Raw genomic sequence first — 57671 nt, 5'->3', positions numbered from 1 at the left:
AATTCAGGAATTGATTAACGATTGGATAACGAACCCAAGATGGAAAGGTGTTGAACGTCCTTACACTGCAAGTGAAGTAGTTACGCTTCAGGGTTCTTATCATATTGAGCACTCCATAGCCAAAATGGGAGCACAAAAATTATGGAGAAAGTTAAAAAGTCAGGATTATGTAGCTGGTTTGGGGGCGTTGACTGGAAATCAGGCGATTCAGGAAGTCGATGCAGGTTTAGAAGCAATTTATTTGAGCGGATGGCAGGTTGCTGCTGATGCAAATCTAGCAGGTGAAATGTATCCGGACCAATCGCTTTATCCAGTAAACAGCGTTCCGATGGTTGTTAAAAAAATCAATAATGCTTTGTTGCGTGCTGATCAGATTCAGACTGTAAATAATATTGAAGATAAAAAAGATTATTTAGTTCCGATTGTGGCTGATGCCGAAGCGGGTTTTGGGGGAAACCTAAATGCTTTCGAACTAATGAAATCGATGATTGAAGCAGGAGCTTCTGGAGTTCATTTTGAAGATCAGTTGAGTTCTGCTAAAAAGTGCGGACACTTGGGCGGAAAGGTTTTGGTTCCAACTCAGGAAGCAATCAATAAACTAATTGCAGCACGTCTGGCTTCTGATGTTATGGGGGTTTCTACTTTAATTGTTGCCAGAACAGATGCAGAAGCAGCAAATTTATTGACGAGCGATGCAGATCCAAGAGATAGGAAATTTTTAACGGGTGAAAAAACAGCAGAAGGTTTCTTTTACGTGAAAAACGGAATTGAGCAGGGAATTGCAAGAGGTTTGAGCTACGCTCCTTATGCCGATTTAATTTGGATGGAAACCAGTAATCCGGATTTGGAATTTGCGAGAAAGTTTGCAACAGCGATGAAAAAAGAATTTCCAGATAAAATGCTGGCATACAATTGTTCTCCGTCTTTCAATTGGGCAGCAAAATTAACGGTTGCCGAAATGGAAACGTTTAGGGAAGATTTAGCAGCTATGGGATATAAATTCCAATTCATTACTTTGGCGGGATTCCATGCTTTGAATACCAGCATGTTTGAATTGTCTAGAGCTTATAAAGAGCGAGGAATGGCAGGGTATTCTGAATTGCAGGAAAGAGAATTCGCTTTACAGAAAAATGGATTCAGAGCTGTAAAACACCAAGCTTTTGTGGGGACTTCTTATTTTGATGCCGTTCAAAATACAGTTATGATTGGAAAATCAACTCTAACAGCCATGGAACATTCTACGGAGGTTGAGCAATTTTAATTCTTTTTTTTAACCATTAAGATATTAAGAAAGTTAAGCTTTATATCCTTAAAAAAATAAGAAAGATTAAGTCTAGCTTAATGAATCTTAATGTCTTAATGGTTTAATTTTACTTTTTCAAAAGTCTAGCTTTCATTTTACTGAAAAATTCGGGTGTTACGCCAATGAAAGAGGCGATCTGTTTTTGAGGAACTTTATGAACCAATGTTCCGTATTTTTTAGTGAATTTCTCAAAACGTTCTTCAGCAGGCAAACTTAAATTGTCCATTAATCGTTGTTGATTAGCAACTAATGAGTTCTCGATTAAAATTCTAAAAAAACGTTCCAGTTTTGGAATTTCAAGATATAATTGTTCTTGATTTTCTTTGGATAAAGAAACTACTTCGGCTTCTTCCAGAACTTCAATAAAAAGCTGTCCGGGTTTTTGCGAAAAAAAGCTGTACATATCGCTCATCCACCAGCCTTCGCAGGCAAAAGACAAAACGTGTTCAACAATATTATCGTTGATATTGAAACTTCTTAAAATTCCTGAGTTTACGAAATAAGAATGTTTGCAAACTTCGCCGGCGTTCAATAAAATTGTTTTGGCTTTATAAGTGTGCGTTTCTAATTTAGATAAAAAAACAGCTTGTTCTTCAGGCGTCAAAGAAACATGTTTGGCAATATTTTCAAGAATTAACGCCATTATTTTTTCTCGTCTATTAAGGTAAATGAAGTTGCGACAAAGCGGTCTTTTACAATTGAACCTGTAACAGAAGCTTTTCTGATGGCATTACAAAAGCCATCTTTTGCGTGTGCATCGCCATGCTGATCGATTTTTGTTCCGTCAACAAAATACGATTTCCCGTCGATACGAACGGCTAAATCACAGCTTTTGCCTTTCATTCCAAATTGGCATTCGCCACAAGAAGCTTCTACAATTGTTGGTTTGTCAATTACTTTTTTTGATTGAGCCTGAGCTGCAATTCCGATAAACAGGAAAAGCACGAATATAAGTTTTTTCATTTTTTAAGAATTTACAGTTATTAATTTTGCCGTTTCTTTGGCGCGTTCGGTTACGTTTTCGATTGGAGTTGCCAGTGAATCGTGGCTTAAAACAACTCCCATTCGGCGGTACGGTCTTGAAGTTGGTTTTCCAAAAATCCTGAAATCAGTTTTTGGTAAAGCAGCTACTTTTTCGATTCCGTTAAATGTTGGATTTGTAGAATCTTCTGATGCTAAAATTACAGCACTTGCTCCAGCTTTTTCTAAAGTAATTTCAAAAATTGGAAGACTTAAAATAGCTCTTAAATGTAATTCAAATTCGTTGAAATTCTGAGTTCCGGCCAGAGTTACCATTCCGGTATCGTGCGGACGTGGAGAAAGTTCGGAAAAATAAACGCCTTCATTGGTTAGGAAAAATTCAACGCCAAAAAGTCCTGGGCCACCAAGTGCTTCGGTAATTTTTTCGGCCATATCCTGTGCTTGGTATAAATCGGCTTCAGAGACTTGTGCTGGTTGCCAGCTTTCTTGATAATCACCGCGTTCTTGTCTGTGGCCAATTGGAGCGCAAAATAAAGTTGGATTATTATTCTGCGTTATTGTTAAAAGAGTAATCTCTGAATTAAAATCAACAAATGCTTCAACAATAACTTCGATAACATCGCCACGAGAACCTGCAACGGCATATTGCCATGCTTTTTCGATATCACTTTCGGTTTTAATTGTCGATTGTCCTTTTCCGGATGAAGACATTAAAGGTTTTACTACACACGGAATTCCAACTTCCAGGACTGCTTTTTGCAATTCTTCTGCCGAAGTTGCGTATTGATATTTAGCGGTTTTTAAACCTAATTCTTTTGAAGCCAAATCGCGAATAGCTTTACGGTTCATGGTAAAGTTTGCTGCTTTCGCTGAAGGAACAACTGTAATTCCTTGTTTTTCGTAATCATAGAAACGTTCAGTACGAATGGCTTCTATTTCAGGAACTATAAAATCAGGTTTGTGTTTGGCTACGATTCGGTCAAGTGCTTCGCCATCGAGCATATTGATCACTTCAAAACCGTGAGCAACTTGCATTGCCGGAGCATTTTCGTAGCTATCAACAGCAATTATAGTTTGTCCGATTCGTTGTGCGGCAATGGCAAATTCTTTGCCTAATTCACCTGAACCGAGGAGTAGTATCTTCATTTTGTTTCGTTTAATATTGAGATTTTAAGCTTTGTTTTACAATTATAATACTAGTAAAAATGGTTAATACAATTAATGTAACCGACACGGATAAAATCATTATTAATGAAAATAGAATTTCATAAAAAAATTGTGAAGGTAAAGCAACGGACATTCCATTAATTAATAATCCAATAATATAAATTGTAAAAAGAGCTATGATTATTTTAGAACTTACTTCAAATGTAAATTGTGAGCAAGCTTCATATTTAGTTGATTGAGTTAAAGAAGAACTTATGTTTTTACCGGATTGCCAAAAAATAAATACGATAAAAATTGGAAATAAACCTCCCCAAAAAACAGGGCTTCCATTAATACCAAAATCTGCTATTGATTTTAGTGGCCAGACAAAAAAGTTTACGGAAAATATTAAAAACGGAAAAATAGAACACACAAAAAGTCCAGCAATAATTGAATATTTATGGATGTTACTTTTTGTTTCCATTTAAATTTAGTTTTGAGAGTAAAGATAAAAAAATGGATTTTAATCTCACGCAGATTTTGGAGATTCAGCAGATTAATTTAAATGGAAATTTAATTTTTTAAAATAAAGTAACCATTAAGTATGTCATTTCGACGAAGGAGAAATCCCCGCGAGAAGCTCGACAAAGATTGGCTTATTGGACCGGATTTACTTGCGAGGATTTCTCCTTCGTCGAAATGACAAGATTGTGGAAGTATTTGTGGATAGCAAACGAAAATTTTCTCGCTTTACCGCGCTTGCGTGAGGGATAGAAGTGGAAAGCCCACAGCCGTGAGGAACGAACAGGCGAGGACTTGTAACGGATAACCCGGCCCGGAGGGACACGCCCAAATAAAAAAACCGATACTTCTTTTAAAAGTATCGGTTTGTATTATTAATGAAAATGATCTTCTTCAATCTCAAATTCGGCATCTTTTTCCCAAATTTCCATTTCACAAGGTTTGCAGTTGAATTTTAGTTTGTATTCAAGCTCGCCTTGTTTTAATACCAATGGCTCTTTTACCTTGACACCTACGATATCTTTTTGGTGTATCGGACATTTTTTTAATTCGTATTTGATACAATATTTCGTTGTCATTACACGAGATTTTCCTGGATCCCATTGTAATTCGAATGCTTTTTCGATTTCGGTAACACCGTGGCGTTCGTAGAATTTACGAGCCGTTTTGTTCGAAACGTTGTACATGAAATCCAGTTTGGTTTCAGGATACGGATGTGACGTTTTTACCATTTGGTGTTCTTCGCGTTTGTAGTTTGCCAAACGAATTTCGCTTAACTGATCGTAAACAGTTCTTCGCATTTCGTTGATTTTTGAAATAGGAAGGAACCAGTTTTGCGAGAACATAATATTAATTTCATCAGCAGTATAAGGCGTAAAACCTGTTTTTGCTAATTGTGTTTTGATGTTTTCTTCGATTGATTCGCCAGTTTTGGTCTGCTCTTTTGCGTGTTCTAAATTTACGATACTTACATTTCCGTCTTCGTCGGTAGCGATTAATTCGAAACCAGTTTCAGTTTCTGTAAGTAATAAAGTCGTGCTTAATTTACGAACGGCGCTGTCCTCTCTTTCAACAATTTTGATGAAAGCGGCGTCGTTATTTCTGTATATGAAAGTTCCGTCTTTTACTTCTTTTAGAACGTTCGGGTAAATTTTACCGTTTTCGGCTTTGTTTACGTAGATTCCGTCTGCTTCATTATTTTCGTTGATGAAGCAAAGTCCGTCACCGTTGTTTAATAATTCACCATTTTCAATCTCGTAAGCATTTCCAACCGTTCTAAGTAATTTACCAATATATTGTCCTTTTGATTTTGGGCTTTCCCAAGAACCAATGGAACTGTATCTTTCGTTAACGAAATAATCCGTATAACCGCGGTTGAAAGTTCTGTTCAGTGCAGAATCAAAAGTATAGGTACATTTTCCAGACGAAGCTTTGGTATATTTATCGCTTCCTTCCAGATAACTGTCTAATTTTTGACGTAAGTACGAAACATTGTTTTTAACGTAAGCTACATCTTTTAATCTTCCTTCAATTTTAAAAGAAACGATTCCTGCTTCAATCAAATTCGGAATCTGATCTGAAACATCTAAATCTTTTATCGAAAGCAAGTGGCTGTTTTTAATTAAAGTTTCTCCGTTTCCGTCGATTAAGTTATACGGCAAGCGACAGTTTTGAGCACAAGAGCCACGATTGGCGCTTCGTTCTCCGTTCGCCACACTCATATAACAATTTCCGCTGAAGGATACACATAACGCTCCAGTTACGAAAAACTCTAATTCAACATCAGCATGGTCGTAAATCGTTTTAATTTGATGCAGGTTTAATTCGCGGGCTAAAACCACACGTTTTATTCCGGCATCTTTAAGGAATTTAATTTTATCGGCGTCACGATTATTGGCTTGTGTGCTGGCGTGAAGTACGATAGGAGGCAAGTCCATTTCCATAATCGCCATATCCTGAATAATCAGTGCATCAACACCAATATCGTATAATTCCCAAATCATTGAGCGACAAGTCTCTAATTCGTTGTCGTACAAAATGGTATTCATAACCACAAAAACCTGTGCGTTAAATAAGTGTGCGTATTTTACAAGTTCAGCCACATCTTCGATAGAGTTGTTGGCATTAGAACGTGCACCAAACTGTGGCGCACCAATATATACAGCATCGGCACCACTGTTTATGGCCGCGATTCCTCCAATTAAATCTCTAGCAGGAGCTAATATTTCGATTTTCTTCTTCATTTCTAAAACTTTAGACTTTTGTGGTATTCCCGAAAAAAAGTGTGCAAAGGTCTTATAAAATATTCTAGTTTGCTAATGATAGAGGGATTTTTTTGAAATTGTTAACTTAATATGGAATGATGATAGTTAAATTTCTCTTATTGATGAAATTTATCAAATTCCTTTCTTTCTTTATTGGAGAAATAAAATTTAGCTCCAGTTTGTTTTACTACTATATCGAAATCTCGTTTTATTGAAAAACTTGTTTCAAAAACTGTTGCTATCACTATTTCAAGACTAAATAATATTGTAGCAATTATGTAAATGACTATCAATAGTCTTCTTTTCAATTTTATTTTAGAAATGAATTTGTTTGTCAAAAATAAAATTGCAAATACAACAATAAAATAAACAATAAAATCGATTAAGAATTCCATTATAAAATATTGTTCAGCCATCGAAGTGTAAAATGCAGGAGACTTATAAATTAATGGGAATCCGTACATAACACCGTCAGTTCCATCGACAACATCAGCAATCCACCATTTTGTAAAAAGTATGAATGTGATGATGGTTAAGGGAAGAGCTAGTTTTAAAATTACCCTCGAATTTGCTTTTTCATTCATTTCGTCAGATTTTATACTATTTCTGATACAGTTTAATCTAAAGGAAAAGTAAATCCTGCTTCAACAGCTCCACACATTTGATCGACTGAAGAATGGTAATAGTAACTAAATGCTAGTTCAACATTGTGTTTAGGCCCAAGTGCTAATCCTATAGTTACGGGTACATGTGGTAAGATGCCACTTTTTTCTAGGTTGCTTGTTGGTGTAATGGTTTCGAATTTACCGACCGAAGCTCCAAGTCCGACTTCAAAAAATGGAGCAATCCATGGAATAGGCGCACATATACGCGCTTTTCCACCAATCATTAAAGCTTTTGAAGATATTTGATAAGTAGGCTGGCCAGGCTGATTGCCATTTTTGTCTGGTGAAGTAATAATAATTGCGGCATATGGTCGTAAGCCAAACCATTTTGTGATACCATATACATATTCGCCATGCACGTAAAAGCCATGGCCGGTTAGTGCTGCGTCATCTTCATAATCTAATGCCGATAATCCTAAACCGGCAGAAACGGTAATAAATTGCCCTTTTTTTGGTTGTGCATAGGTACTAGTAGAAAAGAAAATAATAAAAAAAACACATGTAAAAATACTGCGTAAAGTTGAGGTCATAGAAATAGTTTTGGTTAGAAATTGGTTGCGACTAAAATAAGATTTATTTTTTAGTTTTAACAAAAAACAAAAAAACTGCTCAGTTATTTAAACGAAGCAGTTTTCTTAAAATAAAAAGCTTCAATGATATTAAATCCCTCTCATTTTAATTTGTGATAAAGTGTTTTGAATACTGTTTAACTGTTTTGAAACAATGTACACCTGACTGTGTTCAAGATGATTTTCTTCGAGTGCTGCTTTGTATTTTTCAATTGCAGCCTCTTCACCAGTGACACAAGCGTTGATAATTGCTTTAGTATCGCCTCCTGTAAATGATGATTTAATATCAATCCATGTGCGGTGCAAAGCGCCTAAAGGTCCGCCACCAGAAGTGTCTGTTGATTTACCTAGTTTGTTGATTTCGTCTTGTAGTTCTACAATAAATAAAGCACGTTCGCGGGCGTAATCAAGAAAATCGGCTTTCATGGCTAGATTTTCTACATGTTCAGCAGCGTTTGTATATCCTAGCTTTCCGTCTTCAAGAATTGAAATTAATCCATTCAAGGTTTTTACGGTTTCATCTGTATTTACATCTGTATTTGTCATGACTAATAGTTTTTTAATTAATACATTACAAAGTTGGCGATTTATAAGGCGTTCTGTTTTATAGGATTACAATTGTGGTTTTACAATATTGTGGAATGGAAATTTTGTAACTCTCAATTTAGGTTTCATGCAGATCTAGTGGATTTAATTGATTTTTTTCTTTTGAAATTGATATATCTCGTTTATTGTTTTGCGTGAGGGATAGCAGTGGAAAGCCCACAGCCTGACGAAGGAAGTGCGAGGACTTGTAACGAATAGCCCGACCCGGAGGGGCACGCCCAAAATAATCCCATAAAAAAAACAGCTTAAAGTATAAAAGTGATGAAACTTTTGAACCTTAAGCCGTTTTAATAAAACCTATAATATTGTTATGCAGTCAAAGCTTCTTTGATTCTGCGTAATGCTTCTGTTAAAATGTCGTTGCTTGTTGCGTAAGAGAAACGAATGCAGTTTGGATTTCCAAAAGCGTCTCCAGTTACTGTTGCAACGTTTGCTTCAGATAAAAGATACATTGAAACATCGTTTGCATCTTTAATCTCAGTTCCTTTTAAAGTTTTTCCGAAGAAAGAAGAAACGTCTGGGAATACGTAGAATGCACCTTCTGGAACATTGATTTTTACTCCTGGGATTTCTTTTAATAGTCCAACAACTAAATCTCTACGACCATGGAAAGCTTGAACCATTTCGTTTAATACGCTTGGATCAGCATCTACAGCGGTAATTGTAGCGCGCTGCGCCACAGAGTTTGCTCCAGATGTTACTTGTCCTTGAATTTTTGTACACGCTTTTGCGATAAATTCTGGTGCTCCAATATAACCAATTCTGTATCCTGTCATTGCAAATGCTTTTGCAACTCCGTTTACAGTAATTGTTTTTTCTAGCATTCCTGGTATAGAACCGATACTGCAGAAAGTTCCTGAGAAATTGATATGCTCATAAATTTCATCGGCAACTACATAAATATTTGGGTGTTTTTCTAAAACTTTTGCAAGTGCTGTTAATTCTTCTCTGCTGTAAACAGATCCTGATGGATTACATGGAGAAGAAAACCACATCATTTTTGTTTTTGGTGTGATTGCAGCTTCTAATTGCTCTGGCGTAATTTTGAAATCTGTTTCAACAGAAGTTGGAACTTCAACTGGAACGCCACCAGAAAGTTTTACGATTTCGAAATAAGAAACCCAGTAAGGTGCTGGTAAAATTACCTCGTCACCGTCGTTTAACATTACTTGCGCAATGTTGTATAATGATTGTTTTGCTCCTGTAGAAACTACAATTTGAGATGGTTTGTACTCTAAATTATTGTCTCTTTTGAATTTTCTGCAGATTGCCTCTCTTAAATCCAAATAACCTTCTACTGGAGAATATGTACTGTAGTTGTCGTCGATTGCCTTTTTTGCTGCTTCTTTAATGAAGTCTGGCGTATTAAAATCTGGCTCGCCTAAACTTAAACTGATAATGTCTTTTCCTTGTGCTTTTAATTCGCGTGCCAATGCAGCCATTGCTAATGTCTGTGAAGTAGCAAGATTGTTGATTCTGTCCGAAAGAATATGATTCATTATAAAATTTTTGATGTCCTTAATTTGATGCGCTTATTAAGGAAGGTTAATTATTAATAGATTTTTTTTTAGTTTATACAGATAATTCAGGTTTCATTCCAAGATCACGCAAATGCTTAAAGTGAGCAATTACGGCATCTGTCATGGTTTTGTATTCGTAATAAGGTAAGTTGCATTCTTTTGCAGTTTCTTTTACAATTTTTGCGATTTTACCATAATGAATATGACTGATATTTGGAAAAATATGATGTTCAATTTGGTGGTTTAATCCGCCAGTATACCAGTTTACGATTGCGTTTTTAGGCGCAAAATTGGTAGTCGTAAACAATTGGTGAATTGCCCAAGTATTATCCATTTCTCCTAATTCGTTTGGAGATGGATTTGTAGTTTCTTCTACAACGTGCGCTAATTGAAAAACAACACTCAGAATTAATCCTGCAGTATAATGCATTACGAAAAATCCAATTAAAACTTTCCACCATGTAATTCCGATAACCAATGGAAGAACAATCCAGATAGAAACATAAATTACTTTAGTTATGATTAAAGTTGTCCAAAGAATTTTGGGACTTTTTGGTTCTCCGTACGATAATTTTCTTTTTAAGTAACTTCTCATTTGCTTAAAATCGGTTGTAATAGCCCAATTGAAAGTCAATAATCCGTATAAGAAAACAGAATAATAATGTTGAAAACGGTGAAAACTATGCCATTTTGCATCTTTTGTAAAACGGATAATTCTTCCGGCATCTAAATCTTCGTCGTGTCCGGGAATATTAGTATAAGTATGGTGTAATACGTTATGTTGTACCTGCCAGTTGTAAACGTTTCCGGCTAAAACATAAATAGTTCCACCCATAAACTTGTTGATCCAGCTTTTGGTTGAAAACGAACCGTGATTTCCATCGTGCATTACGTTCATTCCAACTCCGGCCATTCCAATTCCGATAACGATTGACAAAAGCAACATTACCCAAAAAGGCATATTAAGTGTAAGGATTAAAAAATAAGGCGTTAAAAATACAGCGAAAAGAATAACAGCTTTTAAATGCAGTTTCCAATTTCCAGTTTTCTGGATATTATTTTCTTTGAAGTAATTGTTTACGCGAGAGTTAAGTGTTCTGAAAAACTTCAGATTGTCTTGTCTCGCAAATGTAGGTGCAGGGTTATTCATAATTATTTTAAATAGTTTTCAAAGGTAATTATTATAAATTCTCAATTTGCAAAATTGAGTTAAATATTTCAATCGTAAAGTAGTACTTTTGTTAAAAAATTTGAGCAATGGATGAGATATTGAAATATTTTCCAGATTTGACCGATATTCAAATCAAACAATTTCAACAATTAGACTTTTTGTACCACGATTGGAATGAAAAAATCAATGTCATTTCTAGAAAAGACATCGATTCATTATATACAAAACACATTTTGCATTCTTTAGGAATTGCCAGAATCATGAAATTTGAACCTGGAGCAACTGTTTTAGATGTTGGAACCGGCGGCGGTTTTCCTGGAATTCCGTTAGCGATTCTTTTTCCTGAAACTCGTTTTTATTTAATTGATGTTATTGCAAAAAAAATAAAAGTAGTGCAGGGCGTTGCCGAGGCACTAGAATTAAAAAATGTAAAAGCAGAACAAAAACGTGCTGAATTGGTAAAAGGCGATTTTGATTTTATAGTAAGTCGCGCTGTAACTAATATGCCTGATTTTGTTTCTTGGATTCATGATAAAATTAAAAAGCAGCACAAGCATACACTGAAAAATGGTATTCTATATTTAAAAGGCGGTGATTTGGAAGAAGAATTAAAAGATTTTCCAAATGCCACTTTATATGATTTGGCAGATCATTTTGATGATGAATTTTTTGAAACTAAAAAAGTGGTGCATTTGCCATTAAAGTTTAAACCATAAATTAAAGATTAAAAGAATTATAACCCGGATAGAACTAATAAAGTTCTTCCGGGTTATTTTTTTGAATTAATAGTAATCAAGATTAAGATGCTTTTTTTGCTAAATGCAAAAAAGGATTCGCTTTATGATCTAAATTGTTGATGAAATTATGCAGCGCTATTTCGCAAGCTGCAGGCGTGTAATGAAATTTTGAATCAAAGAAAAATTCTCGGCATATAACATTTTCGTGAGATGAATCATAAACGTCTTCGTCGCTTTGGTCAGCATCTTTAGAATTATACGAACAAGGATATGAGTTCAGTAAAGCTGCAATGGTATCATTGAACCATTTGTCGAAAAACTTTTTCTTTGGTGTAATATGATGCGCTAATAAAATTAAACCAATTAGCTCGTTTTGAAGGAAATAAGAACCTTTTCTATATCTTACATCTATCATTCGTACGTTCATTAGTGCAACCCATAAAGGTCCGTTTATCGAACCAGAATCTGAAATATTCAAATCAGTATCAAAAACCAATGGATCTGTTTCGTGCAAATTATGAATAGAGCACCAAAGCGCTTCTATACGTTTTTGAATGTCATTTGTTGCTGTAGAATATCCGGTAAAACGCCATGAAACCCATTCTAATAAAGCTGCTGTTAGTCCCATGCAGGCTTTGTGACCAATTTGAGACAGTACGTTTTCTAATTCTTCATTTCCTTCTAATGGATCCAAAAACATTTCCATCTTTTTGTTATTCCATTTAAAATCAATAGAATGTCCGACACTTTTTGATTTTAAAATTATTTCAGGTACATTGTTTAGGTTTCTCATATGCTATTATTTATGATGTAATAAAAATTATTTTTTTGAAAGCAAATTTATAGGTGTGTTGCTCTTTTGAATGGAACAAGAAGTTTTAAAAATGATAGAATAAGATTTTTTGATTTTTTAATACGCTGATTTTTAATTAAATAAGAAAAGTATTACAAATTATATTGTTGTAATCTGAAATGTTCATTCGTCACCTATTATTTTTCTTTCATGTACTTTTATTTGTCCATTATATAGTAGAGAAATACCTTTACTACAGCACACTAATATCTTTATACTTTGGAAATAACTAAAACAATATCGACGTACTGGAAAATTCAGATTCTTGGATGGATTACAGCTTCTTTGTATTGGGGATTTCAGGCTTTTTTTACTGGAATTTTTATCTGGAAGATTGGCTTTGCCGATTTAATATTTGATGTATCAATCGGTATTGCATTAACTCATCTTTATAGAAATTTTGCTTTAAAAAAGGAATGGATAAAATTAAATTTAAAACAATTGGTGCCCAGAATGGTTTTGGCTGTTTTAATACTTTCCGTGTTTTATATGGTTTTGATTGTTACTAAACTCTATTGGATTCGCTTGGTTGTTTTAAAGAATCCAGTCTCATTTATAATGTTCTTTAAATCTTCCTATTTAAACATTTTTATAACAGGAACAAGACTCATGTCTATTTGGATATTGGCCTATCATCTTTATCATTATTCAAGACTTGAATTGCAAACAGTAAAAGAAAATACCAGATTGTCACTTATAATAAAAGAAGCGCAACTGAATAATCTAACCGCACAGCTTAATCCGCATTTCTTTTTTAACTCGTTAAATAATATAAAATTTCTGGTACTAGAAAATCCGCATGTAGCCAGAAGAGCAATCGATCTTTTATCGGAACTGTTGAGAAATTCTTTAAACAATAATATTGTAAGATTAGTAAGCTTGAATGATGAAATGAATCTGGTTCGTGATTATTTGGAATTAGAAAAAATTCGGTTTGAGGAGCGTCTGCAAATTAAAATTGAAACCAATGTTGATACATCAAAACATTTAATTCTGCCTTTGAGTATTCAGTCGCTGGTTGAGAATGCAATAAAACACGGAATTGAAAAAAGAAAAAGCGGTGGTTTCATTAACGTGAAAGTCGAAGAGGCGAACAATTTTGTGAAAATCTATGTTGAGAATTCAGGCAAATTAAATAGTGAGATTAATAATTCAGGTATCGGTTTAAATAATCTGAGAGAAAGACTTTTGCTGCAATATAATGGAAATGCTTCTTTTGAAATTAAGGAGATGGAGAATGAAACGATTTTAGCAACTATTTTAATACCAGCAGAATGAAAACGATAAAAGTGATAATAGTTGATGATGAACGTTTGTCCAGAGAAGAACTGAAAAGGGCATTACGAATGTATGAAGATTTTGTTCTTGTAGGCGAAGCTGAAAATGCGGATGATGCCAAGGTATTAATTGAAGAAAAAATCCCCGATTTGATTTTTTTAGATATTTCGATGCCCGAGAAATCCGGATTCGATTTATTAGAATCCTTAGATAATGTTCCGGAAGTATTGTTTATTACGGCTCATAATCAGTTTGCTGTGCAAGCGTTTGAAGTAAATGCTTTAGATTATTTAATGAAACCTATTAGAGAAGAACGGTTTTCTAAAGCAATTGAAAAAATAAGGAAAACAGTAAAATCTAAATCGGCTTTAACAAATGTTTTGAGCGACAGAAAAATTTTCATTAAAGATGGAGAGAAAAGATTCTTCATTCAATTAGATGAAATTTATTTAATTGAATCACTTGAAAATTATACAAGACTCTTTTTTCAAGGAAACAAAGCGCTTCAAAGGCGTTCTCTCCGACAATGGGAAGAAATGTTAGATGAAGCTATTTTTTTCAGAATTAACAGAACTGAAATTATAAATATTAAATACATACAGGATATCAATAGTACAAATGATGGCGGACTTGAAGTAAAACTTAAAACCGGAGAAGTATTAAAAGTATCCAAACGACAATCAGCAAGATTCAAAAAAAGTAATGGGATTTAATACAACTATTCAATGAAAACAATTTTAAATTTTGTATTTCTTATTTTTTTAGTATCAAATACATTCTCACAACAAACCAAGGCAGTAAAATCAGAAGATTTAAAAAGTGCTTACGATATTCAGGATAGCGTAATGATTGAAACCCGAGACGGTGCATTTATCTCGGCAATGGTGGTGCAAAAAAAAGGAGTTTCTAGTCCAAGACCAATACTATTTCAATTTACGATTTATGTCAGAGATAAAGGAAGAGATATCAAATCTTTAAAAGAAGCAGCAGACAACGGTTATGTAGGCGTAATTGCTTATACAAGAGGAAAGCGATTTAGTCAAAGTGAAATAATTCCTTATGAAAATGATGGCAATGATGCGTACGATGTTATTGATTGGATCAGTAAACAAAAATGGTGCAACGGAAGTGTAGGAATGTATGGTGGCAGTTATAACGGATTTACACAATGGGCAGTTTGTAAAAAAATGCATCCGGCGCTTAAAACGATAGTTCCATATGTTGCCAACAGACCCGGAATGGGGCTGCCAATGGAAAATAATGTTTTTATAAATCCTAATTATGAATGGTCGTTTTATGTTGGAAACAACAAATATTTGGACACAATAGCCGGAAATGATAGACAACGTTTTAGGAAAATGCAATGGAAATGGTGGGAAACGGGTGAAGCTTATAAGAAAATGGACAGCATCGACGGAACCCCGAATAGACTTTTTCAAAGATGGATCAAACATGCTTCATTTGACAAATATTGGCAAAAAATGGCACCGTACAAAAATGATTTTAGCCAAATAAATATTCCCGTATTAGTTTTTGACGGATATTACAATGATTCTCAAAATTCCAGTTTGTACTATGTAAGAGAGCTTCAAAAATACAATCCCAAAACTCCAGTTTATGTAATTATTGGGCCGTACGGTCATTTTGGGACTCAAGTAGGGGGCGAAAAGGAATTGTACGATTACAAAGTTGATCCTGTAGCTTTAATTAATATTAAAAAAATAACCTACCAATGGTTTGATTATATTCTGAAAAATGGTGCAAAACCAGAAATGCTCAAAGACAAAATTAACTATGAAGTTATGGGGGCAAACGAGTGGAGAAGTGCTTCCTCTCTCGATAAAATGACTAATGGTTTTCTTAAATTGTATTTAACCGAACAGAAATCAGGGAGTTTTTATGTTTTAAAAGATGAAAAACCAACTCAGAAAAAGTATCTGTACCAAGAAGTTGATTTTGCTGACAGGCAAATCCAAAATAATGAGTATTATCCAGATCCTATTATTAGAAAAGAAATTGACACAACAAATGGTTTTGCTTTTATAAGTGAACCGCTGAAAGAATCGGTTTTGATTAATGGTTCTTTTTTAGGTGAAATAAAAGCGAGTATCAATAAAAAAGATATGGATATTGGAGTGACTTTATATGAAGTAATGCCAAATGGAGAATATTTTCATTTGTCTTATTTCTTAGGACGTGCGAGTTATGCTAAAGATATTACCACAAGAAATTTACTCAAACCAAATGAAGTTGAATCTATTCCTTTTTCAAATACTCATTTAGTCAGTAAACAACTAAGCAAAGGAAGTCGTTTGCTAGTGGTTATCAATGTCAATAAAAATCCGTTTTCTCAATTAAATTATGGAACAGGAAAAGAGGTCAGTGATGAAACAATTGAAGATGCAAAAGAACCATTAAAAGTAAAATGGTATAATGATAGTTTTGTAAAAATTCCAATCTGGAAATAAAAAGGATTAAAAGCAAAAGCCGAATCTAAATTTAGATTCGGCTTTTTTATATAGACAAAGTTTCTAAAACTTGAAACCTGAAACTTTTTTAAACTTGAAACAAATTATTATCCTAAAAACGGATATCTATAATCTTCTGGAGTTACAAAAGTTTCTTTAATAGTTCTTGGAGAAGCCCAACGCAATAAGTTCAAAGCAGAACCTGCTTTATCGTTTGTTCCAGAAGCTCTTGCACCACCAAAAGGCTGCATTCCAACAACTGCTCCAGTTGGTTTGTCATTGATGTAGAAGTTACCAGCAGCATTTTGCAATTTAGTAGTAGCTACTTCAATAGCATAACGGTCCTGGCTGAAAACTGCTCCAGTTAAAGCGTACTCAGAAGTAGTGTCAACTAATTCTAAAGTCTCTTCCCATTTAGCATCTTCGTAAACATAAATCGTGATAACTGGTCCAAACAACTCAGTTTCCATTGTAGTATATTTTGGGTTTGTAGTAACAATAACCGTTGGCTCAATAAAGTACCCAACCGATTTATCATAATTTCCACCAATAATAATTTCAGCATCAGCATCTTTTTTAGCTTGATCGATATAACTAGCTAATTTATCAAAAGAACCTTCGTGAATAACTGCAGTAATGAAGTTTCCAAAATCTTCTGGAGAACCCATTTTCATAGATTTTACATCAGCAATCAATTGTTCCTTTACAGCTGGCCATAAACTTTGTGGAATATAAGCTCTAGATGCAGCAGAACATTTTTGACCTTGGAATTCAAAAGCGCCACGCGTAATACCCGTAACAACTTGTTTTACGTTTGCGCTTGGGTGAGCAATGATAAAATCTTTACCACCAGTTTCACCAACGATTCTTGGGTATGTTTTATAATTGTGGATGTTCGCTCCAATTTTAGCCCAAATATCTTTAAAAACGTGAGTTGAACCTGTAAAGTGAACACCAGCAAAATCACGGCTAGCCAAAACAGTATCCGTAATCATTAGAGCATCTCCAAAAACTACATTGATAACTCCGTCAGGAACTCCAGCTTCTTTGAAAACGTCAAGAATAATTTTTGTAGAAAATACTTGGCTGTCGCTTGGTTTCCAAACTACAACGTTACCCATCATAGCAGCACTTGCAGGAAGATTTGCAGCAATAGCAGTAAAGTTAAAAGGAGTAATTGCGTAAACAAAACCTTCAAGAGGTCTGTATTCTAAACGGTTCCAAACAGTAGAATCTGATTTTGGCTGATCGTTGTAGATTTGAGTCATAAACTCAACATTATAACGTAAAAAGTCAATTAATTCACAAGAAGCATCAATTTCTGCTTGGTGAATATTTTTAGATTGACCAATCATAGTTGCAGCATTAATACGCGCTCTGTAAGGACCAGCGATTAATTCAGCAGCTTTTAAGAAAATAGCAGCACGTTGTTCCCATGCCATATTTGCCCATGCTTTTCTTGATTCAAGAGCATTTGCAATTGCTTTTTCGATATGTTGTTTTTCAGCTAAATGATACTTTCCAACTACATGTTTATGATCATGAGGAGCTGTAATATTTCTTGTGTTTCCAGTTCTAATTTCTTCGCTTCCAATGTGTAATGGAACGTCAATTTGAGAATTCCACATTGTGGTGTACGCTGCTTGAACAGCTGCTTTTTCTGGTGAGTTCGGTGCGTAGCTTTTTACAGGCTCGTTTACCGCTTTTGGTACATGAAAGAATCCTTTTAACATGGGATAAATTATTTTAAAATTTACGAATTGTTTAATTTTTTACAAAAGTACAAATGATAATTTGATTATATCACAATACAATATTAAAAAGTTGTAATTTAATAAACTAATTGCATCAAGTTGTAAAACAGGTCTTTATATAAAGCTTTAAATTTGAGTTACTTCTGAAAAGAATGCTTTAAATATATTACTATGAAAATACCGCTTTTAGCTTTTAATGACAAAGGTATTTACTGCCAGCAGGCCGATGTTTATCTTGATCCGTGGCGTCCTGTTAAGAACGCTATAATTACACACGGACACGCAGATCATTCTCGCTGGGGACATCAAAATTATATTACGCATTATACCAATATTCCGATCATTCGCCATCGTTTAGGCGAAATAAATGTAACCGGAAAAGAATGGGGAGAAACCTTTGTAATTAATAATGTAAAATTCTCGCTTCATCCCGCTGGGCATATTATTGGCAGTTCGCAGATTCGGGTAGAACACAAGGGAGAAGTTTGGGTTTTTACAGGAGATTATAAAACTGAAGATGACGGAATTTCTACTCCGTATGAAATCGTGAAATGCGACACTTTTATAACCGAATGCACTTTTGGATTACCTGCTTTTAACTGGACACCACAAGCTGAAGTTATTACAGAAATCAACAACTGGTGGGCCGAAAATAAAGCTGAAGGCAGAACTTCAATTCTCTTTGGTTATTCTTTAGGAAAAGCACAACGACTTTTGAAATACTTAGATACTGATATTGGAAAGATTTACACGCATGGCGCCATTGAAAACATGACCAATGTTTTGCGCCCTATGGTTGATTTTCCTCCAACCGAATTAATTACCAGAGAAACAAAAAGAGAAGCGCTTTTAGGAAATATAGTTCTTGCTCCGCCAAGTGCGCACGGAAGCATCTGGATTAGAAAAATGACGCCTTTTGTAACGGGTTCTGCAAGCGGATGGATGGCTTTTCGAGGCGCACGACGAAGACGCGCAATCGACAAAGGTTTTGTATTAAGCGATCATTGTGACTGGCATTCTTTATTAGAAAGTGTAAAAGCAACGGGAGCAGAACGAGTAATTTGCACACACGGTTATACCGATATTTTTGCCAAATATTTAAGAGAATTAGGTTACGATGCCAGAACCGAAAAAACACAATACGAAGGCGAAAGTGCCGAAATGGAAAAAGACGAAAAAGAAGTAGAAATAGATGAAAGCCGAACTTCGATTATTTCTGAAAATTAATTCTGGAAAAATTTAACACATAGTAACATAGTTTTTTCTTTCTGATTAAAGGTATTTCATTTGTTTAAGCAAATCCCGATAGCTATCGGGACTATATGTGAAAATCTAGATTTTTTAAACCATCTTCTTTTCAGTTTTAAATCTATGTTTCTATGTGTTTAAAAATTATACACAACGAGTTTAAAATAGTATGATGTAAATGAAGAATTTTGCCCAACTTATAAAAACACTTGACAGTTCCAATAAAACGAATGTAAAAGTCGATGCCCTGACGGCGTATTTTAAAAATGCATCGCCAGAGGATAAAGTCTGGACAATTGCAATTCTTTCACACCGTCGTCCGGCTAGACCGGTTAATACAACTTTATTGCGTCTTTGGGCAAATGAACTGGCGAATATTCCGTTATGGCTTTTTGAAGAAAGTTATCATATTGTAGGCGATTTGGCTGAAACCATAGCATTGATAATTCCAACCACAAAAGAGCATTCCGATAAAAGTTTAACAGAATTTCTACAGGAAATCATTGCCTTAAAAAAGAAAACCGATTCGGAGAAAAAAGAATATCTGCATGAAAACTGGGTGGCCTTAAATTATTACGAACGCTTTGTTTTTACTAAACTAATTACCGGAAGTTTTAGAATCGGCGTAAGCCAAAAACTAATGACAAGGGCTTTATCAAAAGCAGAAAATGTGGATGAAGATGCGTTGGCTTACAAATTAATGGGAAATTGGAATCCGAACACGATTACTTTTCAGGAATTGATTTTGGATGAAAAAAGTTCTGATTATTTATCAAAACCGTATCCGTTTTATTTGGCATATCCAATTGAAGGCGAAGTTGAAGATTTAGGAAATCCCGAAGATTGGTCCATTGAACATAAATGGGATGGAATTCGGTCGCAGACGATTATTCGGGATGACGAAATTTACGTTTGGTCAAGAGGCGAGGAGTTGGTTACCGATAAATATCCGGAGTTTAAATCTTTCGTTGGACTTATTCCAAACGGAACCGTAATCGATGCTGAAATTTTAGCTTTTCCAGAAAATGAAATTGGAACTTTTAATGATTTACAAGCCCGAATTGGGCGCAAAACCATATCAGCAAATCTATTGGAAAAAGTTCCCGTTATTCTAAAAGCCTATGATATTTTAGAATGGGAAGGAAAAGATATTCGGAATTTGCCTTATATAGAAAGAAGAGTATTGCTTGAGAATTTATACGATGATATTAAGGATCAAACTACTTCTTTTCAACTTTCAAAACGAGTTGCTTTAAATTCCTGGGAAGATGTAGCGAAGGAAAGAGAACGCTCCCGAGAAATGAAAAGCGAAGGTTTGATGATAAAACGCAACAATTCTCCGTACCAGGTTGGTAGAAAAAAAGGCGATTGGTGGAAATGGAAAATAGAACCTTTGGTAATTGATGCTGTGCTTACCTATGCCATGCGCGGACACGGGCGACGCTCAAATTTATTTACCGATTATACTTTTGCGCTTTGGCAGAACAATGAAAAAGGAGAAAAAGAACTCGTAACTTTCGCGAAAGCGTATTCCGGTTTAACCGATGCTGAGTTTAGAAAAGTGGATGATTTTATAAAGAAGAATACTTTGGAGCGTTTTGGCCCGGTTCGAAGCGTAACGCCACAATTGGTTTTTGAAATTGGTTTTGAAGGAATTTCACTTTCTAAAAGACATAAAAGCGGAATTGCAACTCGATTTCCAAGAATTTTGAGATGGCGACAAGATAAAAAAATAGAAGAAGCCAATTCTATTGAAGATTTAAAAAGCATGATTTCATAAAAGGTTCAAAGGGACAAAGTAACAGAGTTTCAAATAAAAAAAACTTTAGGAAACAGCTAGACTTTGTCCCTCTGAGCCTTTATAACTTTGAACCTTATAAAAAAATGAACAGGGACGAATTATATGTAATAGCCGAAAACTGGTTTAAAAGTCAGGGTTGGAAATCTTTTCCTTTCCAGACGCAAACCTGGACTGCTTTTCTGCAAGGAAAAAACGGTTTATTGAACGCGCCAACAGGAAGCGGGAAAACCTATGCCTTGTGGTTTCCTGTAGTTCTCGATTACATTAAAAAAAATCCCGATTATAAAACGAAGCACAAACCCGGACTTAAAGCGATTTGGATTACGCCTTTACGAGCACTTTCTGTAGAAATAAAACAAGCTGCAGAACGAATTATTACCGATTTAGATTTACCGTTAACTGTTGGAATTCGATCGGGAGATACTTCGCAAAGCGAAAGAACGAAGCAAAAAAACAAAATGCCTGATCTTTTAATTACAACGCCAGAAAGTTTACAGCTTCTGTTAGCATCAAAACAATACGAAAAAACCTTTGCCAATTGCGGTGCAATAGTAGTTGACGAATGGCACGAATTGATGGGAACCAAACGTGGTGTGCAAATGGAACTGGCACTTTCGAGATTAAAAACAATTGCTCCAAAAATGCGAATCTGGGGAATTTCAGCAACAATTGGTAATCTAGAATTAGCGCAAGAAGTTTTGCTAGGACATGATACAGAAGCGTATAAAAATTCGGTTTTAATAAAAGCACATATCAATAAAAAAATAAAGATAGAATCGATTTTACCAGAAAAAATGGAAACTTATCCGTGGCGCGGACATATGGGGTTGCATTTAATTGATGAGGTTGCCAAAATCATCCGAAGAAGTAAAACGACTTTAATTTTTACCAATGTACGTTCGGCTTGTGAAATTTGGTTTCAGGCTATTTTAGAAAGATATCCTGAATTTGCAGGAGAAATGGCGATGCATCACGGAAGCATCAGTAGAGAAACTCGTTTGTGGGTAGAGGATGCCATTCGGAACGAAGAATTAAAAGTGGTAGTTTGTACTTCGAGTTTAGATCTTGGTGTCGATTTTGCGCCTGTTGAAACCATTATTCAGGTTGGCGGTCCAAAAGGTGTTGCCAGATTTCTGCAAAGAGCAGGAAGAAGCGGGCATCAACCGGGAAAGGAAAGTGTGATTTATTTTCTCGCTACTCATGCCATGGAATTAATCGAAGCTTCGGCATTAAAAAAAGCGGTTGCCAAAACGGTTGTCGAAGACCGAATGCCGTATTTAAACAGTTGGGATGTTTTGGTTCAATATTTAAATACACTCGCAGTTTCTGATGGATTTTTTCCAGATGAAATTTTTGAAGAAGTAAAAACAACATTCTGTTATCAAAACATAACAAAAGAAAACTGGAACTGGATTTTGAATTTCATCACCAATGGAAGTCAGAGTTTACAAGCTTACGACGAATTCAAAAAAGTAGAAATCGAAGAAGACGGGCGTTTTAAAATCAACAGTCGTTTTATCGCCATGCACCATAGAATGCAAATGGGAACTATTGTGGGCGATGCGGTTTTAAATGTGAAATTTTTAAGTGGCGGTTTCATTGGAACAATCGAAGAATGGTTTGCCTCAAAATTACAGCGAGGTGATGTTTTTACTTTTGCCGGAAGACGACTCGAATTATTTCAAATTAAAAACATGCAGGTTTTAGTCCGAAAAGCGGATCCGAAGAAAACAGCGAGAGTCGTAAGCTGGATGGGAGGTAGAATGACGTTATCGGCACAAATGAGTGAATTGCTTCGGGAAGAATTATATACGGCAAATACAGCTAATTTAACTCCCGAATTAAAAGCATTAAAACCCATTTTTGACAGACAAAGAAAAGAAAGCATTGTACCTAATAACGATGAATTTTTAATAGAAACCTTTAAAACGCGCGAAGGTTTTCATGCCATTTTTTATCCTTTTGAAGGTCGATATGTTCACGAAGCGATGGCAAGTTTAATTTCGTATCGAATTAGTTTATTGTCGCCAATCACGTTTTCGCTTGCTTATAATGATTACGGATTCGAACTGCTTTCTGATCAGGAAATTGACATGCAGTCTGTTTTTGATAATAATTTATTTTCTACAGAATATGTCCATCACGATTTGCAGAAAAGTTTAAATTCAACCGAAATGGCACGTAGAAAGTTTAGAGATATTGCCGTAATAGCAGGTTTGGTTTTTACAGGAATGCCTGGAAAACCGGTTAAAACAAAACATTTGCAAAGTGGTTCGCAATTGCTTTTTGAAGTTTTTAGAGATTATGAACCCGATAATTTACTTTTGCAACAAGCCTTTATCGAAACCTTTGAACATCAGTTAGAAGAAGGCCGTTTGATTCAGGCAATGGAAAGAATAAATAATCAGAATATCATTTGGAAACATTGCAAAAAGCCAACGCCATTTAGTTTTCCAATAATTACAGATCGTTTGCGTGAGAAAATTTCTAGCGAAACTTTACAGGAAAGAATCAAAAAAATGACAGCCAGTTATATGAAATAATCGAGGTATGAGAATCAGTATAAAGAATCAAAATTTCGTTTTACATCAATCCGGAACTGCATTTTGGGAAGAAAAGAAAATACTCTTGATTTCTGATTTGCATTTAGGAAAGATTGCGCATTTTAGAAAACACGGAATGGCAATTCCTGAAAAAGCAGTCTTGGAAAATTTTGCGAGATTAAATGAAGTTTTGGGTTTATTCGATGCTGAAACGATTATTTTTCTAGGAGATTTATTCCACAGTAAAATCAATAACGAATGGGATTTTTTCTCAGACTGGACAAAAACGATAACACAACACCTTATTTTGGTGGAAGGTAATCACGATATTATTTCAAAAAAATATTATTCGGATTTGAAGATTGAAATTTATTCTGAAATTATAATAGATGATTTTCTACTCACTCATCATCCGTCAGAAAGAGAAAACTTTTTTAATTTTTGCGGACACATTCATCCCGGAATTAAACTAAAAGGAATAGGAAGGCAATTTTTGAGTTTAGCTTGTTTTTTTAGAAAACCAAATCAATTGATTTTCCCTTCTTTTGGAGAATTTACAGGCAATTTTTATCTAGTTCCCGAAGAAAATGATCAAGTTTATGCGATTACAAATGAAGAAGTAATAGAAATTGCGATGTCTTAATTCAAAGCAAAAGGAGCACACATTCTAAAAGTTGGAACAATTACTTTGAATGTTTTGGTTGTAGTGAAATTGATCATATTAAAATGACCTTTCATTGCACCATAAGGAGATGATAATAAACAACCAGAGCTGTAAGTGTGGTTTTCACCTGGTTTTAAAACCGGTTTTTTGCCAATTACACCTTCGCCATCAACAATATCTAAGTCGTTCAAAGAATCAAAAATTTCCCAATGACGAGAAGTTAACTGAACCGAATCTTTACTGTGATTTTCAATCGTAACTACGTAACTAAAAGCAAAGTGAATCTTGTAGTTCTTGAAGTAAGTACCTTCAAAACTAGTCAAAACCGATATTTTTATGCCTCGTGTAATTTGAGAAACCATACTAACCTAGTAAATCTGTGTGAGTTATAGGCACAAATCTACGAAAAAAAATGATTGAAGTGAAAACCTTAACATTGTTTTAATTAACGATGTTTATTGAGTTTCCGTTTCCTTTTCCAATGACTCTTTGATAGCGGTCAGAACTTTCTTTATAATAAACTAAGATGGTATATTCATTTTCAGTTTGATAAAAATTTCCATCAACCGCATTTTCGTAATCAATCACTCCTTTTTTATCAGCAACTCTGTATTGATAATTGGTGAAACCTTGTTTGATCATAACGGCTTTTTCAAACAATCCTTTGTCTGCGTTATAATCCATTTTATATTCTGGCGAAAGGCTATAATTATTGAACATTCCAACAATATAAATATCTTTATTTAATTGAAAAGCAGGCGCCGAAAGACTAAAATAAACCCAAGCATAATCGGCTTCAATTTCCTGGTTGAAACCGTTGATGTTTTTAACTACAAAATTTCCATTTACATCTTCATATAAAGTGTAAATTTGATTGCCTCTTGCTTGATTAGTGTATAAAAAAGAGCTATAAACATCATTATTTGTACCAATTCTTGCGACATTATTGCTCGCCGCTCGAATGTCTTTATTTTCAAAATACAAAAATTCGTTCCCGCCCCAAAACTGTGTCTCTTTATCGTATTTGTAAACCATTTGATTGCCAATTGTATATTGAGGTTTAATGTTTTTAATACTTGTATTGAAATCACCGTTTTGCATTAAAACTACTTTTATGTTTTCAAGTGGTGTCTGAAAAACAATATCATTAGAAAGTATTGTAAATTCCAAATTTTGTTTAAAATCAATATTGCTGAGGTTGCGGCTTCGTTTTACCAGACAGGCAACGGTTGAATGATTTTCGTACAGAACAAATTTTCTTGAAAAAACAACTTCTCTATCTTCATTCAGGATTTTCAGCATATAATTGCCTGAAATTCGCAATTGTGTGGTAAATTGATTTGGAAAAGAAAGTTTATAATGTGAATAACCTTGAAGCGTATTAAAGGAATTGGTGTAATCTGTAATTCTTTGATTATCAAAACCGCGAATGTAATCTGTCTTTGGGATATCAGTTTGAATCCAATTGTAGTCACAATGAACAACTTCAAAATAATAATTGGCTTCGTTGCCAAATAAATCATCAAATTGAAATGAAAATACAGAACCCAATTCAAAAATCGGAGCCACATTACTGTCATTTTGAATAAATGAAGCTGTTTTGATATTATACGGAGGAGCTACTTCAGTTTGAACTTCCTGGGCTTTCGCCGAAGTAAATATCAAAAGAAAAAGAAAGCTTTGAAGCAAAAATTTTGGCATTTTATTACGTTGTAAGATTGTAAATATAAGAATTTTATTAAACGTAAGAAGATGCCAATTTATTGGTTTTAAAAACAATTTATTACGAACCCAAAATATAATCCAGATTGGTTTCGATTTCGTCATTCACAAAACTTTCTTCCAAAAGAGAATCAGACAACAGTTTCTTGTTTTCCTGCAGTTTGATTATTTTTTCTTCAACTGTATTTTTGGAAATAAAACGAATAACATTTACTTTATTCAACTGACCAATTCGGTGTGCTCGTCCAACTCCTTGTTTTTCTGCGAAAGGATTCCACCAGGGATCTAAAAATAACACATAAGAAGCTTTTGTAATATTCAAACCAACGCCTCCCGCTTTAAGCGAAATAAAAAACAGCAAAGGTTCTTCTTTTTCCTGAAACAGTTTTACTTGTTGTTCTCTTTTACTTGCGGGAGTTTCGCCTGTAATTTCGCAATATTGTATTTTGTTTTCTTTGCACCAATCCGTGTAAAAACTCAAATTAGTAACAAACGAGCTGAAAATGATTACTTTCTGTTTTCCTTTGACCAAATTTTCCAAATAATTGGTAACAGCAATATATTTTCCGGAATCAATTTCTGATTCCAAATCAACCATTTTGGGGTGATTACTCAATTGCCTTAACTTCATCAACGTATTGATAATGCTGATTTTATCAGGATTTGAGCCGTCTGTTTTTAGTAAAAAATTGCGAGCTTTTGATTTCTCTTGTTCGTATAATTTTTCCTGTTCAGGATCCATATCGCAATAGTAAATCTGCTCAGATAATTCGGGTAAATCTTTTAAAACCTGTTCTTTGGTTCTTCTTAAAATATAAGGTTGCACCAGATTTTTTAATTCCGTTAAACTATTTTCGTCCTGTTTTTTCTCAATCGGAATTTTAAAATTTTCGGCAAAAAAATTATAAGTTCCTAAAATATCCGGATTTATAAATTGCATTTGCGACCACAAATCGTCCAACGAATTTTCAATCGGCGTACCACTTAACGCAATTTTATGAGCCGTACTTATTTTATTAATGGCTTTAAAAATCTTGGAATTTTTGTTTTTGATGTATTGACTTTCGTCCAAAATCAAATAACGGAAATCATATTTTTCTAAAATTGAAATATCACGATGAATGACGCTATAACTTGTGAAAATCAAATCTGTTGATGCTAATCTGCTCGCTAATTGTTTTCTGTCATTGCCCACATATTGCATTTTTGAAAAATGTGGAGTAAACTTTCCAGATTCATTAAACCAGTTAAAAACCAAAGAAGAAGGCAAAACAATCAAGGCTTTAAGCGGTTCTCTTTCTATTGTTGTTTCGTTTGCAAACAAATCAAAATTCGTAGTTTTCGTAGTGAAACCTAATTGTTCCTGAACGGCAACCAAAACTGCCAAAGTCTGCAATGTCTTTCCAAGTCCCATATCATCGGCCAGACAAGCGCCTAAGTTGGAATTAAAATGCCCTAAAAGCCATTTTACGCCATCAACCTGATAGGGTCTTAAAGTTGCTTTCAATAAATCTGAAGCAACATATTCGGCTTTGTAAGTGACATCGTCTTTGATTTCCGGAATGGCATCCAGAGCGATAAAATTACTTTTACGTAAAAGTAAAGTGCCACTTTCTGTTTTTGCCAGTTTTGCCAGCGAGCCGTATTTACTGAACCATTCCAGCGGAATCAGAAAATAGTTTCCGTCTGGCAAAGGAAAAAGCCTTTCTTTACTTTTTATATTAGGAATAATTTCACTAAAATTGATTTTATAATTCCCAATTGTAATGATTATTTTGATGTCAAACCAATCTCCGTTTGTATCTTTTGATGCAGAAACTGTATAATTTGATGTGATGATTTCTTTGCTTTCGACTTTAAGATTCTCAATATTAAATCCTAGATTTTCCAGTTGTTCTTTATGATCAATAACAAATTGAATATTTACAAAAGGATCCGGATTTTCACTTTCTGAATGCAATGCGTAGAATTCATTTTTGATTACTGATAAGCCAAGTTCGACTAGTTTGTTTGTGTATAAACGCTCGTCTGCACTTCGTTTAAATTGGATTATTTTAGGCTGATTGGCAATACTAAAATCAACAAACGAATGTGTTTTTTTTGTTTTTGAAGCATCGAATGCGTAACCATCATAATCAAAATAAAGATTGAGATAATAACAGTTTTTGAAAAAATCATGAACAGGCTGAATCGTGCACGAAATGATTTTATCGCGAAGCTCGATTTCAAAACCAGTAGCATCAATGTCAATTTTTTTCGCTATTTCCGGAATAAAACTTTTGAAATAATCATCGACTAATTTTGATGGAATTTCAATTGATTTTTTCTTCAAAAAAGGCATTAATTTTTTAGCATTAAGCGCTGTTAACTGACCTAGTTTTTTATTGATAATCAACCAGCCTGGTTCATCTAAAAGAATATCAACGTTGCTATTCATTGGTAAAAAGGACCTCTCGTTTTCTTTTAAAGAAAGCGTATAAGTAATCCCTTCAACATGTTTGTCAAATTGAATTTGAGGTTCAAAATAAAGCGGATTGACCTCAACTCTTGAACGATAAAAATCTTTTTCTGGTCCAATATTAATTGACAACGGAAATTGTTCCTGCACAATTAAACTATAAAATGAACTTAAATGAAATTTTAAATGCTGACGAATCGCAAACTCAATTTTAGAATCTTTTTGAAGATCGATAATCGTTTTTGCTGATTTGATTTTGGCACTGAATTTTTTGAAGATAAATTCAGGTTTCAAAGATTCGCAGACGTTCAGTATTTTTTTTGTATTTGAATCTAAATTTTCTAAAGTAAGACCGAAACTTTCGAGTACGCCGGAAGTTGCTTTTTTATCCAGATATTTAATTTCAGCGGTATTCTCAACTATATAAGCTGTTGGAATATAAGCATTCAGATTTTTTTCAAAACTGATGTCAAAACAAAATTGAAATGGTTTTGCAGGTTCCAAGATTTGAGGTTTGGTTTGTATGGTTTTGGTTGGGCTTATAAAATTAAAAAGTTTTCAAAATAGGGCTATTCTGAAAACTTTTTAAATGAACTTGTATTATCTATATGCGAAAAATTAGTTTTCCGGTTTAAAGCAAAGCGGAATAATTTCTCCTTTTGCCAAACAATATTTTTCTACCAATTCTGGTGCAATTTTATTAGTATAATCTTCTTCAATTACAATAAAACCAATGCTTCTTAATTTGTCGAAATAATCGCGTCCATAAATACGAACGTGATCGTATTGTCCGAAAATTTTAGCACGTTCTTTTTGATCAGTAATGGAATCATCAGCGAAAGTAACTTCACGATTTAAATCTTGTGGAATTTGCAAAATCGCCATTCCGCCTGGTTTTAAAACGCGGAACAATTCCTGCATTGCTTTTGTGTCATCTGGAATATGCTCTAAAACGTGATTACACAAAATCACATCATATTCGTTGTCTTTAAAAGGTAAATTACAGATATCTGCTTTTACATCTGCCAAAGGCGAAAATAAATCGGTTGTGGTGTAATCCAGGTTTTTCTGTTTGCGAAAAAGTTTGTAAAAAGCTTGTTCCGGAGCAAAATGAAGTACTTTTTTCGGCGCTGTAAAAAAATCAGTCTGATCGTTTAAATACAACCAAAGCAAACGATGTCTTTCTAAAGAAAGCGTACTTGGCGAAAGCACATTATTACGCTGTTTTCCATATCCATAAGGAAGAAAAGATCGAAAACTTTTTCCGTCAATAGGATCAGTAAATCTGCTTCCTCTTAATGATAAAGCTAAAATTGGTCGCGCCACATAACTCAAACGAATTAATAATGGGCGCGGGATTGTATTAAGTACTAATTTAAATAGTTTTTTCACAGTTAAATAAATTTGAACACGAATTTCACAAATTTACACGGATTAACGTTATGCTGAAATTTCACGAACTTTTGATTTGGGTTAAAGTATTATTCTTTTGTATTTAAGGCTGTCTTCTCCAAAATTGACTAATAAACCAAGTTTGTTTTTTGATGCTGCTAAATAATTTAATGTTTGTTTGATCTCACTTGTTGATAATGTTGTAATTGCCTTGAGTTCTAAAATGATTTCATCGAAAACAACAAAATCAGCAAAATAGTAACTCGGTAATATAATCTCTTTGTAAACGATATTATACCTTAATTCTCGATTATAAGGAATTTCGTTTCGTTGAAATTCATACTCTAAAGCATCGCCGTAAACTTTTTCACTATGCCCTTTTCCTAATATTTTATGGACTTCCATACAAATCCCAATAATTTTATAGGACTCTTCTCTTAAATACAATTCACTCATTATTTTTTATTTCGTTTTAGTGTAATTTTTACCACAACACTAATCCGTGATAATTCGTGAAATTAGTGTTATAAAATAAGTGGCACTTGTCTGAATTCGTCTTCTTCGTTGCTTTCGATTCCTAAAGCTTTGTAGATGTATTGAAAAGTCGATAATAATTCTGGTTTTCCGTCAATTAACGCTACATCATGTTCGAAATGTGCACTTGGTTTTCCGTCAGCAGTCAAAATCGTCCAGCCATCTTTAAGTTGTTTGATGTTTCTTGTTCCCATGTTAATCATAGGTTCGATAGCCACAACCATTCCTTCTACGAAAAGTTTTCCGCGTCCGCGTTTTCCGTAGTTTGGCATTTCTGGTTCTTCGTGCATTTTTTGTCCAACTCCGTGTCCAACTAATTCACGAACAACTCCGTAACCGTGAGCTTCTGTATATTTTTGAATCGCATTTCCAACATCTTCAACGCGATTTCCTGCTTTAAATTCTCTGATTCCAACATACAATGATTCTTTAGTAACTCTCAAAAGTTTTTTAACTTCTGGAGCAACTTCGCCAATTTCAAAACTGTAAGCGTGATCACCATGATATCCATTTTTGAACGCACCACAATCTACCGAAATAACATCGCCACTTTTTAAAGGCGTATTATTCGGAATTCCGTGTACAACCTGAGCATTCGGACTCATACAAAGTGAATTCGGGAAATCATACAAGCCAAGAAAACTTGGAACAGCACCGTGATCACGGATAAATTCCTCAGCTAATTTGTCAAGATATAATGTTGTAACTCCTTCTTTAATTTCAGAAGCAATCATTCCTAATGTTTTAGATACGATCAAAGCACTTTCGCGCATTAACTCGATTTCCTCTCTAGTTTTTTGGATAATCATATTTTTCAGATTTTCAGTCCGCAAAAGTACAATTTTATATTATTTTTTTAGCCACGAATTTCACGAATTATCACGAATTGCATTGCGTTTAAAAATTCGCTTAAATTTTAATTTATGATAATTCGTGAAATTCGTGGCTGACAAAAGATAGAAAACACAGGAAGTATCTCAGAAAAAAGCCATAAATTAGTAGTAAAAAGTTATAGTAATGGAAATTTCTACAGATCAGGATATAGCTAAATTGAAAGCTTTAAAAAAAATGAAAGCGCGCGCTTTGTCGCTTTTGGGCTTTGCAGTGCTTCTATTTATAATTGCGATTTATTTTAAAATTCCAATGTTGCAGGCTTTCAGCGAAGCCGCAATGGTGGGAGGAATTGCAGATTGGTTTGCCGTTGTGGCTTTGTTTCGTCATCCTCTTGGAATCCCCATTTGGCATACGGCAATTATTCCAACCAAGAAAAATGAAATTGGAGAAAACCTTGGGAATTTTGTTTCTGAGGAATTTTTAAACAAAGAAAAATTAGAAATCAAACTGGATGAATTCAACTTTGCAACTAAAGCTTCAGATTGGCTTTCGCAAGAAGAAAACGCCGATAAAATTGCTAATGTAGTTTCGGTAAATATTATTCCGGGAATTTTAAAAGCGATTAAAGATGAAGATATAAAGCGATTTATTCAGGTTCAGTTTAAAGAAAAATTGGAAGGAATAAATTTTGGAGATTGGGTTGCATTGGCGTTAGAACCTTTACAAAAAGGAAATATGAAAGATGAACTTTTGACGAATCTTTTAGAAGTTATGAGTTCAGAATTGACAAATAATAAAGAATTGATTCGGAAAAAAGTAAAAGCTTCAACGCCACTTTTGAGTTTTGGCTTGGCCGATAAAAGTATTACAGAAGGTGTTTTTAATGGTTTGCAGGATTTTTTAAACGAAGCTAAAAACCCGGGTAGTGCCGTGAGAGTTAAAATCGATGAATATGTTTATGATTTTTTGGAGAAAATAAAAAATTCTGAAGAAATGAGAGTTAAAATCAACAACATGATTTTAAGTTTTGTGGGAAAAAAAGAAGTTCAGGATTACATCAACGGAATTTGGGATGAAATAAAACTTTCCATTACAACTGATTTAGATAAGGGAGATGATTCGTCAATTAAAAACAGTATTTCAAGTTTAATTCAAACTTTTGGAAATGGTATTAAGGAAGATCCGGTTATGATTGACAAAATCAATAATTTTATTAAAGACGATGCGCTTTCGGTTCTTTTAAATAATAAAAAAGTAATTGGAGATTTAATTTCGTCAACCGTAAAAAGCTGGGACGGAAAAGAGGTTTCTGAAAAATTAGAACTGGAAATAGGCAAAGATCTTCAATACATCAGAATAAACGGGACTTTGGTAGGAGGTTTAATTGGACTTGTAATTTATGGTGTCGAATGGACGTATCATTATTTTATTGTTTGAAAAAAATATCTTAATACAATAGTGTCAGGCTGAGCGAAGTCGAAGTCCGCGAACTCTGCTGCATGTGCCTTCGACTTCGCTCAGGCTGACACCAAAAAGGCTTAAAAATAAAAAAGAGGCTAATTTTTAAATTAGCCTCTTTTTCTATAAAAAAAAATGGTTTTCTATAATAATGAATGACAAGTCATTGCATTTGGCTGAGGAACTCCCATTAATTCTAAAATTGTTGGAGCAATATCACCTAAAACACCATTTTGAATATTTTTCAATTCTTTGTCTACCAAAATAATAGGCACTGGGTTTGTTGTGTGCGCTGTATTTGGACTTCCATCAGGATTAATCATAGTTTCACAGTTTCCGTGATCTGCAATTACAATTGTAGTGTAATCATTTGCAAGAGCAGCTTCGATTACTTGTTTTACACAGACATCAACGGCTTCACAAGCTTTAATTGCAGCTTCCATAATTCCTGTATGTCCAACCATATCGCCATTTGCAAAGTTCAAGCAAACAAAATCAACTTCGCCTTTATTTAATTCAGGAACTAGTGCACTTGTAAGCTCGTAAGCACTCATTTCTGGCTGTAAATCGTAAGTAGCCACTTTTGGAGAATTTCTTAAAATTCTTGATTCGCCTTCAAAAGGAGTTTCTCTTCCGCCAGAAAAGAAAAAGGTCACGTGCGGATATTTCTCAGTCTCAGCAATTCTAATTTGTTTTTTGCCTGCTTTTTCTAAAACTTCACCAAGCGTTTCAGTGATATTATCTTTATTGTAAACCACTTTTACGTTTTGATACGTTTCGTCGTAGTTTGTCAATGTTACATAATATAAGTTTAGTTTGTGCATATTCTGTTCGTGAAAATCTTGCTGAGAAAGCGCTTCAGTAAGTTCACGGCCTCTGTCTGTTCTAAAATTGAAGAAGATTACAACATCGCCTTCAACAATCGTTGCAAGGGGTTGTTCGTTTTCGTCAACGATTACGACTGGTTCGATAAATTCGTCAGTAACCTCTTTTTCATAACTAGCAAGAACACTTGCAACAGCATTTTTAGATGGTGTTCCAACTCCGTTAACAAGTAAATCGTAAGCTAGTTTTACACGTTCCCAACGTTTGTCACGATCCATTGCGTAATAACGACCAACGATAGAAGCGATTTTTACAGGAGTATCTTTGATGTATTCGTCTAAATCATGAATATATTTTGCTCCAGATTTAGGATCAACGTCACGTCCGTCTGTAAAAGCATGAACATAAACTTGATTTAAGCCATATTCCTGAGAAGCATCAATTAAACCACGAAGGTGAGAAGTATGAGAGTGGACACCTCCATCAGAAACTAATCCTAAAAAGTGTACTTTTTTATTGTTTTCTTTTGCGTAAGTAAAAGCATCAATCAAAACTTGTTCTTTTGCAAGTGTTTTGTGTGCTACAGCCAAATTTATTTTGGCTAAATCCTGATATACAATTCTTCCGGCACCAAGATTCATGTGGCCTACTTCACTATTTCCCATTTGTCCTTCAGGCAAACCAACATTTAATCCGTCAGTTCTAAGCTGCGCATTTGGGTAATTTTTGTAAAGGCTGTTTATAAAAGGAACATTTGCATTGTCTATTGCAGATACTTTAGGGTCAGGAGATTTTCCCCAACCATCTAAAATCATAAGGATAACTTTTTTGTTCATTACTTTTTGTTTTCTACAAAGATAATTCATTTCTATACTTTGCAAGAAGACCGCGATACATTTATATTTAATAAAACGAAGCGTATTAAAAAATAATAATTTAATTAAAGAAGGACTTATTTTTTAAAATTAATTCACGCTAAGCTCTTTTTCTGAACTTATTTTTGACAGCATTATAGTCAATAAAATATTTGACACTGATTGAAAAAACATGTTTTAATGCATCATTATTTAGTAAAGCCGTAACGTTGTCCTTAAACTGTTTGTCGATAACGCGCTCAAAATTATCGGCATTATTACGATATAAGATAGAAACCTGGCTTCCTGGTGCAAACCACCATGAATAAGATAAATCGGCATTCCAAGAATAAAAACTAGAATTTTTATTATCAGTATATTCCGGATATGGAGTCAATGTGCCATCTGGTTCCAATTGTAAAATATCTTTATTTTCAGCATACGACCAGTATTGTCTTACCGATAAATTAAAGGTCATAGTGCTATTCAAAGCATATTTTCCGCCAAGCGTATTAGAATATGTAATAACATTTCGATTTGCAAAAACAATATTATCAGCGGTGCTTTCATTGTTATCCCCATCTACACTGTCAATATAACCTTTGTTGTTGTTTTTTCTAAAAAAGCTGAAATAATAAGTCAGCAATAATTTGTCATTAAAACGATATCTCGGACCTACATCAAAGCCGTATGCCATTCTTCCTGGTTCATCTGCAAACACAATAGAAGGATTCAAATCCAATGCGAATTTTTTATTGTAATTAGTCGAAACACTTGCCCAGGCTTCTACTTTTCGCGGTATAATAACATACCTGTTATCAGCTCTTGGTTCATAATAATCATGTGATTCAAGAGGGTAGATCGTTAATCCTCCTCCGTAATAATTGTTTTTTATGGTCGTCAGGTTAACGTTTGCATTAATGCTGTTGTCCTGAACTTTTCCTGATTCTTTATTAAATTCGGCATACATATTATAGTTGATTCTAAAGCTGTTGAAAAGCTTCGTCGGATTTAGAATTCTATAATTGGCATTTCCATAAAAATTATAATAATTGGTGTAAAAATTAATTCCAAGATCATTTGGATCATAACCTTTAGTTACAAAATCAGAACCAAAACTGTAACGGTATTTTCCGCTTGTTTCAGCAAAGCCAACTGTGGTGAAAACACCATTTTTATCTTCTTCCTGATTAATATGACTGTATTTTGCATTTCCGTATAAGCTGTAGGTGTTTGCTTTTGTGTTTAAATCCCAAGCCAGACCTGTTACATTTGCATCTCTGTAATGACCGTTTCTAGTCACATTGGTATTAATAAAGGTAACCGATGAGTTTTTACGAAAACGTTGATCTAGAACTAAAACATTGTAATTAGTCAGGGGTTCAACAATAGCACGTCTGGTTTCGTTCGAAATGGTGTCTTTTATTGTCGCATATGTTTTTTCGGTCACAGCATTTAAAACTCCAATTCCTAATCCTTTTTTAGTTCTTCCTGAAACTTTCAAAGCATTAATAAGATTGACATTCTGAACATTTTCAATGATTTCTTCATTGTCATTTAAATCAGGGTCAATTGACGGGCTTCCTCCAATTCGTCTAGAATAAAAGATGTTGCCTTTATTAAACAAGTCGGTTCCTTCTGTAAAAAAAGCACGATTTTCATTAAACTGCTGTTCAAACGGACTAAGATTCAAAATTCGATCGTCGTATTTTGTTTGCCCAAAATCAGGAATTAGAATAGCATCAAGTGTGAAAGCATCATTAATTCCGTATTTAATATCCATACCGCCTTTCATTGTGCCGTAGGTTTTTTGGCCATCGGCGGCATTTAAATAATAAGAAGCATACGGCAAAAAGAACAATCGAGTAGGAGGTTTGATATTTTCAATTCCTGCTAATTCACCATTTTGCTGTGTAAAAGTTCCTATTTTAGTATCAATTAAGTTCCAAGTATATTTTTTACGCTCGCGTTTTACTTCTCTAAAAAAATTAATTCCCCAAGTTTGTTTGTTTTCTGCCGAAAAACGCAACGCCGCATACGGGAGTTTAATTTCGACAATCCAACCTTTATCTGTAATTCTGGCTTTGCTAATCCAGACAGCATCCCAAGAATAATCTTCTCCAATAGCATCAGTCATAATACAATCACCCTGAACATCAGCTGCCGAAACAAAAAATTCAAAATTTTGCTGACCATCGTTAAAACCATTTACAAAAACACCAAAAATATCTGCTGTTCCAAAATTATCACGCTGCGAAATTTCTTTTAAAATTTTGTTTGGTTCATCATCATACATCATCGCGCCAATGTAAATAGCATCATTATTATAGAGAACCTTGATTTCTGTTTTTTTTCCATCAGGAATTGCTTTGCCATTATCAGGTTCAAACATGATAAAATTGGAAGCAATTGGAGCGTTTTCCCAAGCAGCTTCATCTAGTTTTCCATCAATCGAAATGGATTCCACAGTTGATTGAGCCTGAAGGATTTTCTTCTGGCTATAACTCCAAAAAGTGGATAAAAGAAGGCTTAAAAAAATTAATTTTTTCATGAAATTTTTAAAAAGAAAATGGCTGACTAAACAGGTATTACTGCACTAATAGACTATGATTTGTTCTAATTGTTACAGTTTTGAGGGGCAAAAGTAATGTTTAATTGTGTTTTCTTTAAGAAAATGTACGAAAACATTTAGATTTTTAGCATAAGTAAATATCTTACAAAAAAAGATGTTTTTTGACCTGAAATGCAAATTTTTTACTATTATAATGTTAAAGTTTAAGTAAAAACGCACTGATTCAGCCTATTGAGTTTCAATCGCTATAAAATTTTTATATTTTTGCCCTACCCAAATTTAAATATTAACCTAAAGAAATTCAATGATTTACAAAACTTTCCCCTTATTGGTGTTTTTCTTATTGTCTTTTGGTAAAGATTCAAAAAGCACCCCTGAAACTAAATTTACACCGACTAAAAACATTGCTAAAGTTGAAAAACTTACAGTTGATGCCAAGATTGAAAGTGTATATAGCGCTTTAAATTCAAATCATTTTCAGTTGCCGGAACTTAAAACTTTTTCTGAAGCTTTAAAAGGTTTCTATATTCTTAAAGAAAAAGGAGTTGTACAAAAAGACATTTTAACGCTAATCGACTTTAGTTTGTCTTCAAACAGCAAACGTCTGTGGGTTATTGACTTAGCAACTAATACTATTTTGTATCAGTCATTAGTGGCGCATGGCCGTAATACGGGTGAAGAATTTGCTTCATCATTTTCAAATAATAATTCATCTTATAAAAGTAGTCTTGGTTTTTACACCACAGGTGAGATTTATCAAGGAAAACACGGAGCCTCACTTCGTTTGGATGGATTAGAAAGAGGATTTAACAGCAATGCCCGCGAAAGAGGAGTGGTGATGCATGGTGCTGATTATGTTTCAGAATCTTTTATAAGAGATCACAAAAGATTAGGCAGAAGCCAAGGTTGTCCTGCGATTCCTTTTGAATTGAGAGATGAAATAATTGAAGCTATAAAAGGTAAATCGTGTTTGTATATTTATCATCCATCAAGAAGTTTTTCAATGGAAGAAAAGCTAATTTCTTAATTTAGCATACAAATCCGAATCTAGATTATAAATATCAGCTCTAAAAATGAGCTGATTTTTTTTGCTCCAAGCAGTCCAATACCATTGATATAAAGCGTATTTTTTTGTGATTTTGAAACTCATTGTTTTTTTAGAAGCAATTATAGTGTCAATTTTTACTTTTGAAAATCGTACTGTGTCGTTTAAAATATGTTCAGCAAGTTCTAAAGGATTTTCTATACGAACACATCCTGAACTTAAAGAACGATTGCTTCGGCCAAAATAATTACGATGATTAGTATCATGTAAATAAACGCTATGGTGATTTGGAAACAAAATTTTCATCACTCCCAATGAATTTGTATATCCAGGGCTTTGTACGTATCGATAATTGTTAGGTTTGTTTTCGTTCCATGCAGTTGGTTCAACAACATGTCCAGAAGTATCATATATTGTGATGTTTTTATTCGCTAAATAATTTCTGTTTTTTTTCATGGCTGGGACAACATCTTCCTTTAAAATAGTTGGAGGAACAGTCCATGTTGGATTAAAAACAACCGTCTTTAAAGTTGACGTTATAATAGGTGTTTTTCTTTTGCTGGTTCCTACTACAATATTTCGGACCAGTGTCGTGTCTTGATCTTCAACAACATTCAAACTATAATCTGGAATATTTATGATGAAATAATTTTCGGCAAAATCGGCTGTAAACCATCTCCAGCGTTCTAAGTTGGCTATAATTTGCTGTTTTCTTCTTTCTTTAGAATAATTAAGTGCGCTGATAGTTCCTTGACCAATAACGCCGTCAGCCGCTAAGCCGTGTCGTTCCTGAAATTTCTTAATTGACTCAAATGTTTTTCTGTTGTAAACGGTAGTTAAACTGTCTTTTCCAGTCATGTCTCCCCAAAACAATAGTCTTTTTTTGATGTTGATTAACGCAGCATTGCTCTCGTTTAAACTTATTTTTTTTGTCAAAGAATCAGTAGTTATCTTTTCGATATTGTCGTCCTGAAAAGTATCAATGATTTCTAATGCTTTAAGCAATTCTTTATAAGTTTCTGATTTGGGCTGAATATTATCAACAATGCTGTCTAATTTATTTTTATTGAAGGCTTTTATAAGAATATTATTTACATCTAAAACCTTTTCATCTAGATCCCAATCCGTATAAATTTTCTTGGGATCTAATTTTCCTTTGAAAAGATGATTTAAATATTTTTCGAAATTATAAGTCAGTAAAATGTCATAAGTTGCTAATTCAGTATCACTTAGCGAGCTGATTCTTTTTTCGAATTTTTGCAGTTGGGAAGCTTTGTAATCTTCTGGATCTAAGCCCAATTTTTCTGAATTTTGCAATTGTGATAAAACGTAAGTTCTTTTCTTCAGATTTCCCCAAACGGTTTTATTTTCTGATGAATTGTAAAATTGTTTAAGTGTTTCGCTTTTATAAGTACCTATTATTGCAGTGTCAATTTCGACTGATCTTTCTTCTGTAAGAATAATTGCGGGTGCCTTTTTTTTGACAACAGGAATGATTTTCGGCTCGTCTTTTTTACAGCCGATAAATATGCATATTGCTAAAAAAAAGTAAAGTTTTCTCATTTTATAATTTTTTATACATCAAATAATGTTCGCCAACATCTTTAATGTCAAATGCTTCGCCCAGAGTTTGATAGTTCATTTTTTTGTAAAAACCAACGGCAGCTGTTCGCGCATTGAACCAAATTAATTCGACATTGTTTTCATTGCAGTAGGTTTCACAATGTTTAACTAACGCTTCGCCAAATCCTTTTTTTTGATGTGTCAGCAAAACTGCCATTCCGCGAATCTGCGATTGATTTTTTTCGGCAAAGATAGGGTTGATTTGAGAAAATAATGAAATAATTCCTGTTAAATTATCATTTTCAAATAAGCCAAAATGATGTGTTGTTTCTAAATCATCTCCTTCAAAGATACAGCTTTCTATAGGTTTTCCTTCTCTTAGGACAGGCTGACGAACGATATAAGTTTCTTTTGACGGGATTTCTTTGATGATATTCATAATTTTTGAAAAATAATTGATTTTATAACTTTTTAATTTTAAATGGGTTATAAATTATTGTTGTTTTTTATTGATTTTTTTTGCCTAAAAACTTGTTTTGAACTTAACTTTCTTTTTATATTTGCACCACCAATGCGAAAGTAGCTCAGTTGGTAGAGCTCCAGCCTTCCAAGCTGGTTGTCGCGAGTTCGAGCCTCGTCTTTCGCTCTAAAATAAATATTTTTTAATTTTTATTTTTTTAAAAGTTTTAAATTATTTATATTTGCACCCTGTTAATGCGAAAGTAGCTCAGTTGGTAGAGCTCCAGCCTTCCAAGCTGGTTGTCGCGAGTTCGAGCCTCGTCTTTCGCTCTTCAAAAGCCTCAAACATTGTTTGAGGCTTTTTTGTTTTTATTCCTTTTTAAAACCATATAAGTTATGTAAGCAAGTAAATTTTTCTCGAAGAAGATTTATTAGATGAACTTATATAGTTATATGGTTGAAAAATTATTTTAAGTAGCTCAAATCGCTTTCTGTTTCTAATTCGATCGGAGTTTCGTTTTGTTTGAACAAACGCGCCGTCAGATTTCCTTTCAAAGTGATTTTTTCTCCTTTTACTTCCAGCCAGCTTCCTTCTCTTAAGCCTAAAACCGGAATCGAATTGAAAGCATGGAATTCTTTTATTCTAGTTTCGCGAGTTTCTCCCATATGTTTCGACTGCAAATCTGGATCTAAATAATGCGGATTTAAGTTGAACGGAATCAATCCTAAAGTTTGAAAACTTGGAGGATAAATTATAGGCATGTCATTTGTGGTCTGCATTGACAGTCCGCAAATATTGCTTCCAGCACTAGTTCCCAAATAGGGCGTTCCGTTTTTTACAGTTTCGGCAAGAAGCTGCATAATGTTATGTCTGTATAATTGTGTTACCAATAAAAAGGTATTGCCTCCGCCAGTAAAAATTCCTTCAGCATTTTTGATGGCTTCTTTTGCATCTTCAAATTCGTGAATTCCTTTTACTGAAATGTTAATTGATGCAAAAGCTTCAGAAACTTTTTGAGTATAATCGTCGTGCGAAATGCCACTAGGGCGTGCGTAAGGAATAAATAAGAGATTTTTGCAATTTTTAAAATGAGATTGTAAAGTAGGTAATAAATACTCTAAATAACTGCCTTCGTGAAGAGTAGAAGTGCTGGCAATGATAACGCTTTTCATAATTTTTAAAATCAGATTCTTTATGCTAAAGATATTAAAAACTCTCAGTTTGATGACGATTGCCGCGGTTTAATTAACATATTTTTACCAAGTCCTTAGTATTAAATTTGGAACACATTAAGATATTTTTACTGCTTTAAGAATAATTTTAAATTTTTATCATTTTGATTAATAAAATTGCTTGTTTTTTGTTTGTGGTTTGGGGGCAAAACGTTTGCTCGCAAGTTCAGGAACGAACTTTAATTAATGGTAAAGTAGCTTCTAATGTTTCAGATCTAGAAGGTGTTTACGTAATTAATGCTCAAACTGAAGCGATGACGGTGACAAATGCCTCAGGAGCTTTTTCGATTTTAGCTAATGTTGGCGATACGCTTGTTTTTTCATCAATACAATTTAAAGAAAACAAAGTTTTATTAACGGCGGCTAATTTTTCAGATATAAATTTTACTGTTAGATTGAGCATGGTTATGCATCAACTACAGGAAGTTGTGGTTCGAAATTATAACGGAATAAATGCTGCATCTTTAGGAATTGTTCCAAGCGGACAAAAAACATATACGCAAGCAGAAAGACGACTGCGTACCGCAACGGCTTTAGATGCTCAGGCTACGGGCGGAACAATGGCTGGAGGGTCGATTTCGGCAGATCCGTTGCTGAATTTTTTCTCAGGTAGAACGGCGATGCTTAAAAAGGAAGCCGAGGTAGAGAAAAAAGAAGCTTTTATGAAGCTTTTAGAACGTATGTTTACTTTGGAACATTTTGTTGATCGACTCAAAATTCCTTTAGAATATGTAAAAGGCTTTGAGTATTATGCAGTCGAAAATGATAAGTTTACTGTAATTTTGAACTCAAAAAATAAAACTTCGACGGAGTTTCTGCTGGCGGAACTGGCAACTAAATACAAAGAAATAATTGCAAGTGAAATCAAATAATACTTTATATATAATCTTCTTTTTGTTTCTGATGCAGTTTAGTTTTGGCCAAAATTTGGTTCGAAAAGAAATTCTTGGACAAATTTTTGAACAGTCAACTACTGTTGATGGTGTAAATATTATTAATACTACTTCGCATGTTGCGAAAGTTTCAGGTGGTAACGGAGCGTTTTCTATTGCTGTAAAAGAAGGTGATGTTTTGGTTTTTTCTGCTTTTAGCATGGATTCGTTAAAATATATGATTACGGCTGAAGATTTAAATCTGGAAAAGCTTATTATTAAAATGAAAGCTAATAAAATTGAGTTGAAAGAAGTAATTATTAATACACAAATTACAGCCGAAAACCTAGGAATTGTGCCACATGGACAAAAAACATATACGCCGGCAGAAAGGAAACTAGCTACAGCTGGAGATTTTAAGCCTATTTCGTTATTGGGCTTGCTGGGAGGGTCAATGCCATTGGATCCTGTTATTAATAAAATTAGTGGAAGAACGAAGCGATTAAAAGAACTGGTTGCAGTTGAAAGGAAAGAGATGAATATAGAGCAATTGGGTAATCTATTTGAAGACGCCTATTTTATTGATTATTTGAAAATACCTTCTGAGTATGTTCTTGGGTTTAAGTTTTATTTTGTCGAAAGTCAGGATATAGGTGTTCTTTTGCTAGAGAAAAATAAATCAAAAATAACTCCTTTGATGGCGGAGTTAGCTTTAAAATACAAAGAAATAATTGCAAGTGAAATCAAATAATACTTTATATATAATCCTCTTTTTGTTTCTGATGCAGTTTAGTTTTGGGCAAAATTTTGTACGAAAAGAAATTCTTGGACAAATTTTTGAACAGTCAACTTCTGTCGACGGAGTAAATATTATCAATAATACGACCCAGGTTTCGACAATTTCTGACGTAAACGGAATGTTTTCGATTGCAGTAAAAGAAGGCGATGTTCTTGTTTTTTCATCTGTAAATCTAGATCCGCTTAAGCATAGAATTACTGTTGAAGATTTGAATTTGGATAAAATTCAGATCAAAATGACAGCCAAAGAGATTGAATTGAAGGAAGTTGTGGTGAATGAAAATCCACAAATCACTACCGAAAATCTTGGCATTGTGCCACATGGACAAAAAACATATACGCCGGCCGAAAGGAAAGTTTATACGGCCACTTCGACCTCAATAGATAAAATACTGAATAAAATTTCTGGACGTACTGCTATGCTGAAAAAAGAAGTAATTGTAGAGAAAAAGGAGATGCTTTTCAGGAAAATGGAGTATCTTTTTGAAGAGAATTATTATACTGAGCGATTAAAAATTCCTGTGGATGATATCAAAGGATTTCAATTATTTTGTGTGGATGATGCCCAATTTGCCGTATCTTTGAATACAAAGAACAAAACAATGAGTATGTTTTTAATCACAGATTTAGCCAGAAAATATTTAATTATCCTCGAAAATGAAAAATAGTTTATCAGTATTTGTTGTTTGCTTGTTTTGTCAAATCGCATTAGGGCAAAATTCAGTTAGAATACCGCTTCACGGACAAGTGGTAAATACATCTTTATCAATAGAAAGTGGTCATGTAATGAATATTAATGCAAACACCAGAACTTTTATAGGTGCTGGAGGATTGTTTGATATTTTGGCAAAACCAAAAGATACTTTAGTTTTTACCGGAATGGCATTTCAGTCTAAAAAAATTGTGCTGACTGAAAAAGATTGCGCAGAAATTCTTTTTACTGTACCATTAGAATTGGTGAATAATCAATTAAAAGAAGTTGTTGTTCATAAAGAATTAAAAGTAAAAACTCTGGGAGTAGGTTCTCAGGCAATTGTAGATATGCAGTTTGAAGATGATAAACAGTCAACTGCAAAAAATACTGCTATGTATTCTGATCAGACTATTAAATATGGAACTGATTTCGTTAGAATCTTTAAAGATGTTAAAAAACTTTTGAGGAAAAAAGACGATGTAAAAGAAGAGGAAATATCAGATATTGCTTTTGTCGCTTATACAAAAGATAATTTCAAACCTGACTTTTTTACTAAAACTTTAGGATTAAAAGAAGATGAAATAGATTTGTTTTTAATGTATTGTTCTAATGATCCAGAATCTAAAAGACACGTTGATCCTGATCAAAAATTTGAATTGATTGACTTTTTAATCAATAAGAATAAAGAATTTAAAAAATCGAACGTTGTTCAAAAATGAAAAATAGATTAATTTATCCTTTAATTGGGATATTGTTTTTATCGCTTTCTGCATTTACATTTCATAAGTTTTATATGGGTGTTTTTCAGGTGAATTATGCCTCTGAAAAAAAAATGATTCAAATTACTTCCCGCATATTTGTGGACGATTTGAATAAAGGATTAGAAAAAAAATACCACAAAAAAACATTTGTTGGCACTGATAAGGAAACTCCCGAAGATATAGAATTATTGAAAAAATATTTGGCTGAAAATTTTACCATTAAAATAAACGGCCAGACAAAAGCAATAACTTTTTTATCTAAAGAAGTGGAGTCTGATGATGTTTTGGTCTGTTATTCTCGAATAAAAGATATTGAAAAGTTTAAAACACTCGAAATTTTAAACTCTATTTTGGTTGATTGGAATGCTGAACAGCAAAACATTACACATATTTCAGCGTTTGGCACTAAAAAGAGTGTGCTTTTTACAGAATCTTCAAGGAAAGAAGTGTTAAAGTATTAGAGGGTAGGTGAAATTATCATTTTAATTGTTATTTTCACACCCTGATAAAATTACCATTAAGCTTTTATGAAAAAACTTTCATTATTATTACTTTTTCCTGCAATGCTAGTTGCTCAGGAAAAAGCAAATACTCCACCGGTTCCAAGGCAACAAGGAAAGTACGACACAAACAAATTCAGTCAAATGTATGATTTGCTGGCAACTCCAAATATGTTCCGTACGGCATCTGGAGCTCCAGGACCAGCGTATTACCAACAACAGGCTGATTATAAGATTGATATCGAACTAGACGATAAAAATTCAAAAATAACAGGTTCTGAGGTTATTACTTATTCTAATAATTCTCCAGATAGTTTAGAATATTTGTGGATTCAGTTAGATCAAAATCAAGCAAAAGCAAATACACAAAGCACTTTAGCGGAAAGCGAAAAAATCAATCAGGTTTTGCCGTTAGATGGTTTTTCAAGTAAATACTTGAAAAAAGATCTAGAGCGCGGTTTTAATATCGAGCAAGTAAAAGATGCTAAAGGGAACCCAATGTCATATACCATCAATGAAACAATGATGCGCATTAACTTGGCTACTCCTTTAAAACCAGGTGAAAAGATTTCTTTAGCTATAAAATGGTGGTACAACGTCAATAACTATAGAAAAGAAGGCGGACGTTCAGGTTATGAATTTTTCGAAAAAGATGGTAATAAATTATATGTAATTGCTCAATTCTATCCTAGAATGGCAGTTTATAATGATGTTGAAGGTTGGCAGAACATGCAGTTCTGGGGAAGCGGAGAGTTTGCTCTTCCTTTCGGAAACTTCGATGTAAACATCACAGTTCCTGCTGATCACGTAATCGATGCTACAGGAGAATTGACAAACAGAAGTGAAGTTTTTACTGCTGAACAGGTAAAACGTTATGAGCAGGCTCAAAAATCTTTTGACAAACCTGTTGTAATTGTAACTCAGGCTGAGGCTGAAGCGGCTGAAAAAGGTTTTTCTGAAAAGAAAAAAACATGGAAATTCAGTGCTAAAAACGTACGTGATTTCGGAATTGCATCTTCAAGAAAATTCATCTACGATGCAATGGCTGTAAAATTAGGAGGCAAAATTGTCATGGCAGAATCTGTTTATCCTAAAGAAGCAAACCCGCTTTGGGGAGAAACTTCAACGATGACAGTTGCGCATACTTTAAAAAGCTATTCATCTCATACTTTTGACTATCCTTATCCAAAAGCAGTTTCTGTTTCGGCAGAAGATCAAGGTATGGAATATCCTATGATTTGCTGGAACTTTGGTCGTCCAGACGAAAATGGAGTAACAAGCAAAGAAGTTAAAAACGGAATGATTGGTGTTGTTATTCACGAAGTAGGACACACTTTCTTCCCAATGATTGTAAATTCAGACGAGCGTCAATGGACTTGGATGGACGAAGGTTTAAACTCGTTTTTAGAATATTTAGCAGAACAGGAATTAGATCCAACTTTCCCTTCAAGACGCGGACCAGCTAAAAATATTGTTCCTTACATGAGCGGTGACCAAAAGTTTTTAGAACCAATTATGTCTAACTCTGAAACGATCGCGCAATTTGGAAATAACGCTTACGGAAAACCGGCTACAGGTCTTAATATTTTGAGAGAAGTAGTTATGGGAAGAGAATTATTCGATTACGCTTTTAGAACTTATGCAAACAGATGGAAATTTAAACACCCAACTCCTGAGGATTTCTTCAGAACAATGGAAGATGCATCTGCAGTTGATTTAGATTGGTTTTTCAGAGGATGGTTTTACTCAACTGATTTTGTAGATATCGGAATTAAAGAGGTAAAACAATATTACGTTTCTGACACTCCAACTGCTGATTTGAAAGATGTAAAAGTTAGAAAAGGACGTTTTGGTTTAGATAAAGGACCTTTTGTTTACTTAGTTTCAGGTGATAATGCAGAAGTTAGTGCTTCTAGCAAAAAAGCACTTAAAATCGAAGATATTAAACCATTGGCAACGTATGTTGATCAAACGTTTACGGCAGAAGAGAAAGCGGCTATAAAATCGCCAAAGTATTTTTATGAAGTTGAATTTAATAAACCAGGTGGAATGATTATGCCGATCTTAGTAGAAATCACTTACGAAGATGGTACAAAAGCTAATTATCAATATCCAGCTCAAATCTGGAGAAAGAATAATGATACCGCTAAAAAAGTTTATGCAACTTCAAAAGCAATCAAAAGCATTCAAGTTGATCCAAAATTAATGACTGCTGATATTGATGTAACCAACAACGCTTGGCCAAAAGCAGAAGAAAAATCAAAATTTGATTAATAATAAAAAAAAAAAAGACTCTGAAAAGAGTCTTTTTTTTTTAAGTAAATTTTAAAACTCTAAGCAGCAAAATTTAATATCTTTGTGACCACACAAAAATTAAAGATATGTTCGGTATAGGAGGAGGAGAATTAGTTTTCATACTGTTTATAGTATTAATGCTTTTTGGTTCAGATAAAGTGCCAGAAATTGCTCGTACAATGGGAAAAGCAATGGCACAGTTAAAAAATGCTACCAATGATATTAAAAGCGAGATTCACAAAGGAGCTGAGGCAAATGGACTTGACACTAAATCTCTTAATAGTATAACAGGTAATATCAATGCTCAGATTAATGAAGCAAAAACAAATCTAATTGGAGATTCAGGAAATCTTTTGGGAGATACTGCAACAGAAATTGATAAAGTAAAAGAAGATATTGATTCACTTTCAGGACCTATAAAACGCCAAATTTAATATGCTTGAAAAAATACAAGAATTAGATACAAATCTCTTTGTGTATCTGAATGGTTTAGGCTCTGAAACATACGACAAACTTTGGCTAATTATTACCGAGCAGTTGAATTGGACGCCTCTTTTCCTATTAATGTTCTATTTTATTTATAAAAAAATAGGAGGAAAACAAACCTTGTATTTATTGCTTTTTATAGCTGTTTTAATTGCTTTCACTGATCAGACGTGTAATTTGTTCAAGCATACTTTTGAACGCTTGCGTCCGTGTAATAATCCAGAATTAAATTCATTTATTCGAGTTGTCCAGGTTAGAAAATCATACAGTTTTTTCTCCGGACATGCTGCAAATACTATGGCTGTTGCGACTTTTTTATTTTTGGTTTTAAAAAGCCGTTTCAAATATTTAGGATTCTTGTTTTTATGGCCTTTAGTTTTTGCTTACAGCCGTATTTATTTAGGATTACATTATCCAGGTGATATTTTGGCTGGATATTTCTTCGGAGCACTTTTTGGGTCTTTGATTTATTTGGTGTACCGAAAACTAAAACCACAATATTTTCCAGAATAGTTTTTTAAAAGGTTCTAAGATGCTAAGAAGCTAAGGTTCTGAGGTTTTTGTTCTTGCAATCTCTAGTTTTGAAGTGCTGTCTTTTCACTCCATTGAAGTCCTTGAGGAAGTTGTTCTTTACTAAATTCAATATGAATAACTCTTCTTCTTTCGTTGTTTGTAGTTTTGTTTGAAGCATTAAATAATAAAGGCTTCATAATCATAATACCGCCCTTTTCAACTTCACAAATTGTTTCATTATTTTCAAAATCAAGATTTTCGATTCTCAAAATTCCTTTTGAATGTGAATTATTTATGACTTTTAAGTCGCCATTATCTTGAGTGGTGTTGTCAAGATGAATTCTAATAGTAAAATTGTTGTCAAGAATTTTTCTTGGTGGCTGAACCGCAAACTGATTTTGTTTTACAGTCCAGTTTTCGAAGTTTTCGATTTCAATTTTCTTGTCAACGGAAATCGTTAAATCTTGATGATAAGCCACAAACCAATTTGATTTTTCTGGTTTGTCAAAATAGATGGATTTCGTAATAAAGTAACCTTCTCCAAAAGTAGATTCTATAATATTTTTTAAATTTTGATTGAAGATATAAGGAAAAGTTTCTGGGATTTCTTTATGGAACTGTCTGATAGCAAACAAATCCTGAGATTTTCTAAAAGTAGAAGTACCTGCTTTGTTTTCAATATTATTCTCAATTAACGAAATCAATTTCTCAATTTCATTTTTAGTATAAACAGTATTTATAATTGTAAAATCTTCAGTATTTATTTCGTTTAAAGAATTCATTTGAAAATAATTGTTTATTTAATTACAGATTCTAAAAAAAACTCAGAATCTTAGTTTCTTAGAACCTTAGCAACTTTTTCTAAAGAACCCTACTCACGGTCAATCCATCACGAATAGGCAATAAAACCGTTTCTACACGCGGATCATCTTTTAAAAGTTGATTGTACTCTAAAAGCACTTTTGTGCTCACATCATTTGGATGAACTGGCTCCAGAATTTTACCGCTCCATAAAACATTATCAGATAAAATAATGCCGCCTTTGTTCATTTTTGGAACAATCATTTCCCAATAATTTAGGTAGTTTTCTTTATCGGCATCAATAAAAACAAGATCAAATTTCACGTCGATTGTTGGAATAATATCAACTGCTTCTCCTAAATGTTGAAAAATCTGCTTTCCCCAAGGCGAAGCATCAAAATATTTTCTTTGAAAATCAACTAATTCTTCTTTAATGTCAATAGTATGTAATTGACCATTTTCCTGCATTCCTTCGCATAAACACAAAGCAGCATAACCTGTGTACGTTCCGATTTCCAAAATATTTACCGGACGTATCAATTTAGAAAGCATGCTTAAAACACGTCCTTGAAAATGACCACTGAGCATTCTTGGCAAAAGAATTTTTTGATATGTTTCTTTGTTGAGTTTTGCTAATAATTCTGGTTCGTTTTCAGAATGTTGTTCGATATAATCTTCTAAGTCTTGTGAAATAAAATGCATGTTGTAGTATCTTCTAATTTAAAGCAAAAATACAAAAAATATCCGCTCACTTTTTTGTATAAAAAAACCATTCGTGTAGGCGAATGGTTTCTTGTTCAATTTTAAATAAAACTATTTTTTCAAAGCTTCATTTACTTCTTTTGCTGTTTTTACGGTTCCGTCTTTTGCTGCTTTTGCTGCATTTTCTACTTTTTCAGCACCTTTTTTGGTGGCATCTTTTACATCTTCAGCAGCTTTTTGAGTCGCGTCTTTTACATCTTGGGCAGCTTTTTCTGTTTTGCTTACTGCGGTGTCTTTGGCCTCTTCAATATCTGTTGTTAAAGAATCTACTTTGTTTCCAAGAGTTAATTCCTCATCTGCAGGTTTTGGTTCTTTCTTTTCGCAAGATTGTACAGCGAATGCTAATAAAGCGACAACAGCTAAGCTTAAAATTTGTTTTTTCATAATAATCAATTTTTTTAGGTTATAAAATTTAAAGGTTATAAAGCTGAAAAATAAAGATACACATTTAAAATGACTGCGCGCTTTGTAAGATTATTTTCCTTTTAAGAGCAAGACAATTCTCGTGCCAGATTTTATAGTTTAGAAAGAATAATTAAGAGTTTTTTTTAAAACAAAAAGGCATCCTAAAAAAAGACACCTTTTTGAAAAAAAAAAGAAACATGAAATATTTAATACAAACCCAATCAGGTTTGGCGGTTACTTATTTGTATAAGCTGAAATTAATAACAAGTTCATCTTTCACTTTAATTAAACCGGCCATTTTTGTTGGCGGAACTAATTCTATATCAGAAAATTTTAAGTTAATTGTTCCCTGAATTTTATTGTCATCAGTATAAAGTGTAAAATCTTTGTATTTGAGCGTTTTGTTTGTAATCAGAAAATTGAGATTGCATTTGTAATTTTTCCCAACTTGTCTAATATCCCTTATGCAAACGGTACTGTTTGGAAACTGTTTTATTTTTACAGTTCCCTGTAAGTCCTTTGTCATTATTTTATTTCCACAATCAAAATTTGACATCTTGATTTCAGTATTTAAAATGTTTTTTTTGATTGAATTTAAGTAAACGGTGTCTTTTGCATTAAACAAATTAGAGCAATTATACGCGCCAATAGTAGAAGTTCCTGTGATTTCAATTTTGATTTTATTGATAACTATAACAGAATCATCTGCTAAAAAAGTGGGTTTAGCACTTCCTAAAAAAAAGAAAATTACTAAACCCGGAATTAAAATTTGAAACCTTCTAAACATCGTATCAGAATGAAATTACAGCTTCAAACATTAATCCTTTAAAACTTCCTCCATAAAAATCACTTGGAATTGCGCCATTAAACTTTGAGTAGTTTTTATAGTTTTGATCAACATACTCTAATTTTGCTAAAACATTTTTAGTCATAAACCAGCCTGCTGCAGCTTCAAATCTATTAATCTGAATTGCCTGAGTGTTTGCATTTGCAAGTTTTTCGTCAACTAAATTATATTTTCCACCTACATAAAATCTTTCACCTTCACCAAAACGGTATATTAAATCTCCAACATATTGATTTACTTTACGAGTATCATCAGTTCCTTTATAGTCACCGCCTGAAGTGAATTCTAAAGTTCCAAAAAATTCAAGACCTTTATATTTAATAAATGGATTAATCATATATGATGTAGCCCAGTTTCCATATCCTGGATTAAATCTTCCTGTATCTTTATTGGCAGTTGGATCAAAATTATTGGCAACAGCAGTTACTGTTGCTCCAGTCGCAGGGTTGATTACATTATAATCAGAATGGCTCATTACGCCATAAAAGCGACTTCCTGCTCTGTCTGAAGCATATAAATTTCCACTAGAATTTGCTGTGTGATAATACGATCCCGTAAGTCTGATTCTTAAATCTTCGTTGATTTGCTTATCCCATCCTAATTTTGCAAGGATTGATGGGCTTATAGTGGTGTTATTGTCCGGTTTTGTAGCGGTAGGTGCTGCAGGAACAATTTCTTTAACATCTTGATTTAGTTTAGAGTTGGTAACGCCAATCATGCTCACAAATCCAGATCTGTTGTAGTAAAGTTCAGCTCCCATTTCAGTAATGAAGGCATCCATTATATTATTTCCAACAAAAGGGTTCATAAAAGCATTCCCATTGTCCGATCTTCTAAAGTGCGCGTCACCATAATTGTTCTCCATTTGACCAATTTTGATCGTCGCATATTTCATGAAGTCAGCTAAGAAATCTTTCTTTATGAAGTCTAGTTTGTCAATTTGCAAATAACCGCCTTTTACCCAAGTTTCATTGTGATGTCTTGAAGCAAGATATACATCTAAATTTACGCGTACACCATCATATAATTGTGCTCCAATAGTAAAATTGGCATTGGGTAAATTGAAATTATTTTCCAGATTGTTTAGTCTGTAACCTGGAGCTGTCGCTAAATCTTTTTGGTCATTATAAGAATTTAAAGCTTGAAATTGAAGCGCGAATGCAGCTCCCATATCAACACTAAGTCCTTTATAAGCAACGGTATCTTTTTTTACATCAAATTGATTTATACCTTTTTGGCTCCTTGGAATTTGGTTCTGAATGTGTCCAAAACTAACTTGTGCATTTGCGACAAATGTACTTGCCAGCGTTATAAATAGGATATAGATTTTTTTCATGGTTATTATAAATTAAAGTTTAAATTAAATTTTAAGGTCAAATCCTGGCCTGTTTTGATAGTGCCAAGCAAAGCGGTTGGAGATTTCATTCCAAAATCTGTAAAGGTGATTTTGTTTGATCCCTGTATGTTCAATCCATCTTTGGTAATAGTTGTTTTTACGGTAGTTTTCAAAATTTTACTAACTCCTGCAATGGTGTAGGTTCCTGTGAGTTCCCAAGTGGTTTCGTTTACTTTTTCGGCAGATTTTAAAACATATTTTATGTTCTTTTGTTTATCTGTTTTCAAAGTTTCGTAAGCGACTTTATCCATGCTTTTTTTCTCACTTTTAATGCTTTCTGCTGATAGAACCACAGATAAGGATTCGATTTCAGTTAGTCTAGAATTGGTGATTGTAAAATTGGCTGCTCCAGTTCCTGAACTCGATTTCATTTCCCAATCATGCAATGTTGAAGTGCCTAAAACTGAAAATGTAGATTTGTTATCTAAAGTGTAGCTTTTTTGTGCACATGCGAATGAGGTAATTCCAAAAAAGGAAATTACAATTGCGAGTAATTTTATTTTTCTTAATTTCATTTGATAATATTTTATTGAAATGTTTATGGCTCGTGAGCCAATTTTGCCTTAGTACTAATAGCATCCTTGTTAACTTGAACCAAATTTATTCCTCAAACATTAAGATTTTACTGATAAAAATCATTGTTAAAATTTTATTAAAATGATATTTATAAACTACATCGATTTCATTAAGTTTTACATAGGTTTTAATTATATAGTTGTGTGTTAAAGTTTTTGGATTTAATGGTTTTTAGAATAGCACTTTCATCAATTTTTAAGATTGTGTTGTAGTTTATACCATTAGAAATGAACAAATACTTAAATTTGCAGCATGCAAATCGAGAAAAAAGATATAAGAGCCTTATCAAAAGATCAGTTACGAGATTTTTTTGTCGCAAATAATGACAAAGCTTTTCGTGGAAATCAAGTGTATGAATGGTTGTGGAGCAAAGGAGCGCATAGTTTTGAGGATATGACGAATGTTGCAAAAACAACACGTGCTATGCTGGAAGATAATTTTGTTATCAATCATATAAAGGTTGATACCATGCAACGCAGTAGTGACGGAACTGTAAAAAATGCCGTTCGGCTTCACGATGGTTTAGTAGTAGAATCAGTTTTGATTCCCACCGAAACCAGAACAACTGCTTGTGTTTCAAGTCAGGTTGGCTGTAGTTTAGATTGTAATTTTTGTGCTACCGCAAGATTAAAGCGTATGCGAAATCTGGAACCTGGAGAAATTTACGATCAGATTTTGGCAATTGATAAAGAAAGCCGTTTGTATCATAATCATCCGCTTTCGAATATTGTTTTTATGGGAATGGGAGAGCCTTTAATGAATTACAATAATGTCATTAAAGCAATCGATATGGTTACTTCGCCAGAAGGTTTAGGAATGTCACCAAAACGCATTATGGTTTCGACTTCGGGAATTCCAAAAATGATAAAAAAAATGGCCGATGACGATGTAAAATTCAAATTGGCGGTTTCGTTGCATTCAGCTATTGATGAAATCCGCGCGAAAATTATGCCTTTCAGTAAAAACTTTCCTTTAAAAGATTTACGAGAAGCCTTAGAATATTGGTACAGAAAAACAAAAAGTAAAATCTCATATGAATATGTAGTTTGGAAAGGAATCAACGATGATAAAGCTTCTGTTGATGCATTGGTGAAATTCTGTAAATATGTTCCTTGCAAAGTCAATTTAATCGAATATAACCCAATCGACGATGGCGAATTTCAGCAAGCTTCTGAAGAATCTATTATGGCTTACATAAAAGCTTTAGAGAATATTGGAGTTGTTGTAAAAGTAAGACGCAGCCGCGGAAAAGATATTGATGCTGCCTGCGGACAATTGGCAAATAAAGAAGCTGAAGTATAAATAGTACGGGATTTTAAATAAACAAAAAAAGCATTAAGAATGAGGAATATCCTCGATCTTAATGCTTTTTTTTAGGCAAAAAGGATTATTTTTTCAAATCAACTTCTTCCGTTACTCCGTCTTTTGTAATTGTTGCAAGGCTATCGCAGTCTCCATTGCCGTAATCAATAACTGCCGTAGCTCCATTTTTAGTAACAGATACGACTCCTTTTACAGGATATGATTTTTTGCATAATGCTTTAAATTGTAATGGGGTTGTAATTTCAGCAGAAAAAGTATCTCCGTTTGGGAAAGTCGTTGTACCGCTTCCAGTTACTAGATAAGCATTGTCGTCCCAATTGAACCAGGTATCAAAACCTTCAACCATTTCTTTAACTAAATTGCCTTTTCTGGTATAAACGCCTCCATCATCAAAAGTAATAGTCAAGTCGATTGCAGCGGTAAAAACCGGATGTGCTGTTGCAAGCAAATCGGTTGTTTTTACAGTTCTTACTATGCTTTTGCTTCCTTGAAGTTTTTTGCCATTGTGATAAAATCCATCAAACGTATAACTAATAGTCTGTGTAGAAGAGGCAAAATCATTAGAAAAAGAAATAATCATTTTTCCTTTCACAGTGTTTCCGTTTCCAAGTGTACAGCCTTCAGCACCAAAATCGACAGTTCTTGTCCAAGTGTTATTGGTTAATACTGTTGTAATAGTAGCGCAACTCGGAAGGAAATTTTTTACCACGCCGCTTGGTTTTGCGGTTACGTTTTGTTGCGCGCTAAATTGGTCTTCAGCAATATTCGTTACATCATCAATTGAGGCATCAATTTTAGAATTTGTAATGATCTCATCTTTTGTAATTGCTGCAGATGATCCGTCATTTGTTTTTTCATCAGAGTTACAGCTGACAAAAAAAGATAAAGCTGCTAATGTTCCAATAAAGAAAATTTTTGTTTTCATAATAAATTAGTTTTACGTGATTTTAATTAATGAACTCAAATTAGGCTTTAACTAGATTGTTTTTTGGTGGTGAATTTATATTAGTAAGCAAATTGTTGATATACTAACATAAAATAGACAACGTTTTTTTATTTAAAATAGTATATTTGAAATCGAAATGAATATTACTTCCCAAATAAAACAGCCCATTTTTAACGAAATGGAACTTTTTGAAAAAAAGTTTCATGAATCGATGACTTCGAAGGTCGCGCTGCTGAACCGTATTACTTATTATATAGTTAATCGAAAAGGAAAGCAAATGCGTCCGATGTTTGTTTTTCTTACTGCAAAAATGGTTTCTGGAGGTGTTGTAAACGAAAGAACGTATCGTGGAGCTTCTGTAATTGAATTGATTCATACCGCCACTTTGGTTCATGACGATGTTGTAGACGACAGTAATCGCCGTCGCGGATTTTTCTCAATCAATGCGCTTTGGAAAAACAAAATTGCGGTTCTGGTTGGAGATTATTTGCTTTCAAAAGGATTATTGCTTTCAATTGATAACGGTGATTTTGATTTACTCCGAATCATTTCTGTTGCTGTTCGTGAAATGAGCGAAGGTGAATTGCTTCAAATTGAAAAAGCCCGAAGACTTGATATTACCGAAGATGTTTACTACGAAATTATCCGAAAAAAAACGGCAACATTAATCGCAGCATGTTGTGCTCTTGGTGCAAAAGCAGTAATTGAAGATGATGTTCAGGTTGAGAATATGCGTAATTTTGGAGAGCTTATCGGAATGGCTTTTCAAATTAAAGATGACTTATTCGATTACAGCGAAGAAGCTATTGGTAAGCCAACAGGAATTGATATTAAAGAGCAAAAAATGACTTTGCCTTTAATTCACGTTTTAAATACTTGTACGCCGCAAGAAAAAAAGTGGTTGATAAACTCCATCAAAAACCACAACAAAGACAAAAAACGTGTAAAAGAAGTGATTGCCTTTGTAAAAGATAATAATGGTTTGACTTACGCCGAAAACAAAATGGTCCAATTCCAGCAAGAAGCACTTTCTCTGCTTCAAAACTTTGAAGATTCTGAGTATAAAGAGGCGCTGACTTTGATGGTGAACTACGTAATCGAAAGAAAAAAATAATTAGATAATCAGATAATTAGAAAATTTGTCAATTAGATAATTGGTTGTACTTTGTTGTGAATCAATTATCTAATTGACAAATTTTCTGATTTTCTAATTGTTTTTTCCCTCCCATGCAACCATTTTAAATCGACAATCGTCTATGCTAATAGAAGTCTGTTTCTAAAGCCAAAAACCGAAAAGCTTATTAATGAAAATTATTCCGTTACATCAAGAAGAAACCAAAATCATAAAGCTGGCTGTCGAAAATAATCGTCAGGCACAGCAACAGATTTATGGCAAGTTTTCTTCAAAAATGTTAAGTGTGTGTCGACAATATATAAAAGACATTCAATTAGCAGAAGATGTAATGATAACCGCCTTTATGAAAGTGTTTACAAATTTAAGCAAGTTTGAACACAAAGGAAGTTTTGAAGGCTGGATCCGCCGAATCATGGTTAACGAATGTATTTCTTATTTAAGAGTTCAGAAAAAGGTAAAATTTGCCGAAGATGAATTTTTTGTTGAGGAGAGTTTCAATGAAATCGAGAGTCAGTTTACTGTTGAGCAAATTCAGTTTTTAATTGATGCTTTACCTGACGGTTATAAAATGGTTTTCAATTTATACGCGATTGAAGGTTATAAACACAATGAAATTGCTAAGATGTTAGGGATTAATGAAGGAACATCGAAATCGCAATTATCGCACGCTAGAAAAATGCTGCAAACACAAATTACTATTTTAAAAAAACAAGATAATGGAACCGAATAATTTTGAAAAGGATTTCCGTGAAAAACTAAATCAGCGCAAAATTGAACCAAGCGATAAAGCCTGGGATCGATTAGATGCGATGCTGAGTGTTGCTGAAGAAAAAAGACAACCTAAAAAGAAAAGTAAAAAATGGTTGTACATCGCAGCAAGTCTTATCGGATTATTGGTTGGAACTTTATTTTTTAATCAAGAAGAAAATACAATTGAAACGCCAAAAAATACAGTAGTAGAAAAAGAAAGCGAAAAAGATTCTGTAGCAAAACCAATTTTAAATAAGGTTGATGAAGTTAAAACTGAAATCGCTGTTTCAGAAAATCCTTCAAATGAAGCTGTGAATAAAGAAGAAAAAAATCATAATAACACACCAAATAAAATCAGTAAAAAGGAATCAAATCAAATAGCGGAGTCTTCAATCATCATCAAAAACAATCAAGAAAAACAATCATTAAGTAATCAAACTCCAATTGTCGAAACGCCAAAAAAAGAAAACGTAGATCAATTACTAGATTCGGCAGAAAAAACAATTGTGGCGGAAAATTCGGCGAAGCCAAAATCAAAAGTAAGAGTCAACGCTAATGATTTATTAAATCAAGTCGACGGCGAATTAGAGCAATCCTTCAGAGAGAAAGTAATCACAAAAGTCAATAAAAATTATCAGACGGTTAAAGTGGCTTTGGCAAACAGAAATCAGCAGGAGTAAAGAGTAAAGAGTAAAGAGTAAAGAGTAAAGAGTAAAGAGTAAAGAGTAAAGAGTAAAGAGTAAAGAGTAAAGAGTAAAGAGTAAAGAGT

The 57671-nt window shown here is 33.7% G+C and carries 53 protein-coding genes and 2 tRNA genes (1 of these 55 running past the window's edge); 25 read left to right on the top strand and 30 right to left on the bottom strand.

Going from position 1 to position 57671, the window contains the following annotated elements; all coding sequences use genetic code 11:
- A protein-coding gene (gene aceA / locus EV145_RS16680) for an isocitrate lyase (protein ID WP_133526334.1) crosses the window boundary here: on the top strand, nucleotides 1-1261 show its 3' portion. Its footprint begins 20 nt before the window's first position; 1261 of the gene's 1281 nt are visible here — the last part of the coding sequence; its start codon lies off the left edge, out of view; the stop codon is at nucleotides 1259-1261.
- A gap of 109 nt (nucleotides 1262-1370) precedes the next feature.
- Here the strand turns inward: aceA and EV145_RS16675 are convergent, their stop codons facing one another.
- From EV145_RS16675 to EV145_RS16630, 10 genes are all read right to left on the bottom strand, one after another.
- Nucleotides 1371-1946: a Crp/Fnr family transcriptional regulator gene (locus EV145_RS16675; protein ID WP_133526333.1), complete on the bottom strand. Its 576-nt coding sequence runs from the start codon at nucleotides 1944-1946 to the stop codon at nucleotides 1371-1373.
- Nucleotides 1946-2266, bottom strand: coding sequence for a DUF6370 family protein (locus tag EV145_RS16670; protein WP_133526332.1), 321 nt, complete (start codon nucleotides 2264-2266; stop codon nucleotides 1946-1948). The genes EV145_RS16675 and EV145_RS16670 overlap by 1 nt, the downstream gene beginning before the upstream one ends.
- A 3-nt stretch (nucleotides 2267-2269) precedes the next feature.
- Complete coding sequence (gene purT / locus EV145_RS16665) at nucleotides 2270-3430, bottom strand: formate-dependent phosphoribosylglycinamide formyltransferase (protein ID WP_133526331.1); 1161 nt, start codon at nucleotides 3428-3430, stop codon at nucleotides 2270-2272.
- A 10-nt stretch (nucleotides 3431-3440) separates the two neighbouring features.
- Nucleotides 3441-3914 carry a hypothetical protein gene (locus tag EV145_RS16660; RefSeq protein WP_133526330.1) on the bottom strand — a complete coding sequence of 158 codons (474 nt, stop codon included), beginning with the start codon at nucleotides 3912-3914 and terminating at the stop codon, nucleotides 3441-3443.
- A 412-nt stretch (nucleotides 3915-4326) separates the two neighbouring features.
- Nucleotides 4327-6195 (bottom strand): peptidase U32 family protein, encoded by a 1869-nt coding sequence (locus EV145_RS16655; RefSeq protein ID WP_133526329.1) that lies wholly within the window; start codon nucleotides 6193-6195, stop codon nucleotides 4327-4329.
- A gap of 137 nt (nucleotides 6196-6332) precedes the next feature.
- Nucleotides 6333-6800 carry a hypothetical protein gene (locus EV145_RS16650; protein WP_133526328.1) on the bottom strand — a complete coding sequence of 156 codons (468 nt, stop codon included), beginning with the start codon at nucleotides 6798-6800 and terminating at the stop codon, nucleotides 6333-6335.
- Nucleotides 6801-6832: 32 nt separating this feature from the next.
- Complete coding sequence (locus EV145_RS16645) at nucleotides 6833-7411, bottom strand: hypothetical protein (RefSeq protein ID WP_133526327.1); 579 nt, start codon at nucleotides 7409-7411, stop codon at nucleotides 6833-6835.
- A 129-nt stretch (nucleotides 7412-7540) separates the two neighbouring features.
- Nucleotides 7541-7996 carry a ferritin-like domain-containing protein gene (locus tag EV145_RS16640; protein ID WP_133526326.1) on the bottom strand — a complete coding sequence of 152 codons (456 nt, stop codon included), beginning with the start codon at nucleotides 7994-7996 and terminating at the stop codon, nucleotides 7541-7543.
- Nucleotides 7997-8364: 368 nt separating this feature from the next.
- Entirely contained in the window at nucleotides 8365-9555 is a 1191-nt protein-coding gene (locus EV145_RS16635; RefSeq protein ID WP_133526325.1) for a pyridoxal phosphate-dependent aminotransferase, read from the bottom strand.
- A 73-nt stretch (nucleotides 9556-9628) separates the two neighbouring features.
- Nucleotides 9629-10726, bottom strand: coding sequence for a fatty acid desaturase family protein (locus EV145_RS16630; protein ID WP_133526324.1), 1098 nt, complete (start codon nucleotides 10724-10726; stop codon nucleotides 9629-9631).
- Between the two features lie 107 nt (nucleotides 10727-10833).
- Here EV145_RS16630 and rsmG point away from each other — a divergent pair, with 107 nt between their 5' ends.
- On the top strand, nucleotides 10834-11463 hold the full coding sequence (gene rsmG / locus EV145_RS16625; RefSeq protein WP_133526323.1) for a 16S rRNA (guanine(527)-N(7))-methyltransferase RsmG: 630 nt from the start codon (nucleotides 10834-10836) through the stop codon (nucleotides 11461-11463).
- Between the two features lie 82 nt (nucleotides 11464-11545).
- On the opposite strand, the gene EV145_RS16620 is transcribed toward rsmG, so the two are convergent.
- Nucleotides 11546-12277, bottom strand: coding sequence for a hypothetical protein (locus EV145_RS16620; RefSeq protein WP_133526322.1), 732 nt, complete (start codon nucleotides 12275-12277; stop codon nucleotides 11546-11548).
- Nucleotides 12278-12556: 279 nt separating this feature from the next.
- On the opposite strand from EV145_RS16620, the gene EV145_RS16615 reads away from it, so the two are divergent.
- Genes EV145_RS16615 through EV145_RS16605 form a run of 3 tightly spaced genes read left to right on the top strand, consistent with a single transcriptional unit; the run spans nucleotide 12557 to nucleotide 16083 of the window.
- Nucleotides 12557-13615, top strand: a complete 1059-nt coding sequence (locus EV145_RS16615; RefSeq protein WP_133526321.1) for a sensor histidine kinase — start codon at nucleotides 12557-12559, stop codon at nucleotides 13613-13615.
- The gene (locus tag EV145_RS16610) at nucleotides 13612-14328 is read left to right on the top strand and encodes a LytR/AlgR family response regulator transcription factor (protein WP_133526320.1); all 717 of its coding nucleotides are present in this window, start codon (nucleotides 13612-13614) and stop codon (nucleotides 14326-14328) included. Before EV145_RS16615 ends, EV145_RS16610 begins: the two co-directional genes overlap by 4 nt.
- A gap of 12 nt (nucleotides 14329-14340) precedes the next feature.
- Complete coding sequence (locus tag EV145_RS16605) at nucleotides 14341-16083, top strand: CocE/NonD family hydrolase (protein ID WP_133526319.1); 1743 nt, start codon at nucleotides 14341-14343, stop codon at nucleotides 16081-16083.
- A 107-nt stretch (nucleotides 16084-16190) separates the two neighbouring features.
- On the opposite strand, the gene pruA is transcribed toward EV145_RS16605, so the two are convergent.
- Nucleotides 16191-17816: an L-glutamate gamma-semialdehyde dehydrogenase gene (gene pruA, locus EV145_RS16600; protein WP_133526318.1), complete on the bottom strand. Its 1626-nt coding sequence runs from the start codon at nucleotides 17814-17816 to the stop codon at nucleotides 16191-16193.
- Nucleotides 17817-18008: 192 nt separating this feature from the next.
- Between pruA and EV145_RS16595 the strand changes: the two genes are divergently transcribed.
- From EV145_RS16595 to pdeM, 4 genes are all read left to right on the top strand, one after another.
- A complete protein-coding gene (locus EV145_RS16595; protein ID WP_133526317.1) occupies nucleotides 18009-19064 on the top strand; it encodes a ligase-associated DNA damage response exonuclease in 1056 nt (351 codons plus the stop codon).
- Between the two features lie 199 nt (nucleotides 19065-19263).
- A complete protein-coding gene (locus EV145_RS16590; RefSeq protein WP_133526316.1) occupies nucleotides 19264-20865 on the top strand; it encodes an ATP-dependent DNA ligase in 1602 nt (533 codons plus the stop codon).
- 104 nt (nucleotides 20866-20969) lie between these two features.
- Nucleotides 20970-23429 (top strand): ligase-associated DNA damage response DEXH box helicase, encoded by a 2460-nt coding sequence (locus tag EV145_RS16585; protein ID WP_133526315.1) that lies wholly within the window; start codon nucleotides 20970-20972, stop codon nucleotides 23427-23429.
- Nucleotides 23430-23436: 7 nt separating this feature from the next.
- Complete coding sequence (gene pdeM, locus EV145_RS16580; protein WP_133526314.1) at nucleotides 23437-24072, top strand: ligase-associated DNA damage response endonuclease PdeM; 636 nt, start codon at nucleotides 23437-23439, stop codon at nucleotides 24070-24072.
- Here pdeM and apaG read toward each other — a convergent pair.
- The 6 genes from apaG to map form a co-directional block, all read right to left on the bottom strand.
- Nucleotides 24069-24455 carry a Co2+/Mg2+ efflux protein ApaG gene (gene apaG / locus EV145_RS16575; protein WP_012023834.1) on the bottom strand — a complete coding sequence of 129 codons (387 nt, stop codon included), beginning with the start codon at nucleotides 24453-24455 and terminating at the stop codon, nucleotides 24069-24071. The two genes, pdeM and apaG, sit on opposite strands and share 4 nt — an antisense overlap.
- A 79-nt stretch (nucleotides 24456-24534) precedes the next feature.
- Nucleotides 24535-25794, bottom strand: coding sequence for a DUF5103 domain-containing protein (locus EV145_RS16570; RefSeq protein ID WP_133526313.1), 1260 nt, complete (start codon nucleotides 25792-25794; stop codon nucleotides 24535-24537).
- A gap of 82 nt (nucleotides 25795-25876) precedes the next feature.
- Nucleotides 25877-28777 carry a DEAD/DEAH box helicase gene (locus EV145_RS16565; protein WP_133526312.1) on the bottom strand — a complete coding sequence of 967 codons (2901 nt, stop codon included), beginning with the start codon at nucleotides 28775-28777 and terminating at the stop codon, nucleotides 25877-25879.
- A 114-nt stretch (nucleotides 28778-28891) separates the two neighbouring features.
- Nucleotides 28892-29665, bottom strand: coding sequence for a class I SAM-dependent methyltransferase (locus EV145_RS16560; protein WP_133526311.1), 774 nt, complete (start codon nucleotides 29663-29665; stop codon nucleotides 28892-28894).
- An 81-nt stretch (nucleotides 29666-29746) separates the two neighbouring features.
- Nucleotides 29747-30121, bottom strand: coding sequence for a GxxExxY protein (locus EV145_RS16555; RefSeq protein WP_133526310.1), 375 nt, complete (start codon nucleotides 30119-30121; stop codon nucleotides 29747-29749).
- Nucleotides 30122-30189: 68 nt separating this feature from the next.
- On the bottom strand, nucleotides 30190-31008 hold the full coding sequence (gene map / locus EV145_RS16550) for a type I methionyl aminopeptidase (RefSeq protein WP_115889487.1): 819 nt from the start codon (nucleotides 31006-31008) through the stop codon (nucleotides 30190-30192).
- Nucleotides 31009-31216: 208 nt separating this feature from the next.
- Here map and EV145_RS16545 point away from each other — a divergent pair, with 208 nt between their 5' ends.
- Nucleotides 31217-32470: a DUF445 domain-containing protein gene (locus tag EV145_RS16545; RefSeq protein ID WP_133526309.1), complete on the top strand. Its 1254-nt coding sequence runs from the start codon at nucleotides 31217-31219 to the stop codon at nucleotides 32468-32470.
- 164 nt (nucleotides 32471-32634) lie between these two features.
- Here EV145_RS16545 and gpmI read toward each other — a convergent pair whose 3' ends face one another.
- Together gpmI and EV145_RS16535 are read right to left on the bottom strand one after the other, a co-directional pair.
- Nucleotides 32635-34152 carry a 2,3-bisphosphoglycerate-independent phosphoglycerate mutase gene (gpmI, locus tag EV145_RS16540; protein WP_133526308.1) on the bottom strand — a complete coding sequence of 506 codons (1518 nt, stop codon included), beginning with the start codon at nucleotides 34150-34152 and terminating at the stop codon, nucleotides 32635-32637.
- A 139-nt stretch (nucleotides 34153-34291) separates the two neighbouring features.
- On the bottom strand, nucleotides 34292-36721 hold the full coding sequence (locus EV145_RS16535) for a DUF5916 domain-containing protein (RefSeq protein WP_133526307.1): 2430 nt from the start codon (nucleotides 36719-36721) through the stop codon (nucleotides 34292-34294).
- Between the two features lie 325 nt (nucleotides 36722-37046).
- On the opposite strand from EV145_RS16535, the gene EV145_RS16530 reads away from it, so the two are divergent.
- Complete coding sequence (locus EV145_RS16530; RefSeq protein ID WP_133526306.1) at nucleotides 37047-37769, top strand: murein L,D-transpeptidase catalytic domain family protein; 723 nt, start codon at nucleotides 37047-37049, stop codon at nucleotides 37767-37769.
- On the opposite strand, the gene EV145_RS16525 is transcribed toward EV145_RS16530, so the two are convergent.
- Both EV145_RS16525 and EV145_RS16520 read right to left on the bottom strand, forming a co-directional pair.
- The gene (locus EV145_RS16525; protein ID WP_133526305.1) at nucleotides 37758-39350 is read right to left on the bottom strand and encodes a murein L,D-transpeptidase; all 1593 of its coding nucleotides are present in this window, start codon (nucleotides 39348-39350) and stop codon (nucleotides 37758-37760) included. The genes EV145_RS16530 and EV145_RS16525 overlap by 12 nt on opposite strands.
- A 1-nt stretch (nucleotide 39351) precedes the next feature.
- Nucleotides 39352-39789, bottom strand: coding sequence for a GNAT family N-acetyltransferase (locus EV145_RS16520; protein ID WP_133526304.1), 438 nt, complete (start codon nucleotides 39787-39789; stop codon nucleotides 39352-39354).
- Between the two features lie 134 nt (nucleotides 39790-39923).
- On the opposite strand from EV145_RS16520, the gene EV145_RS16515 reads away from it, so the two are divergent.
- A tRNA-Gly gene (locus tag EV145_RS16515) sits at nucleotides 39924-39996 on the top strand.
- A 70-nt stretch (nucleotides 39997-40066) separates the two neighbouring features.
- Nucleotides 40067-40139 (top strand) — tRNA-Gly (locus EV145_RS16510).
- A 135-nt stretch (nucleotides 40140-40274) separates the two neighbouring features.
- On the opposite strand, the gene pepE is transcribed toward EV145_RS16510, so the two are convergent.
- On the bottom strand, nucleotides 40275-40982 hold the full coding sequence (gene pepE, locus EV145_RS16505; RefSeq protein WP_133526303.1) for a dipeptidase PepE: 708 nt from the start codon (nucleotides 40980-40982) through the stop codon (nucleotides 40275-40277).
- A gap of 164 nt (nucleotides 40983-41146) precedes the next feature.
- Between pepE and EV145_RS16500 the strand changes: the two genes are divergently transcribed.
- The 8 genes from EV145_RS16500 to EV145_RS16465 all read left to right on the top strand — a co-directional run bounded on the left by EV145_RS16500 (nucleotide 41147) and on the right by EV145_RS16465 (nucleotide 47961).
- Complete coding sequence (locus EV145_RS16500) at nucleotides 41147-41914, top strand: carboxypeptidase-like regulatory domain-containing protein (protein ID WP_133526302.1); 768 nt, start codon at nucleotides 41147-41149, stop codon at nucleotides 41912-41914.
- Nucleotides 41901-42665: a hypothetical protein gene (locus EV145_RS16495; RefSeq protein ID WP_133526301.1), complete on the top strand. Its 765-nt coding sequence runs from the start codon at nucleotides 41901-41903 to the stop codon at nucleotides 42663-42665. Before EV145_RS16500 ends, EV145_RS16495 begins: the two co-directional genes overlap by 14 nt.
- A complete protein-coding gene (locus tag EV145_RS16490; RefSeq protein ID WP_243739276.1) occupies nucleotides 42652-43380 on the top strand; it encodes a carboxypeptidase-like regulatory domain-containing protein in 729 nt (242 codons plus the stop codon). Before EV145_RS16495 ends, EV145_RS16490 begins: the two co-directional genes overlap by 14 nt.
- A complete protein-coding gene (locus EV145_RS16485; RefSeq protein ID WP_133526300.1) occupies nucleotides 43370-44125 on the top strand; it encodes a hypothetical protein in 756 nt (251 codons plus the stop codon). The genes EV145_RS16490 and EV145_RS16485 overlap by 11 nt, the downstream gene beginning before the upstream one ends.
- A complete protein-coding gene (locus EV145_RS16480) occupies nucleotides 44122-44628 on the top strand; it encodes a DUF6702 family protein (RefSeq protein ID WP_133526299.1) in 507 nt (168 codons plus the stop codon). The genes EV145_RS16485 and EV145_RS16480 overlap by 4 nt, the downstream gene beginning before the upstream one ends.
- Before the next feature lie 66 nt (nucleotides 44629-44694).
- A complete protein-coding gene (locus EV145_RS16475; RefSeq protein WP_133526298.1) occupies nucleotides 44695-46941 on the top strand; it encodes a M1 family metallopeptidase in 2247 nt (748 codons plus the stop codon).
- A gap of 107 nt (nucleotides 46942-47048) precedes the next feature.
- Entirely contained in the window at nucleotides 47049-47396 is a 348-nt protein-coding gene (locus EV145_RS16470; protein ID WP_133526297.1) for a twin-arginine translocase TatA/TatE family subunit, read from the top strand.
- A gap of 1 nt (nucleotide 47397) precedes the next feature.
- Entirely contained in the window at nucleotides 47398-47961 is a 564-nt protein-coding gene (locus tag EV145_RS16465) for a phosphatase PAP2 family protein (RefSeq protein WP_133526296.1), read from the top strand.
- Between the two features lie 62 nt (nucleotides 47962-48023).
- Here the strand turns inward: EV145_RS16465 and EV145_RS16460 are convergent, their stop codons facing one another.
- The 6 genes from EV145_RS16460 to EV145_RS16435 all read right to left on the bottom strand — a co-directional run bounded on the left by EV145_RS16460 (nucleotide 48024) and on the right by EV145_RS16435 (nucleotide 52687).
- On the bottom strand, nucleotides 48024-48743 hold the full coding sequence (locus EV145_RS16460; RefSeq protein ID WP_133526295.1) for a phytanoyl-CoA dioxygenase family protein: 720 nt from the start codon (nucleotides 48741-48743) through the stop codon (nucleotides 48024-48026).
- Nucleotides 48744-48822: 79 nt separating this feature from the next.
- Nucleotides 48823-49464: an O-methyltransferase gene (locus EV145_RS16455; protein ID WP_133526294.1), complete on the bottom strand. Its 642-nt coding sequence runs from the start codon at nucleotides 49462-49464 to the stop codon at nucleotides 48823-48825.
- Nucleotides 49465-49575: 111 nt separating this feature from the next.
- Entirely contained in the window at nucleotides 49576-49908 is a 333-nt protein-coding gene (locus EV145_RS16450) for a hypothetical protein (protein ID WP_133526293.1), read from the bottom strand.
- Nucleotides 49909-50167: 259 nt separating this feature from the next.
- Nucleotides 50168-50716, bottom strand: a complete 549-nt coding sequence (locus tag EV145_RS16445) for a hypothetical protein (protein WP_133526292.1) — start codon at nucleotides 50714-50716, stop codon at nucleotides 50168-50170.
- A 4-nt stretch (nucleotides 50717-50720) separates the two neighbouring features.
- The gene (locus tag EV145_RS16440) at nucleotides 50721-52112 is read right to left on the bottom strand and encodes a hypothetical protein (RefSeq protein WP_133526291.1); all 1392 of its coding nucleotides are present in this window, start codon (nucleotides 52110-52112) and stop codon (nucleotides 50721-50723) included.
- Between the two features lie 5 nt (nucleotides 52113-52117).
- Complete coding sequence (locus EV145_RS16435; protein WP_133526290.1) at nucleotides 52118-52687, bottom strand: YceI family protein; 570 nt, start codon at nucleotides 52685-52687, stop codon at nucleotides 52118-52120.
- A 313-nt stretch (nucleotides 52688-53000) separates the two neighbouring features.
- Here EV145_RS16435 and rlmN point away from each other — a divergent pair, with 313 nt between their 5' ends.
- Nucleotides 53001-54050 (top strand): 23S rRNA (adenine(2503)-C(2))-methyltransferase RlmN, encoded by a 1050-nt coding sequence (gene rlmN / locus EV145_RS16430; RefSeq protein ID WP_133526289.1) that lies wholly within the window; start codon nucleotides 53001-53003, stop codon nucleotides 54048-54050.
- Between the two features lie 85 nt (nucleotides 54051-54135).
- Here rlmN and EV145_RS16425 read toward each other — a convergent pair whose 3' ends face one another.
- Nucleotides 54136-54996, bottom strand: coding sequence for a hypothetical protein (locus tag EV145_RS16425; RefSeq protein WP_133526288.1), 861 nt, complete (start codon nucleotides 54994-54996; stop codon nucleotides 54136-54138).
- A 157-nt stretch (nucleotides 54997-55153) separates the two neighbouring features.
- Here EV145_RS16425 and EV145_RS16420 point away from each other — a divergent pair, with 157 nt between their 5' ends.
- From EV145_RS16420 to EV145_RS16410, 3 genes are all read left to right on the top strand, one after another.
- Complete coding sequence (locus EV145_RS16420) at nucleotides 55154-56131, top strand: polyprenyl synthetase family protein (RefSeq protein ID WP_133526287.1); 978 nt, start codon at nucleotides 55154-55156, stop codon at nucleotides 56129-56131.
- Between the two features lie 190 nt (nucleotides 56132-56321).
- Nucleotides 56322-56882: an RNA polymerase sigma factor gene (locus tag EV145_RS16415; RefSeq protein WP_133526286.1), complete on the top strand. Its 561-nt coding sequence runs from the start codon at nucleotides 56322-56324 to the stop codon at nucleotides 56880-56882.
- Entirely contained in the window at nucleotides 56869-57582 is a 714-nt protein-coding gene (locus tag EV145_RS16410) for a hypothetical protein (protein ID WP_133526285.1), read from the top strand. Before EV145_RS16415 ends, EV145_RS16410 begins: the two co-directional genes overlap by 14 nt.
- The last annotated feature ends 89 nt before the right edge of the window (nucleotides 57583-57671 follow it).

The organism is Flavobacterium sp. 245 (assembly GCF_004362055.1).
Lineage (GTDB): Bacteria > Bacteroidota > Bacteroidia > Flavobacteriales > Flavobacteriaceae > Flavobacterium.
This window is presented reverse-complemented; position numbering and strand designations above follow the sequence as displayed.

What these genes read in the sequence shown, in the direction of transcription:
- EV145_RS16675 (WP_133526333.1), bottom strand. Translation starts at nt 1,946, where the DNA reads ATGGCGTTAATTCTTGAAAATATTGCCAAACATGTTTCTTTGACGCCT.
- EV145_RS16670 (WP_133526332.1), bottom strand. Translation starts at nt 2,266, where the DNA reads ATGAAAAAACTTATATTCGTGCTTTTCCTGTTTATCGGAATTGCAGCT.
- purT (WP_133526331.1), bottom strand. Translation starts at nt 3,430, where the DNA reads ATGAAGATACTACTCCTCGGTTCAGGTGAATTAGGCAAAGAATTTGCC.
- EV145_RS16660 (WP_133526330.1), bottom strand. Translation starts at nt 3,914, where the DNA reads ATGGAAACAAAAAGTAACATCCATAAATATTCAATTATTGCTGGACTT.
- EV145_RS16655 (WP_133526329.1), bottom strand. Translation starts at nt 6,195, where the DNA reads ATGAAGAAGAAAATCGAAATATTAGCTCCTGCTAGAGATTTAATTGGA.
- EV145_RS16650 (WP_133526328.1), bottom strand. Translation starts at nt 6,800, where the DNA reads ATGAATGAAAAAGCAAATTCGAGGGTAATTTTAAAACTAGCTCTTCCC.
- EV145_RS16645 (WP_133526327.1), bottom strand. Translation starts at nt 7,411, where the DNA reads ATGACCTCAACTTTACGCAGTATTTTTACATGTGTTTTTTTTATTATT.
- EV145_RS16640 (WP_133526326.1), bottom strand. Translation starts at nt 7,996, where the DNA reads ATGACAAATACAGATGTAAATACAGATGAAACCGTAAAAACCTTGAAT.
- EV145_RS16635 (WP_133526325.1), bottom strand. Translation starts at nt 9,555, where the DNA reads ATGAATCATATTCTTTCGGACAGAATCAACAATCTTGCTACTTCACAG.
- EV145_RS16630 (WP_133526324.1), bottom strand. Translation starts at nt 10,726, where the DNA reads ATGAATAACCCTGCACCTACATTTGCGAGACAAGACAATCTGAAGTTT.
- rsmG (WP_133526323.1), top strand. Translation starts at nt 10,834, where the DNA reads ATGGATGAGATATTGAAATATTTTCCAGATTTGACCGATATTCAAATC.
- EV145_RS16620 (WP_133526322.1), bottom strand. Translation starts at nt 12,277, where the DNA reads ATGAGAAACCTAAACAATGTACCTGAAATAATTTTAAAATCAAAAAGT.
- EV145_RS16610 (WP_133526320.1), top strand. Translation starts at nt 13,612, where the DNA reads ATGAAAACGATAAAAGTGATAATAGTTGATGATGAACGTTTGTCCAGA.
- EV145_RS16605 (WP_133526319.1), top strand. Translation starts at nt 14,341, where the DNA reads ATGAAAACAATTTTAAATTTTGTATTTCTTATTTTTTTAGTATCAAAT.
- pruA (WP_133526318.1), bottom strand. Translation starts at nt 17,816, where the DNA reads ATGTTAAAAGGATTCTTTCATGTACCAAAAGCGGTAAACGAGCCTGTA.
- EV145_RS16595 (WP_133526317.1), top strand. Translation starts at nt 18,009, where the DNA reads ATGAAAATACCGCTTTTAGCTTTTAATGACAAAGGTATTTACTGCCAG.
- EV145_RS16590 (WP_133526316.1), top strand. Translation starts at nt 19,264, where the DNA reads ATGAAGAATTTTGCCCAACTTATAAAAACACTTGACAGTTCCAATAAA.
- EV145_RS16585 (WP_133526315.1), top strand. Translation starts at nt 20,970, where the DNA reads ATGAACAGGGACGAATTATATGTAATAGCCGAAAACTGGTTTAAAAGT.
- pdeM (WP_133526314.1), top strand. Translation starts at nt 23,437, where the DNA reads ATGAGAATCAGTATAAAGAATCAAAATTTCGTTTTACATCAATCCGGA.
- apaG (WP_012023834.1), bottom strand. Translation starts at nt 24,455, where the DNA reads ATGGTTTCTCAAATTACACGAGGCATAAAAATATCGGTTTTGACTAGT.
- EV145_RS16570 (WP_133526313.1), bottom strand. Translation starts at nt 25,794, where the DNA reads ATGCCAAAATTTTTGCTTCAAAGCTTTCTTTTTCTTTTGATATTTACT.
- EV145_RS16555 (WP_133526310.1), bottom strand. Translation starts at nt 30,121, where the DNA reads ATGAGTGAATTGTATTTAAGAGAAGAGTCCTATAAAATTATTGGGATT.
- map (WP_115889487.1), bottom strand. Translation starts at nt 31,008, where the DNA reads ATGATTATCCAAAAAACTAGAGAGGAAATCGAGTTAATGCGCGAAAGT.
- EV145_RS16545 (WP_133526309.1), top strand. Translation starts at nt 31,217, where the DNA reads ATGGAAATTTCTACAGATCAGGATATAGCTAAATTGAAAGCTTTAAAA.
- gpmI (WP_133526308.1), bottom strand. Translation starts at nt 34,152, where the DNA reads ATGAACAAAAAAGTTATCCTTATGATTTTAGATGGTTGGGGAAAATCT.
- EV145_RS16535 (WP_133526307.1), bottom strand. Translation starts at nt 36,721, where the DNA reads ATGAAAAAATTAATTTTTTTAAGCCTTCTTTTATCCACTTTTTGGAGT.
- EV145_RS16530 (WP_133526306.1), top strand. Translation starts at nt 37,047, where the DNA reads ATGATTTACAAAACTTTCCCCTTATTGGTGTTTTTCTTATTGTCTTTT.
- EV145_RS16525 (WP_133526305.1), bottom strand. Translation starts at nt 39,350, where the DNA reads ATGAGAAAACTTTACTTTTTTTTAGCAATATGCATATTTATCGGCTGT.
- EV145_RS16520 (WP_133526304.1), bottom strand. Translation starts at nt 39,789, where the DNA reads ATGAATATCATCAAAGAAATCCCGTCAAAAGAAACTTATATCGTTCGT.
- pepE (WP_133526303.1), bottom strand. Translation starts at nt 40,982, where the DNA reads ATGAAAAGCGTTATCATTGCCAGCACTTCTACTCTTCACGAAGGCAGT.
- EV145_RS16485 (WP_133526300.1), top strand. Translation starts at nt 43,370, where the DNA reads ATGAAAAATAGTTTATCAGTATTTGTTGTTTGCTTGTTTTGTCAAATC.
- EV145_RS16480 (WP_133526299.1), top strand. Translation starts at nt 44,122, where the DNA reads ATGAAAAATAGATTAATTTATCCTTTAATTGGGATATTGTTTTTATCG.
- EV145_RS16475 (WP_133526298.1), top strand. Translation starts at nt 44,695, where the DNA reads ATGAAAAAACTTTCATTATTATTACTTTTTCCTGCAATGCTAGTTGCT.
- EV145_RS16470 (WP_133526297.1), top strand. Translation starts at nt 47,049, where the DNA reads ATGTTCGGTATAGGAGGAGGAGAATTAGTTTTCATACTGTTTATAGTA.
- EV145_RS16465 (WP_133526296.1), top strand. Translation starts at nt 47,398, where the DNA reads ATGCTTGAAAAAATACAAGAATTAGATACAAATCTCTTTGTGTATCTG.
- EV145_RS16460 (WP_133526295.1), bottom strand. Translation starts at nt 48,743, where the DNA reads ATGAATTCTTTAAACGAAATAAATACTGAAGATTTTACAATTATAAAT.
- EV145_RS16455 (WP_133526294.1), bottom strand. Translation starts at nt 49,464, where the DNA reads ATGCATTTTATTTCACAAGACTTAGAAGATTATATCGAACAACATTCT.
- EV145_RS16450 (WP_133526293.1), bottom strand. Translation starts at nt 49,908, where the DNA reads ATGAAAAAACAAATTTTAAGCTTAGCTGTTGTCGCTTTATTAGCATTC.
- EV145_RS16445 (WP_133526292.1), bottom strand. Translation starts at nt 50,716, where the DNA reads ATGTTTAGAAGGTTTCAAATTTTAATTCCGGGTTTAGTAATTTTCTTT.
- EV145_RS16440 (WP_133526291.1), bottom strand. Translation starts at nt 52,112, where the DNA reads ATGAAAAAAATCTATATCCTATTTATAACGCTGGCAAGTACATTTGTC.
- EV145_RS16435 (WP_133526290.1), bottom strand. Translation starts at nt 52,687, where the DNA reads ATGAAATTAAGAAAAATAAAATTACTCGCAATTGTAATTTCCTTTTTT.
- rlmN (WP_133526289.1), top strand. Translation starts at nt 53,001, where the DNA reads ATGCAAATCGAGAAAAAAGATATAAGAGCCTTATCAAAAGATCAGTTA.
- EV145_RS16425 (WP_133526288.1), bottom strand. Translation starts at nt 54,996, where the DNA reads ATGAAAACAAAAATTTTCTTTATTGGAACATTAGCAGCTTTATCTTTT.
- EV145_RS16420 (WP_133526287.1), top strand. Translation starts at nt 55,154, where the DNA reads ATGAATATTACTTCCCAAATAAAACAGCCCATTTTTAACGAAATGGAA.
- EV145_RS16415 (WP_133526286.1), top strand. Translation starts at nt 56,322, where the DNA reads ATGAAAATTATTCCGTTACATCAAGAAGAAACCAAAATCATAAAGCTG.
- EV145_RS16410 (WP_133526285.1), top strand. Translation starts at nt 56,869, where the DNA reads ATGGAACCGAATAATTTTGAAAAGGATTTCCGTGAAAAACTAAATCAG.